The organism is Paraburkholderia phosphatilytica (assembly GCF_003443895.1).
GTDB lineage: Bacteria > Pseudomonadota > Gammaproteobacteria > Burkholderiales > Burkholderiaceae > Paraburkholderia > Paraburkholderia phosphatilytica.
The window spans coordinates 1-46116 of the sequence record NZ_QQOA01000050.1; the positions used below are offsets into that span (position 1 = coordinate 1).

38 protein-coding genes are annotated in these 46116 nt (G+C 63.9%); 18 read left to right on the forward strand and 20 right to left on the reverse strand.

All coding sequences use genetic code 11. The features are described 5' to 3' along the window. Positions 1 to 78 precede the first annotated feature (78 nt). The 4 genes from DVS29_RS32325 to DVS29_RS37085 form a co-directional block, all read right to left on the reverse strand. Positions 79 to 291: a helix-turn-helix domain-containing protein gene (locus DVS29_RS32325; protein WP_164708043.1), complete on the reverse strand. Its 213-nt coding sequence runs from the start codon at positions 289 to 291 to the stop codon at positions 79 to 81. A gap of 194 nt (positions 292 to 485) precedes the next feature. After that, positions 486 to 1163, reverse strand: coding sequence for a hypothetical protein (locus DVS29_RS32330; RefSeq protein WP_118184600.1), 678 nt, complete (start codon positions 1161 to 1163; stop codon positions 486 to 488). A gap of 2 nt (positions 1164 to 1165) precedes the next feature. Continuing rightward, positions 1166 to 1411 carry a hypothetical protein gene (locus DVS29_RS32335; RefSeq protein ID WP_118184601.1) on the reverse strand — a complete coding sequence of 82 codons (246 nt, stop codon included), beginning with the start codon at positions 1409 to 1411 and terminating at the stop codon, positions 1166 to 1168. A gap of 1002 nt (positions 1412 to 2413) precedes the next feature. Further along, positions 2414 to 2746 carry a hypothetical protein gene (locus DVS29_RS37085; protein ID WP_124800744.1) on the reverse strand — a complete coding sequence of 111 codons (333 nt, stop codon included), beginning with the start codon at positions 2744 to 2746 and terminating at the stop codon, positions 2414 to 2416. A gap of 199 nt (positions 2747 to 2945) precedes the next feature. Here DVS29_RS37085 and DVS29_RS32345 point away from each other — a divergent pair, with 199 nt between their 5' ends. The 3 genes from DVS29_RS32345 (at position 2946) to DVS29_RS32355 (ending at position 8271) form a co-directional block, all read left to right on the forward strand. Beyond that, complete coding sequence (locus tag DVS29_RS32345) at positions 2946 to 4694, forward strand: VRR-NUC domain-containing protein (protein WP_118184603.1); 1749 nt, start codon at positions 2946 to 2948, stop codon at positions 4692 to 4694. Then, a complete protein-coding gene (locus DVS29_RS32350; protein ID WP_118184604.1) occupies positions 4691 to 7033 on the forward strand; it encodes an ATP-dependent DNA helicase in 2343 nt (780 codons plus the stop codon). Before DVS29_RS32345 ends, DVS29_RS32350 begins: the two co-directional genes overlap by 4 nt. A gap of 128 nt (positions 7034 to 7161) precedes the next feature. Next, positions 7162 to 8271 carry an acyltransferase family protein gene (locus DVS29_RS32355; RefSeq protein ID WP_118184605.1) on the forward strand — a complete coding sequence of 370 codons (1110 nt, stop codon included), beginning with the start codon at positions 7162 to 7164 and terminating at the stop codon, positions 8269 to 8271. A 22-nt stretch (positions 8272 to 8293) separates the two neighbouring features. Here DVS29_RS32355 and DVS29_RS32360 read toward each other — a convergent pair whose 3' ends face one another. The 4 genes from DVS29_RS32360 to zwf form a co-directional block, all read right to left on the reverse strand. After that, positions 8294 to 9154 (reverse strand): alpha/beta hydrolase, encoded by an 861-nt coding sequence (locus DVS29_RS32360; RefSeq protein WP_118184606.1) that lies wholly within the window; start codon positions 9152 to 9154, stop codon positions 8294 to 8296. Positions 9155 to 9361: 207 nt separating this feature from the next. Next, positions 9362 to 12145, reverse strand: coding sequence for a mechanosensitive ion channel family protein (locus DVS29_RS32365; protein WP_240655923.1), 2784 nt, complete (start codon positions 12143 to 12145; stop codon positions 9362 to 9364). An 82-nt stretch (positions 12146 to 12227) separates the two neighbouring features. Continuing rightward, positions 12228 to 12992, reverse strand: a complete 765-nt coding sequence (locus DVS29_RS32370) for an ROK family protein (protein ID WP_240655927.1) — start codon at positions 12990 to 12992, stop codon at positions 12228 to 12230. 260 nt (positions 12993 to 13252) lie between these two features. Continuing rightward, complete coding sequence (gene zwf, locus DVS29_RS32375; protein ID WP_240655924.1) at positions 13253 to 14860, reverse strand: glucose-6-phosphate dehydrogenase; 1608 nt, start codon at positions 14858 to 14860, stop codon at positions 13253 to 13255. 378 nt (positions 14861 to 15238) lie between these two features. Here zwf and DVS29_RS32380 point away from each other — a divergent pair, with 378 nt between their 5' ends. The 5 genes from DVS29_RS32380 (at position 15239) to DVS29_RS32400 (ending at position 23376) form a co-directional block, all read left to right on the forward strand. Continuing rightward, positions 15239 to 17227 carry an amylo-alpha-1,6-glucosidase gene (locus DVS29_RS32380; protein ID WP_118184608.1) on the forward strand — a complete coding sequence of 663 codons (1989 nt, stop codon included), beginning with the start codon at positions 15239 to 15241 and terminating at the stop codon, positions 17225 to 17227. A 104-nt stretch (positions 17228 to 17331) separates the two neighbouring features. Then, positions 17332 to 20049: an MGH1-like glycoside hydrolase domain-containing protein gene (locus DVS29_RS32385; RefSeq protein WP_118184609.1), complete on the forward strand. Its 2718-nt coding sequence runs from the start codon at positions 17332 to 17334 to the stop codon at positions 20047 to 20049. Between the two features lie 210 nt (positions 20050 to 20259). Then, entirely contained in the window at positions 20260 to 20889 is a 630-nt protein-coding gene (locus DVS29_RS32390; RefSeq protein WP_118184610.1) for a DUF4062 domain-containing protein, read from the forward strand. Then, complete coding sequence (locus DVS29_RS32395; protein ID WP_118184611.1) at positions 20882 to 22384, forward strand: Fic family protein; 1503 nt, start codon at positions 20882 to 20884, stop codon at positions 22382 to 22384. The genes DVS29_RS32390 and DVS29_RS32395 overlap by 8 nt, the downstream gene beginning before the upstream one ends. A 71-nt stretch (positions 22385 to 22455) precedes the next feature. After that, positions 22456 to 23376: an SMP-30/gluconolactonase/LRE family protein gene (locus tag DVS29_RS32400; RefSeq protein WP_118184612.1), complete on the forward strand. Its 921-nt coding sequence runs from the start codon at positions 22456 to 22458 to the stop codon at positions 23374 to 23376. A 32-nt stretch (positions 23377 to 23408) separates the two neighbouring features. Here the strand turns inward: DVS29_RS32400 and DVS29_RS32405 are convergent, their stop codons facing one another. Both DVS29_RS32405 and DVS29_RS32410 read right to left on the reverse strand, forming a co-directional pair. Continuing rightward, entirely contained in the window at positions 23409 to 24962 is a 1554-nt protein-coding gene (locus tag DVS29_RS32405; RefSeq protein ID WP_118184613.1) for a UxaA family hydrolase, read from the reverse strand. A gap of 64 nt (positions 24963 to 25026) precedes the next feature. Beyond that, positions 25027 to 26049: a zinc-binding alcohol dehydrogenase family protein gene (locus DVS29_RS32410; protein ID WP_118184614.1), complete on the reverse strand. Its 1023-nt coding sequence runs from the start codon at positions 26047 to 26049 to the stop codon at positions 25027 to 25029. Between the two features lie 151 nt (positions 26050 to 26200). Between DVS29_RS32410 and DVS29_RS32415 the strand changes: the two genes are divergently transcribed. Beyond that, on the forward strand, positions 26201 to 26899 hold the full coding sequence (locus DVS29_RS32415) for a FadR/GntR family transcriptional regulator (protein WP_118184616.1): 699 nt from the start codon (positions 26201 to 26203) through the stop codon (positions 26897 to 26899). 31 nt (positions 26900 to 26930) lie between these two features. Here the strand turns inward: DVS29_RS32415 and DVS29_RS32420 are convergent, their stop codons facing one another. Both DVS29_RS32420 and DVS29_RS32425 read right to left on the reverse strand, forming a co-directional pair. Then, on the reverse strand, positions 26931 to 28106 hold the full coding sequence (locus tag DVS29_RS32420) for an acetate/propionate family kinase (RefSeq protein ID WP_118184618.1): 1176 nt from the start codon (positions 28104 to 28106) through the stop codon (positions 26931 to 26933). Further along, positions 28103 to 30484: a phosphoketolase family protein gene (locus DVS29_RS32425; protein ID WP_118184620.1), complete on the reverse strand. Its 2382-nt coding sequence runs from the start codon at positions 30482 to 30484 to the stop codon at positions 28103 to 28105. Before DVS29_RS32425 ends, DVS29_RS32420 begins: the two co-directional genes overlap by 4 nt. A gap of 383 nt (positions 30485 to 30867) precedes the next feature. Between DVS29_RS32425 and DVS29_RS32430 the strand changes: the two genes are divergently transcribed. Beyond that, positions 30868 to 31158 (forward strand): hypothetical protein, encoded by a 291-nt coding sequence (locus tag DVS29_RS32430; RefSeq protein WP_118184622.1) that lies wholly within the window; start codon positions 30868 to 30870, stop codon positions 31156 to 31158. 99 nt (positions 31159 to 31257) lie between these two features. Here the strand turns inward: DVS29_RS32430 and DVS29_RS32435 are convergent, their stop codons facing one another. Beyond that, positions 31258 to 31746, reverse strand: coding sequence for a cupin domain-containing protein (locus tag DVS29_RS32435; protein ID WP_420816182.1), 489 nt, complete (start codon positions 31744 to 31746; stop codon positions 31258 to 31260). Between the two features lie 230 nt (positions 31747 to 31976). Here DVS29_RS32435 and DVS29_RS32440 point away from each other — a divergent pair, with 230 nt between their 5' ends. Further along, complete coding sequence (locus tag DVS29_RS32440) at positions 31977 to 33983, forward strand: potassium transporter Kup (RefSeq protein WP_240655925.1); 2007 nt, start codon at positions 31977 to 31979, stop codon at positions 33981 to 33983. Between the two features lie 19 nt (positions 33984 to 34002). Here the strand turns inward: DVS29_RS32440 and DVS29_RS32445 are convergent, their stop codons facing one another. After that, complete coding sequence (locus tag DVS29_RS32445; protein ID WP_118184657.1) at positions 34003 to 34221, reverse strand: hypothetical protein; 219 nt, start codon at positions 34219 to 34221, stop codon at positions 34003 to 34005. Positions 34222 to 34508: 287 nt separating this feature from the next. Here DVS29_RS32445 and DVS29_RS32450 point away from each other — a divergent pair, with 287 nt between their 5' ends. The 4 genes from DVS29_RS32450 (at position 34509) to DVS29_RS32465 (ending at position 38950) form a co-directional block, all read left to right on the forward strand. Beyond that, positions 34509 to 35165 carry a peroxiredoxin gene (locus DVS29_RS32450; RefSeq protein WP_118184626.1) on the forward strand — a complete coding sequence of 219 codons (657 nt, stop codon included), beginning with the start codon at positions 34509 to 34511 and terminating at the stop codon, positions 35163 to 35165. Positions 35166 to 35229: 64 nt separating this feature from the next. Next, positions 35230 to 36300, forward strand: a complete 1071-nt coding sequence (locus tag DVS29_RS32455) for an MBL fold metallo-hydrolase (RefSeq protein ID WP_118184629.1) — start codon at positions 35230 to 35232, stop codon at positions 36298 to 36300. 362 nt (positions 36301 to 36662) lie between these two features. Next, entirely contained in the window at positions 36663 to 37904 is a 1242-nt protein-coding gene (hpnI, locus tag DVS29_RS32460) for a bacteriohopanetetrol glucosamine biosynthesis glycosyltransferase HpnI (protein WP_118184631.1), read from the forward strand. Beyond that, positions 37901 to 38950 carry a lysylphosphatidylglycerol synthase domain-containing protein gene (locus DVS29_RS32465; protein WP_118184634.1) on the forward strand — a complete coding sequence of 350 codons (1050 nt, stop codon included), beginning with the start codon at positions 37901 to 37903 and terminating at the stop codon, positions 38948 to 38950. The genes hpnI and DVS29_RS32465 overlap by 4 nt, the downstream gene beginning before the upstream one ends. A 52-nt stretch (positions 38951 to 39002) precedes the next feature. Here DVS29_RS32465 and DVS29_RS32470 read toward each other — a convergent pair whose 3' ends face one another. Both DVS29_RS32470 and DVS29_RS32475 read right to left on the reverse strand, forming a co-directional pair. After that, positions 39003 to 39695: a phosphatase PAP2 family protein gene (locus DVS29_RS32470; RefSeq protein WP_118184636.1), complete on the reverse strand. Its 693-nt coding sequence runs from the start codon at positions 39693 to 39695 to the stop codon at positions 39003 to 39005. Positions 39696 to 40155: 460 nt separating this feature from the next. After that, positions 40156 to 40467, reverse strand: a complete 312-nt coding sequence (locus DVS29_RS32475) for a DUF4148 domain-containing protein (protein WP_118184638.1) — start codon at positions 40465 to 40467, stop codon at positions 40156 to 40158. 295 nt (positions 40468 to 40762) lie between these two features. On the opposite strand from DVS29_RS32475, the gene DVS29_RS32480 reads away from it, so the two are divergent. Then, positions 40763 to 41494: a hypothetical protein gene (locus tag DVS29_RS32480; RefSeq protein WP_118184640.1), complete on the forward strand. Its 732-nt coding sequence runs from the start codon at positions 40763 to 40765 to the stop codon at positions 41492 to 41494. Positions 41495 to 41505: 11 nt separating this feature from the next. On the opposite strand, the gene DVS29_RS32485 is transcribed toward DVS29_RS32480, so the two are convergent. Beyond that, entirely contained in the window at positions 41506 to 41970 is a 465-nt protein-coding gene (locus DVS29_RS32485) for a hypothetical protein (RefSeq protein ID WP_118184642.1), read from the reverse strand. Between the two features lie 310 nt (positions 41971 to 42280). Between DVS29_RS32485 and DVS29_RS32490 the strand changes: the two genes are divergently transcribed. Continuing rightward, on the forward strand, positions 42281 to 42520 hold the full coding sequence (locus DVS29_RS32490) for a hypothetical protein (RefSeq protein ID WP_118184659.1): 240 nt from the start codon (positions 42281 to 42283) through the stop codon (positions 42518 to 42520). Positions 42521 to 42540: 20 nt separating this feature from the next. Here the strand turns inward: DVS29_RS32490 and DVS29_RS32495 are convergent, their stop codons facing one another. The 3 genes from DVS29_RS32495 to DVS29_RS32505 all read right to left on the reverse strand — a co-directional run bounded on the left by DVS29_RS32495 (position 42541) and on the right by DVS29_RS32505 (position 44769). Further along, entirely contained in the window at positions 42541 to 43041 is a 501-nt protein-coding gene (locus DVS29_RS32495; protein ID WP_124800745.1) for a hypothetical protein, read from the reverse strand. 35 nt (positions 43042 to 43076) lie between these two features. Continuing rightward, the gene (locus DVS29_RS32500; protein ID WP_118184646.1) at positions 43077 to 43490 is read right to left on the reverse strand and encodes a hypothetical protein; all 414 of its coding nucleotides are present in this window, start codon (positions 43488 to 43490) and stop codon (positions 43077 to 43079) included. A gap of 151 nt (positions 43491 to 43641) precedes the next feature. Further along, on the reverse strand, positions 43642 to 44769 hold the full coding sequence (locus DVS29_RS32505) for a DUF4864 domain-containing protein (RefSeq protein WP_118184648.1): 1128 nt from the start codon (positions 44767 to 44769) through the stop codon (positions 43642 to 43644). Positions 44770 to 44913: 144 nt separating this feature from the next. Here DVS29_RS32505 and DVS29_RS32510 point away from each other — a divergent pair, with 144 nt between their 5' ends. Further along, positions 44914 to 46038 (forward strand): alpha/beta fold hydrolase, encoded by a 1125-nt coding sequence (locus DVS29_RS32510; RefSeq protein WP_240655926.1) that lies wholly within the window; start codon positions 44914 to 44916, stop codon positions 46036 to 46038. Positions 46039 to 46116: the final 78 nt, after the last annotated feature.

Genomic DNA, 46116 nt, shown 5'->3' on the forward strand with positions numbered 1-46116 from the left:
CCGGAACGCGACTCGGTTGTCGCCACGGTGGCGCGCAAAGCAGATAAACAGCCTTTGGCTGCATGAATGAGGTGGCAACTACCTTGACGCGCGCCGTCCTTGCCGGGCAATGCGCTTGCGCCACAGGCAGACCGTTTGCACCGAGACGTCCAGTTCACGGGCGATCACCGTATTGGAGTGGCCCTCGTGGGCCCACAACGCGATGCGCGCCCGCATCACATCTCGTTGCGCCGCCGTCTTCCGCTCGATCAGCGCTAACAGTTCCTGTCGTTCCCTATTTGCCAGCTTCACTGGCGTTGCATGGCGACCTCGGCTCATCCCGCCATGATAGCCGAGGCATTTATTTATTCAATCTATTTACGGGATGTTGCACTAGTTGTCGCCTCATTCATGCAGCCAATGGCTGTTTATTCGCATCGATCGACGCCATCTCAACGACTGAGTCACGTTCGGGGTTAAGCGTCACGGCACCCACCGGTGTCCAGTTACGCGTGTGACGCGACCAGCGGGCCGGATTGCATGCGCGCGCCTTCAACGTCGTGCTGACGAGCGATGTTCCTACCCGCTGAACTTTTTGCGATGGTGACGACGCGCTCGATCGCTTTCAGAGCCGATCGTTCATCATCTCCGATCGCAAGCTCACTCACATACTCGCGCGCGACCTGCACCGCGTAGTTTGCCTGCCGGACGCTTTGGACGTTTTGCTTGTTCGCAAGCGTCGCGAGGTTCTCTACCCTGCTCGCGAGCACGTCGAGCGGATGCATCACCATGTAGGACTGCGCGCCGTTCGTCGCCTCAAACGCCCTGCGGCGAACATCTTCCGCCTTCAGGCCAACCACGCGGTGGATCACGTCAACGTTGGCCGACTTTCCGTCGCCGACCGGGATCCTGACCATGCCCACGAGAGCAGTTAATCCCCGACGAGGCGGGAATTCCGCGACGCCCTGAACTGTTTTCGCGATCGCCGTCACGTCGTCGCGGCTGCCGAGAAAATCCACATCCCTCGTAATCGCCGAAATACGCACGGCCAGTTGCTGATCCAGTTTGTAGTGAACCATCCAGACGGCTAAAGCCTGCCTCCCGACCAGCACCGCATATTTCGACACGCTGGAGAGCACGCGCTCGAACTGATCGGGAGTAATCGGGGCTTCAATATCTGGCACGATCAGAACTCGTCCGTGCGCCGGCGGAATGTGGTCGCTCTGACAACGGCCGGCGGTATGAAGAACATGGCTTCCTGCGTCTCGGCACCGCTCTCGACGAGCTCGTGCGAACGCACCTGATCCTGCCGTTTCGCCGCTCGCAGGAAAACGTCCTCCAGCGAGCTCTTTTTTTCCGGTGACGCAGCCGCATCGGTCTTGCGACTGGTCGCACATCGAAGAACGTTGTTCAGTGAATTTCGCTTTTCCATGACATGACCCCACCTGGACACGAACAGATGCAGTGTAAATTCATTATACGGAACCACGCACCGGACATCTATCCGGCCACAGATCCGCCAGGTTGGCACCTATCGAACACATCGTAGCGGCCGAAATCTGGTGGAGTCCATGCAAACAGTGCCACCCTGCTGGTCGAGGCGAAGGACTGCGCTTTCCTGACGATATGTCGCGTGCCATGATGAGAGCGCCTCGTGAAGAAGAAAGGGCATCCATGCGTCCGCCGGACCGTCATACGATGGTCGCGAGGCGCGATCGAGAGCTTCCCGAGCTCAGCGTACGGACTCTGCACACCATTCGCCTCGCGCCGGAAGCGGCGCCGGCGCCTGAACAGGTCATGAGGCGCAACACATCCAGACTTGGCGCAGGCGAAATCGATGAAGCGCTGGTTGGCTGGAACGAGGCCGGTGCAGGCAGAGAGCGATGTGAGAAAGTGAAACCCAATCCTGCTGCATTCCGCTACCAGAGAGATTGCGAATTGTCGTGGAGCCCGTCAGGCTTGATACAGAAGAATGGAGAAATCGGGTTCTCGCCGAATTGCGGACGACGTGTCTTTCATGCGAGTCGGTGAACGTGACCATGGGTGCCTGTGCGATCGGAAGCGTGACGGTCCATCAGGAATATGTGTGCGAGGATTGTCAGTACGAGTTCACTGCGCTCTTCGGCTTGACCGGCTGCTATCGCGGGCATCCTGAGCACTAGGAGTGCCATACCGAGATCGGCGCCAGCGGAACAATCGGGGGCGTGGATGCCTGATCAGTTTCTGCAGACCATCGACGCACAGACGGCCGTGCTGAGATCCTCAGCCGCAAAGACCGAAGGTACCTGCGACTGCGCACGAACAATCCAGCGCGTTGACTGGATATACCACTCGAACGCGATCGACGGCGCCACACTCACGCTGCGTGAAACCCGAGCGATTATCGAGGGGACCACGTTGATGCATCGGTCCGTTCGGGACCACTTCAGGGTGCTCAACCACCTCGTGGCGATTCTCTACGTCGAGGACCTGATTGCGAAGCAGGAAGCCTTGAGGTGACGTGTCGCAACCACGCGCTCAAGTGCAGCAACAGCTGCCGATGGCTCACGAGGTGCGTCAGCTGCCGCATGATCGACGTCGCCTCCTCCTGCCAGCGCTGCGCCTTCTTCATTTCCAGCATCCATTCCTCGGATTTCCGCTTCGCACGGTCACTCGCGTGCGCCTCCGAGTACATCCTCTCCACCCAGTTCAGGCGTTCCCGATGAGCGCGAATCTCACCGTCTGTGTTCAGCACTGCCACCAAGACGCTCGGCGCATAGTCATCCATACTCGCCTCCAGCCACGCTCCAATATAAAAGGCGAACGCAGGTGGCGAGTCGTACGAAACTGCCGGTATCGGACGGGCGCGCCAGCAAGGGTGGATGGAACCGACAGGTCGAACGCCAGGATCGTCCGAATAAGGCAAATCCCCATTCCCCCAATCTGCTACGATACCTGTACAAACATACAGCCCGCTCAAGCAAACCGTGCCGCCGGACCGCACCCTCAACCCGCTCTACTATCTGGCCAATTTCCGTCGCGCGCTCGACTGGATCGAAGCGCGCTATCGCGACGTGTTGGGCGACGACGAACACCAGTTCCTCGCCGTCTTTCGCGCGTTGCCTGAGCCGTCGCAGGCGCTGCTCGTCCGGATGCTGATGCGCAAGGGTCCGCACTTCCGCACGAACCGCCTCGCGTACGACGAAATCGGCTGTCCGCTCGCAGCAGCGCGTGAACTCATCGCAGCCGGCTGGATCGACGACGATCCCCTGCTTGCTCACGACGAACTGTTCCCGCTAGTGAGCAAGGCCGAACTGCAGCAGACCGTATCCACGGTCAGTGCCGCCGCCGGCCAGATTCGCGGCGCGCGCAAGATCGACCTGTACGTGACGCTAACGAGCCTCGAGCCAGAACCACGCAGCTGGTGCCAATGGCTGCCAAGCGACGCAAGCCGCGTATTTCATCTGCGCATCGCCCCAGCAGTCGATCGTTTCCGGTTGATGTTCTTCGGCAACCTGTATCAGGACTGGTCGGAGTTCGTCGTCGCGGACCTTGGCATCGTGCGCTATGAGAGCGTCGCGTTTCCCGATTCCGCGCGAGCATTCCAGACCCGCGGCGACGTGGACGTCTACCTCACGCTGCAAGGCTGCCGCGACGCGCTCGAACGCTTCGACGCAAGCAACGAAGAGAATGAACCAGCCCCGCTAGCCGCGCTCCTCACCGCCGTCGAAGACTGCACAACGCCGAATCTCTGGCTCGAAGCTCGCCGCGCCAGGCTGCTCTACGCCATCGGCCAGGCACTCGAACGAAGCAGCCGCTGGCACGACGCACTCAACGTCTACTCGTGCTCACAACACCCCGGCGCACGCTTTCGCCAAGTACGCGTGCTCGAAGCACTCGAACGCTTCGACGAAGCCCTCGCACTCGCCGCGCAAATCGTCGCCGAACCGCTCGACGACGAAGAGCACCAGCAAGGCGAGCGCACGCTGCAACGCCTGCAGCGCAAGCTCGGTCAACGCATGGCGCGGCGCCACGCAAAGCGGCCCATCGTGCAGGAAGACGTCACGTTGCCGCAGCCCACGCCGCCTGAGCGCGTCGAACACGCGGCGCTTCACCACCTGACCTGCGAAGATGCCCCGGTCTTCTACGTCGAAAACGGTCTCATCAATTCGCTGTTCGGCCTGCTGTGCTGGCGCGCGATCTTCGCGCCGGTGCAGGGCGCGTTCTTCAACCCGTTCCAGCGCGGCCCCGCGGACCTCAGTGCGCACGACTTCCACGCGCGCCGCACTGCATGGTTCGACGCATGCTTCGAGGCACTCGACAGCGGCACCTACCGGCAGTCGATACTCGATACGTACGCGCAGAAACACGGCATCGCATCGCCGTTCGTCGCGTGGAAGATGCTGACGCCCGAGCTGTTGCAGCTCGCGCTCGATTGCCTGCCCGCCGCACACCTGAAGCTGTGGTTCCGGCGTCTGCTGCTCGACGTGCGCGCGAACCGCTCTGGCCTGCCGGACCTGATCCGCTTCTGGCCCGCGCAACAGCGCTACGAACTGATCGAAATCAAAGGCCCCGGCGACCGTCTGCAGGACAACCAGGTCCGCTGGCTCGACTACTGCGTCTTGCACGATCTGCCGGTGCGCGTGTTGCATGTCCGCTGGCTGAACGCCGCCGCGGACGAACAAGACGAGCAGGACGTTCAGGACGCGCAACTCGCAGCGCGCAACCTCGCATGAGCTATGTGATCGCCGTGCGCGCGCTGTGCGAGTTCACCGCGAAACGCGGCGATCTCGATCTGCGCTTTACGCCCACACCAACCGCGGAAGAAGGCCAGGCCGGCCATCGCACGGTAGCGGCGCGGCGTCCCGCAAGCTACGCCACCGAAGTCGCACTCTCAGGAAGCTACGGCGAACTGACGGTGCGCGGCCGCGCGGACGGTTACGACGCGCAGCAGAACCGCGTCGAAGAGATCAAGACCTATCGCGGCGATCTGGATGCGATGCGCGAGAACCATCGCGCGCTGCATTGGGCGCAGGTGCGCGTGTACGGCTGGCTGCTGTGCGAACGCGATGCGCTCGACGGCATCGAACTCGCGCTCGTCTACTACGACGTCGCGAGCGGCCGCGAAACTGTGCTCACCGAACGCGCGAGCGCCGCTGAACTGCGCGAGCACTTCAACGCGCAATGCGCGCGCTTTCTTGCATGGGCGCAACAGGAACTCGCGCATCGCGCGGCGCGCGATGCGGCGCTCACCGCGCTTACGCTCGTGCATGGCGCCTTTAGACCCGGCCAGCGCGAACTGGCCGAAGCGGTCTATCGCGCCGCGAAACAAAAGCGTTGCCTGCTCGCACAGGCGCCCACCGGCATCGGCAAGACGATCGGCACGCTGTTTCCGCTGCTGAAGGCGTGCCCCGGCGAAGCGATCGACAAGGTCTTCTTCCTCACCGCCAAAACCTCGGGCCGGCGTCTCGCGCTCGATACCCTCGATGCGCTCGCAGCGCCCGACGCTAAACCGCTGCCGTTACGCGTCGTCGAGATGGTTGCGCGCGACAAGGCCTGCGAGTATCCAGACCGCGCGTGTCACGGCGAATCGTGTCCGCTCGCGCAAGGCTTCTACGACCGTCTGCCGGCCGCGCGCGCGGATGCCCTCGCACTGCATAGGCTCGATCGCGACGCGGTGCGCGACGTCGCCCGCGCGCACCGCGTGTGTCCGTACTATCTGAGCCAGGAACTGGCGCGCTGGAGCGACGTGGTGGTCGGCGACTACAACTACTACTTCGACGTCTACGCAATGCTTCATGCGCTGACGCTGCATCACGAGTGGCGTGTCGCGGTGCTCGTCGACGAAGCACACAACCTGCTCGAACGCGGCCGCAAGATGTACTCGGCCTCGCTCGAGCACAGCGCGCTCGACGACGTACGCAAGAACGCACCCGCTTTCGTGAAGCAGGCATTGCAGCGCGTGAACCGGCAGTGGAACGCGCTGGCAAAAGCACAACCCGCGCCGTATGCCGCGAGCGATACGCTGCCTGCGGAACTGATCGCGTCGATGGAACACGCGGTGGGCCTGATCGGCGAAGTCGCGAACGATCAGCCGCAGCTCTTCGATTCCACCTTGCAGCGCTTCTACTTCGACGCACTCCATTTCGTACGCATGGCGGAGCGCTTCGACAAAAACTCGCTGTTCGATATCGGCGACGAGCCTGTCACGCGCGGCGCGCCGCGCAAGTCGAACGCTAAAGCACGCCGCACCTCGATCTGCCTGCGCAACGTCGTGCCGGCGAGCGGTCTGCGTGCGCGCTTCGCCGCCGCGCATTCGGTCGCGCTGTTTTCCGCGACGCTCACGCCCGCGCACTTCTATCGCGACATGTTCGGGCTGCCCGACAACACCGTCGAGCTCGACATCGGTTCGCCGTTCAGCGCGGAACAGCTCGATGCATACGCGGTCGCGCACATCTCCACGCGCTATCGCGACCGCGAGCGTTCGATCGATGCGATCGTCGAACTCGTCGCGCGGCAGTACGCGAAGCACGAAGGCAACTACCTGTGCTTCTTCAGCAGCTTCGAATATCTCGAAGCGGTCGCGGCACAGTTGCAGATCGCTCACCCGCAGATTCCAACGTGGCAGCAGTCGCGCGCGATGGACGAAGCGGCACAGCGCGCGTTCGTCGCGCGCTTTCAGGAGCATGGCTGCGGAATCGGCTTCGCGGTACTCGGCGGCTCGTTTGGCGAAGGAATCGATCTGCCAGGTTCGCGGCTGATCGGCGCGTTCGTCGCGACACTCGGGCTGCCGCAGCTGAACCCGATCAACGAGCAACTGCGCATCAAGATGGACGCGCTGTTCGGCGCGGGCAACGGCTACGACTACACGTATCTGTTTCCCGGCCTGCAGAAAGTGGTGCAGGCCGCGGGCCGCGTGATCCGCACGCAGCAGGATCGCGGTGTCGTGTTCCTGATCGACGACCGCTTTCTGCGCGCCGAGGTGCGTGCGTTGTTACCGGCGTGGTGGCGCCTTACGCGATTGCGTTCGACCGCCGCGATTAATGCGCCGCTTGCTGCGTGCGTGCAGGCGTGAGGCGTTTTCGTTTTTTGCTAATGTACGCTCTCACACACTGTTCCCGGGTCCGATTTGTAGCTGGTTGATGACTCAACTATTCTGGTGCTCCGCAGGTCTAGCGACTGCATGCCGGCACCGGAAAAACAATGAGCCCGATCAAGCCTGAATCGCACGAGAACGCATTTGGCTTCCTCAGGCTGTTATTTGCATCGCTTGTCATCCTGGCGCATACGCCTGAACTCTGCGACGGCAACCGTCACCGTGAAATCCTGACCATGCTGTTCGGCACGATCTCGTCCGGCGATCTTGCCGTCGACGGCTTTTTCTTCATCAGCGGCTATCTGATATCGGCGAGCTACCTCAAAAGCCGAACGCCCGCGTCGTTTCTCAAGAAGCGCATTCTGCGAATCTATCCGGCGTTTATCGCGGCATACCTGATCTGCGATCTCATCGTGGCGCCATTGGGCGGCGGTGACGTCGCGTTCACGCCGCAACACGTTTTGATGGTGCTAGCCAGAATCCTGCTATTGCAGATGCCGGCTTCGCAGACCGCGTTTCATGGAACGTACTACCCTGAACTCAACGATGCGATGTGGACCATCTCGTACGAGTTCAAGTGCTACCTGCTGATCCTGGCGCTCGGGCTGGCGGGTATGTTGAACCGGAAGCGCGTCGTGGCTCTTGCCGCAATTGCGCTGCTTGTTCTCTCGTGCATCTTTCCGGAGCAGTATCAGCCTTTCGATCTTCAGGCTGCCGCGCAGATCCAGACGCACTCGCTTTGGGACAAGGTCTTCGACCTCACCATTGGCGATCCGCACTCGATGCTAAGGTTTATTGGCGTATTTCTGTGCGGAACGACGTATCAGCTCTACAGAGACCGTCTGCATTTCGACCGGAAGCGTGTGGCGATCTTTTCGGTAGGGCTCATCATCGCGCTGTTCGAGCCGGCAATCGTCAATCTGGGCGTGGCCGTATTTGGCGGCTACCTGATACTGGCGTTCGCGCGTCCTGGCGGGCAGTCCGTTTTCAGCAGGATCAACAACGAGAACGACATCTCGTATGGCGTCTATCTGTACGCGTGGCCCATCACCAAACTGCTGCTCTGGTATTGGCCGGACATGAATGTGGTGCTCGTCGGCATCCTCACCTGGATCGGCGCGGCCAGCATCGGTACGGTCAGCTGGCATCTGCTGGAAAAGCCGATCATGCACAGAGTGCGGCGTAACGCGCCCTCTGCGCGAGGCGTGGTGGCCTGAAGATGCGGGCGAACGCTAAGGCTTACCGCTCCAGAAACGCCTGCACCATCGCGTTGAACGCACGCGGACTCGCGACGTTCATGCCGTGCGACGCGCCCGCCACAGTGTCGCGCTCAGCGAGCCAGATCCACTCGGCGAGACTCTCCACGTTGTTGCGGAACATGCGCGGGCTCTTCTGGCCGTCGATCACCAGCGTGCGGCACTTCACGTCGGCCGCGGCGTCTTTCGAATACGCGGGCAACGGATCGCGCAGCTGCTTGGGAAGCGTGCTCGCGTTGTCGATCGCCATCGTGCGAAAGCTGGCGGTGCTCTTCTTCCACGCACCCGGCACGCTGACGGAATCGACGAACAGTTCAAGGCCAGCTTCCACCTCACCCGCTTCGACGAGCGCGGCCACCTTCGCGCGCAACGCGTTGGTGGCGGGGGGCAGCGTCGCCACGCTGCTCGCGCTGTCCGTGCTCTTGTCGAGCGGACCGCCCGGATCGGCCAGGATCAGCGAGCGGACCAGGCGCGGATAGGTGCGCGCCAGCTGGAACGCGATGCAGCCGCCGCGCGAGTGGCCCAGCAGATGCACCGGTGCGAGATCGAGCGCGGCGATGAAATCGGCAAGTTCGTCGACGTGCGTGCGCCAGCCGAAGTCCGACTGAATGCCGGCGTCTACGCCTGGCCAGTAGTGGCTCAGGCTCGGCGCGATGCAGCGAAAGCTCGCGGAGAGCGGCTGCATCTGCGCGTCCCAGTAGCGGTAGTCGCACAGCGACCCGTGCACGAACAGCAGCGGCTCGCCCGCGCCGCACTCGACGTACGGCAGGCTGACGCCCGACGCGACAGTCGCAAAGCTCAGGTCGTGATGCAAGAAGATCGACGAATCAGCCCGCATGTTCATGGGATTGAAGGGACGCAATTGAACCAAGCGTCACTATGCCGCACGCCGCGGCATAAGAAAAACGCGTAATTCGAATAGATCCTTTCAATATATCTGATACATCGGCCGCAGACGACCAGCCGGCGGGGCGGAAGCGGCCCGGCGGCGGCCGCTTTCGTCCGAGGCTACGGCGCAACAGCGGCGGTCAATATCGCGCGTCAACCAGTGCTAGTTCGGACGCCGCCCGGGCGGCGGCTGGTCGCGATCGCCGTCACGGCTTTTGCCGCCCTTCCCGCCGCGGCCATTGCCATCGCCGTTTTCACTGCCGCCGTCATCGTCATCGCTGCCACCCCTGCGGCGCGACGCATCGCGGTCGCCATGTTCCTCGACGTCTTCCACGTCATCCCGCCCGAACCGCGACACATTGCTGCCCGGCGCGATCAGCACGTTGTTCCGCTGCGGGTTGAGCAGCTGGATGCCGCGCTCGCCGAAGCGCACGAACACGCGCCGGTTGAATTCGCGCTGCACGCCCCAGCGCGAGCTGTCCTTGCACTGGATCTGCCCGACCAGCGTCACGCCCGCGCCGTCCACCTGATCGACGCCCCAGTACGCGAAATCCGCGAGAATGCCGGCCTTGAACGCATCGTCCTCGCGCAGGCTCGCGCCGATCTCCTTCAGCGTCGCGATCGCCAGCTCGACGTCCTGGCCAGATGCGATCACCACCTTCACCGCCGCGTTGCCGATGCCGCGATTCGTGTTGTTCACCGTGGACACCGAACTGAACGGCACCGTGTACAGCGAGCCGTCGCCGCCGCGCAGCCGCACCGTGCGGATCGACAGATATTCGACCGTGCCCGACACGCCCGCGAGCGTCACCCAGTCGCCGACCTGCATCGCGTTTTCCATCAGCAGGAAGATGCCGGTGATGAAGTCCTGCACGAGCTTCTGCGAACCGAAGCCCAGCGCCACGCCGAAGATGCTCGCACCCGCGAGCAGCGGCGCGGTGTTTACGCCGAGTTCCGACAGCCCCGTCAGCACGACGATCAACGCGATCACGACGAACAGCGCCGTGCGCAGCATCGGCAGCAGCGTGCGCAGGCGCGCGGCGCGCACGTAGTCGCCGCCCGTCGTCCACACGTCGAGCTTGTTTTCCGCCGCCGCATTCACCGCCTCCCAGATGAACAGCGCGACCGCCGCCGCGACGACGATGGTCACCACCGCGGACAGCAACCGGTGACCGACCGCGCCGGACGCGAACACCTGCGAGATATGCAGGCCCCACACCTCGAGCAGCACGACGAGCGTCACGACGGTGACCACGGCGGACACGATACGGCGCAGCATCGGGTAGTAGCGCGCGGCGCGCTTGCGGACGATCGACGGCGGCGTCTGGTCGTCCTGCTGGAACAGCCGACCGAGCGCACCGAACGCGACGATCGCGATCACGCGCGCAAAGATCAGGATCACGAGCGAGAGCCCGCCGAGATGGATCAGCGTGCGGTAGCCGTTGCGCACGTCGAGTGCCCATACGAACCACAGCGCCATCACGATGAACGCCGCCACCGCCGCCCACACGTCCGCGACCCAGTTGCCGAACAGCGCAAGCGCGCCGGTGCCGCCGCTGCGCGCGCGCAGCCGCGCCGCGACCGGCCGGCGGCACTGCAGGATCATGATCGCGATCATCAGGTGTCCGATGAACGTCACCGCCTTCAGGATCGCGAGATGGGCGGCGTCGCTGAGCCCGATCGGCTGCGCGGCATTCGCGAACGCGACGCCCGCGCCCGAGATGCAGACGATCGCGAGCACCCAGCGTTGCAGGAACATCGCCGAGCGGTCGCTCATGCGCAAGAGCCGCAGCCGCGGGCAACCCGGCGCCACGAAGAACTCGCTGACGATCGCGACGGCGCGGCAGAACACGTAGACGTCGATCAGCGAGCCGAGCACGCTGTCGGCCACCGTGCCGTCGTCAGTGAGGAGCGACGCGAGCAGCCCCGACACCGCGATGAACGCGACCAGCGGCACGATTTCGAGCAGCGTGTACAGCAGCGCGGACGGCAACCGGCGCAGCAGCGTCCAGTGATGGACCGAAGCGCTCCAGTTCAGGTGACTCGCGAGCACGCCGGTGATCGACGTGGGCGCTTCGGGTGCAAGCGCTTCCGCCGGAGGTGCTCCCGCGGCGGCGGCCGCATCTCTCTCCGCCTGCACTTCGGCTTCCGCAGGCGTTTGCGGAGAAGCAGAAGCAGGCGCAGCGGCAGGCGTCGCGCCAGCCGCCGTATGCGCGTCATGCTCCTCTTCCGGCTGCCCTTCCATCCCGCGCGCCGCAACGCCCAGACGGAAGCGCCGCAGCGACCGCCACACGAGCCACTCGATCACGAGCGCGGGCAGCAGCGTGCCGATCACGATGGCCGCCAGCTGCAGCAGCGCCGCGCGCTGCTGCGGGTCCGCGAGCCTGACGGTCCACCAGGCCCGCACCGACGACAGATCGAGCAGCGTCGCGATCGAGCGCCGCAGATCCGTACCGACACCCTGCACAGACTGCGCGCCGCGCCGCACGAGCTGCGACACGAGTCCGTTCGCCGTGAACGCATTGCGGATCGACGCGGCCGCGCCGCTCGCGGGTGCCGGCGCACCAGCCGCCGATGCTGCCGCGGGTGCGGACGCCGCGGGCGGCGGCGCAGCGAGCGCACCCGCCACGGCCAGCGCGCGCAACGTGTCTTCGATCTGCGCGCGGCGGCGCGGGTCGTTCAGCACGTCGAGCGCCTGCTTCGCCTGCGCGGGCGTCAGCGTGATGGTGTTCGACGCCGCTTCGGGCGCGGCCGCATGCGCTGCGGTGGAAGGGGCGGCGTGTGCCGCGGGCACGCCCGGAATGGCGACGGCCGCGTACGTATTCGCGCTCGATGCGCCGAACAGCGCGCCGCACAGCACGCACAACAGGAAGCGGAGCACCAGGCTCCAGAAACGATAAAGCGATCGGTGAGGCATCGAGCGCGCCGCGCCGGACTGCATGGCCATTGCACGAACTCCTGTCACGGTGAGTGGGCAAAGGGTCAAGGGTACAGGCAAGCCGCGGCGCGCCCTGCGAATGGCATGACCATCAGCCGCCGCGTTTGCCATTGGCGCCGTGACGTGCGAATTCCGGCAGTTGCCGGGTCTCGCGCACCGAACGCGGATGCCACAGCTTCGCGCCGCCTTCGATCCCGGCGTCGTTCGACACGACCGCGACGTTCGCGGGCAGCTCGAACGTGAGGCGCGCCGCGTTGCCGCCGCCGATCCACAGCTTGTCGTAGTTCACGAGCGAATGCAGGATGTCGATGATCTTTTCGACCCGCTTGTTCCAGCGCTTGTTGCCCGCTTTCGCGCGCGCTTCGTTGCCGATGTATTCGTCGTACGCGCGGTTCTTGCTGACCGGATGATGCGCGAGTTCGAGGTGCGGCATCAGCTCGCCGTCGCGGAACATCGCGGTGCCCGCGCCGGTGCCGAGCGTCAGCACGAACTCGAGGCCACGCCCTTCGATCGCGGCGAAGCCCTGCATTTCCGCGTCGTTGATCATCCGCACCGGCAGACCGCCCAGCCGCTTCGCGAGCGAATCGGCGAGCGCAATGTCATGCCAGCCCTCGACGCCGAAGTGCGGCGCCGTCAGGATGCGGTTGTCGCGCACCACGCCCGGAAAGCCGATCGATATCTTCGATGGCGGCAGCTGCTTCACGAGCGGCTCGACGAGCGTGTATAGCGCATCGACGAGCTGGTCCGGCGTGCACGGATGCGGCGTGTCGACCCTCGCGCGCTCCGTCTTCATCTCGCCTAGTCCGTCGATGATCGACGCCTTCAGGCCGGTGCCGCCCACGTCGATCGCGAGAATGTGCTCGTTCGCGAGCGCTGTGTTCGCGGCGCTTTTGCGTTGCCCTTTGCCCGCACTCGCGGCAGTCTTCACGGCCGCGCTCTTGTGCAGCGTCGTCTTGCGTGCCGCGGTCTTGCGCGGCGCGCTCTTGCGGGCAGGCGATTGCGTTGTTGTCTTTCGGGTCGTCACGCTGGTCCCCTTCACTGGAAAAGTCGGTAGAAAACATCGTGGATGGCCGGGCATGCATGATCGACGACCGGCCGGATCGCGATGCGCTCGCTTCAGGACTTGCTCTTCGTCTCCGCGTTACCTGCGTTACCTGCGTTGCCATCGTCGGCTTGCGCCGGCGTTTCTGTCAGCGGACGCCAGCGCCGGCCGTCGCGCGCGAGCAGATCGTCCGCCGCCTGCGGGCCCGCGCTGCCGGCCGCATACGTATGCACCGGCATCGCACTACCCTTCGGATGCAGCACGTCGTCCACCGCGGCCCAGCTCGTCTCGATGCTGTCCGCGCGCTGGAACAGCGTCTCGTCGCCGAGCATGCAGTCGTACAGCAGCGTTTCATAGCCGACGTTGGGCCGCTCGGCAAAGAAATTCGCATAGTCGAACGACGACTTCACCGCGCCGATCTGCATCACCGGTCCCGGCGCCTTCACATTGAAATCGAAACTTGTGCCATGCGATGGGTCGATGCGCAGCGTCAGCACGTTCGGCGTCAACGCGTCCACCGGCGTATCGCGGAACAGGCGAAACGGCACCTGCTTCAACTGCACCGAGATCTCGGTGCGGCGCGACGTGAGCCGCTTGCCAGTACGCAGATAGAACGGCACGCCGGCCCAGCGCCAGTTGTCGAGATGCACGCGCGCCGCCGCATAGGTTTCCGTGTTGCTATCGGGCGCGACGTTCGGCTCCGCGCGGTAAGCCTGCCCCGCCGGCCCCTGGCCGTACTGGCCGAATACCACGTCGTCCGGCGTGAGCGGCTTGATCGCGTCGATGATGTCCGCCTTCTTGTCGCGCACCGCTTCCGCATCGAACGAATTTGGCGGCTCCATCGCGATCATGCTCATCAGCTGGAACAGGTGGTTCGGCAGCATGTCGCGGAACGCGCCGGTCTGCTCGTAAAACGCGCCGCGCCCCTCCACGCCGATCACTTCGGACGCAGTGATCTGCACGCTGTCGATATATTCGCGGCGCCACACCGGCTCGAATAGCGCGTTCGCGAAACGCACCGCGAGAATGCTCTGCACCGTGTCCTTGCCGAGGAAGTGGTCGATCCGGTAGATCTGGTTTTCCTGCGCGTATCCCAGCAAATGGGCATTGAGTTCGCGCGCCGATGCCAGATCCGTGCCGAACGGCTTTTCGACGACGACGCGCCGGAAGCCCTTGCTCTCGTCTTCGTTCAACAGCCCTGTGCTGCCCAGGTGGTCGGCGATCACCTCGAAGAAGCGCGAGCCCACCGCGAGATAGAAGATCGCATTGCCGCTCGACGCCTGCTTCAGTTTGCCGGCGAGCTTCTGGTAAGTGCCGTCGTCCTCGAAGTCGCCGGCCATGTATTCGAGGCGCTGCGCGATCGAATTCCACGCGTCCTCGTCGAGCTTCGACGTGTGGAAGGTGCTGGCCTTGTCGGCCGCGAACTGCTTGAGCGCGTTGCCGAGGTCCTCGCGAAACTCGTTGGTGTCGCGCTCGCCGTGATTCACGCCGATGATGCTCATCTTCGGATCGAGCAGGCCATCCACCGCGAGGTTATACAGCGCGGGCATCAACAGGCGTTTCGTGAGGTCGCCGCCCGCGCCGAAGATCACCAGCGTACAAGGCGGTGCGGGATGTTTGCCGGCGGGCGCTGGAGGGGTACCCGGCTTGGCGTTGCTGGTGGCGTCGGAGGTGGTCGGCATGGGTTCGGCTCGCATCAGGACAACGTGAATGGACGGCTCTTCAAGCCCGCAGATGCACAGCAAAAAGGGCGCAATAATGAAATGACCGCTACTGCGCCGCGACAGTTCAATCGGTTTTGCGCGTGATGCGGTTGCTGCCCGCGTATTGCCTGTGTCCGGTCGGGCCGCGTGGCACGGGTCGGCGCGCATGCCGGGCCGTAACCTGTTTGTCATGTTGCGGCGCGGCGCGCATGCGTGCGTGCGTTACCTGAGTCCGGAGTCAACGCCCAAGCAAGCGTCGCACCCGCCTGGTACTCGCACCTTGCTGCTTCACGCCGCGTCGGTGCGCTTCACTTCCTTTACACTCGGCCCAACGCGACTTCACGAACCGCCATCACGATGACGCATTTCGACAGCCCCTTCGATGCCGCCCGCCTCGATGACGAATGGCTCGAAGCGGACGGCTTCGGCGGCTTCGCGTCGGGCACCGTCGGCACCGCGCGCACGCGCCGCTATCACGCGCTGCTGCTCGCGGCGACGCAGCCGCCGGCGGGCCGCGTGGTGCTCGTCAACGGCGTCGAAGCATGGCTCGAACGCGGCGACACACGCATTCCGCTGACGATGCAGCGCTATGCGCCCGACCTGCTCTACCCCGACACCAGCGGCGCGCTGGCAAGCTTCGATACGTCGCCGTGGCCGACGTGGCGCTATCGCATCGGCGACGACGCGGTGCTCGTCGCGGAACTGTTCGTCGCGAAAGCCAGCTGCGAGACGGTACTGCGCTGGCGTCTCGAGGCGCCGTCAGGAACATCCGCCGCGTCCTCGTCAAACGATACCCCCTCTGCGTGGACGCTGAAAGTCCGACCGCTGCTGTCGGGCCGCGACTATCACGCGCTGCACCACGAGAATCACGCGTTCAGCTTTGCCGCGCAGCAGGACGGCGAACGGGTGCGCTGGCAGCCGTATGGCGACCGCCCCGCCATCGTCGCGCAGTCGAATGGCAGCTATACGCACGCGCCCGACTGGTACCGCAACTTCTGCTACCCGCGCGAACGCGAGCGCGGTCTCGACTGCATCGAAGACCTCGCAACGCCCGGCGTGTTCGTCTTCGATCTCGCGCGCGGCGACGCGGTGCTGCTGTTGCGCGCGGAACGGCCGGATGGTTCACACGCCAGCCAGGACGCGAGCGGCAACGCCACAGTCCACGCCGCGCTGTTCGCGGGCTTCGAGGAACTGCGGCGCGCGTCGCTTGGGTCGCGCCTTGAACGCTCAGCGGATGCTTTCGTGGTATCGCGCGGCGACGGCCGCACGATTCTCGCGGGCTTTCCGTGGTTCACCGACTGGGGCCGCGACACCTTCATCGCGATGCGCGGCCTGCTGCTCGCGCGCGGCCGCTACGAAGACGCCGGCGCGATCCTGCTCGAATGGGCGGCAACGCTCTCCGAAGGCATGCTGCCCAACCGCTTTCCCGATAGCGGCGACACGCTCGAGTACAACGCGGTCGATGCATCGCTGTGGTTCGTCATCGCTGTACATGACTATTGCGCGGCTACAAGTGTGCCGCCCGAAACGCAACGCATGCTGCGAAGCGCGGTCGACACCATCCTCGACGGCTATGCGCGCGGCACGCGCTACCAGATCGCAATGGATCCGCAGGATGGCCTGCTCTCGGCCGGCGTACCCGGCGTGCAGCTCACGTGGATGGACGCGAAGGCCGGCGACTGGGTCGTGACGCCGCGCGTCGGCAAGCCGGTCGAAGTGCAGGCGCTGTGGATCAACGCGCTGCGGATCGCAAGCGAGTGGGACGCGCGCTGGCGCGAACCCGCGGAACGCGCGAGCGCGTCGTTCGCCGCGCGTTTCGTCGATCTGACTACAGGCGCGCTCTACGACGTGATCGACGCCGATCACGCTGCAGGCAACGTCGATCGTTCGATCCGGCCGAACCAGATCTTCGCGGTGGGCGGGCTGCCGTTCGCGCTGGTCGATGGCGATACGGCGCGAGCGGTGCTCGCGCAGGTCGAAACGAATCTGCTGACACCGCTCGGGCTGCGCACGCTCGCGCCATCCGACCGTGCATATCGCGGCCGGTATCAGGGCGGCGTGATGGAGCGCGACGGCGCCTATCATCAGGGCACCGTATGGCCGTGGCTGATCGGTCCGTTCGTCGAAGCGTGGCTGCGTGTGAACGGCAACGGCGATGCGCAGCGCGCGGAAGCGCACGCGCGTTTCGTCACGCCATTGCTCGCGCATCTCGACACTGCCGGGCTCGATCATCTATCCGAAGTCGCCGACGGCGACGCGCCGCACACGCCGGGCGGCACGCCATTCCAGGCATGGTCGCTCGGCGAACTGTTGCGGATCGGGAAACTGCTCGGCGACGTCGGCTAGCGCACCGCATCGCGTCATGCAGATTGCCGCGCAGGCAACCCGTAAACCGCGCTAGCATTGTGGCTCCCGACGCGCTCGCGCGCCGCCCGACAAGGAGGACCCTCATGCTTCAGCGTGCCTGCGGCCTGCTGGAAACCGTCGAAGGCAAACGCCTGCACTCGCCTGACTACGCCCGCTGGCAACGCTGGGGACCCTACCTGAGCGAGCGCCAGTGGGGCACGGTGCGCGAGGACTACAGCGAGCACGGCACCGCGTGGGACTACTTTCCGCACGACCATGCGCGGATGCGCGCGTACCGCTGGGGCGAAGACGGTATCGCCGGGTTCTCCGACGAGCACCTCGGCTGGTGCTTTTCAGTCGCGCTGTGGAACGGCCACGATCCGATCATCAAGGAGCGGCTGTTCGGTCTCACGAACGAGCAGGGCAATCACGGCGAGGACGTGAAGGAGCTGTACTTCTATGTGGACGGCACGCCGACGCATTCGTACATGCGGATGCTCTACAAGTACCCGCAGGCCGCGTATCCGTACCAGGACCTGATCGACGAGAACGCGCGGCGCGGCACCGGCATGCCCGAATACGAGATCCTCGATACCGGCGTGTTCGACGACGAGCGCTATTTCGACGTGACCGTCGAATACGCGAAGCACACGCCCGAAGACATCGTGATGCGCGTGACGGTGGAGAACCGCGCGGGGCAGATCGCATCGCTCGACGTGCTGCCGCAGATCTGGGCGCGCAATTCGTGGTCGTGGAAGCCGGTCAAGGTAAAGCCTTCGCTCACGCTGATGCAGTCGCCGCAACCGCATCTGGTCGCGCACAACGAAGGCCACGACCCGCTCGTCGTGACGGCCGCGACGAAAGACGGCCAGCCCGTCGAGTGGCTGTTCTGCGAAAACGATACCAACGTGAAGCGGATGTACGGCATGGACAGCGAAGGCCCGTTCAAGGACGGCTTCAACGACTACGTCGTGCACGGCGACGCGAACGCCGTGCGGCGCGACACCGGCACGAAGGCCGCGGCGCGCGTGCATGTCGAGCTCGAAGCGTACGGGAAGGCGGTCATCACGTTCCGCTGGCGCCCACAGTCGGCGCCGGACGACACGCCGCTCGATATCGATTCGCTGTTCGCGCATCGCATCGCCGAAGCGGACGAGTTCTACGACGCGCTGCAGCGCGACATCGACGGCGCCGATGCGCGGCTCGTGCAGCGCCAGGCGCTCGCGGGCCTGTTGTGGTCGAAACAGTACTACCAGTACGACGTGCACCGCTGGCTGTCGGGCGACCCGCTGCAGCCCATGCCATCCCCTGACCGGCTGCGCGGCCGCAACACCGACTGGCAACATCTGTGCAACGCAGACATCCTGTCGATGCCGGACAAATGGGAGTACCCGTGGTACGCATCGTGGGACCTCGCGTTCCAGGCCGTCGCGTTCGCGCTGATCGACCCGGCGTTCGCGAAGAAACAGCTGCTGCTGCTCGTGAAAGACCGCTATCAGCATCCGAACGGCCAGCTGCCCGCGTACGAATGGGCATTCGGCGACGCGAATCCTCCTGTGCATGCGTGGGCCACGTGGCGCGTGTACGAGATCGACCGCTCGATCACCGGCAAGCCCGACCGCGACTTCCTCGAACTCGTATTTCACAAGCTGCTGCTGAATTTCTCGTGGTGGGTGAACCGCAAGGACGCCGACGGCCACAACATTTTCCAGGGCGGCTTTCTCGGTCTCGACAACGTCGGCATCTTCGACCGTTCGTCGCCGCTGCCCACCGGCGGCCACATCGATCAGGCGGACGGCACTGCTTGGATGGCCGCGTATGCGCTCGACCTGATGCGGATGGCGCTCGAACTCGCATTCGCGAACCAGGTATTCGTCGATATCGGCGTGAAGTTCTTCGAGCACTTCCTGTACATCGCAGGCGCGGTGAGTTGCGACGACGGCTGCGACACGGGCCTGTGGGATAGCGTGGACGAGTTTTTCTACGACAAGCTGCGGCTGCCCGACGGCACCAGCACGCCGCTCAGGATGCGCTCGATCGTCGGGCTGATTCCGCTCTTCGCGGTGCGCGTGCTGGAAGAGCACGTGCACGGCAACCTGCCTGGCTTGCGCGATCGCCTCGTCTGGTTCCTGAGTCACCGGCCCGATCTCGCGCGGCTGGTGTCGCGCTGGAACGAACCCGGCAAGGGCAATGCGCTGTTGCTGTCGCTGCTGCGCGGACACCGGATGAAAGCGCTGCTCAGGCGCGTGCTCGACGAAAGCGAATTTCTGTCGGAGCACGGCGTGCGCGCGCTGTCGCGCAAGCATCTCGACGAGCCGTTCGTGTATCGCTACAACGGCTGCAGTTTCGGCGTGCAATACCTGCCAGCAGAATCGGACTCGCGCGTGTTCGGCGGCAATTCGAACTGGCGCGGCCCGATCTGGATGCCGGTCAACTACCTGCTGATCGAGTCGGTCTACGAGTTTCACCGCTATTACGGCGACGATTTTCTCGTCGAGTATCCAACCGGCTCCGGCAAAAAGCTGACGCTTCAGCAGATAGGCGACGAACTCGCGCGCCGCGTCACCACGCTGTTCCTGCTCGACCGCAACAACGAGCGGCCGGTGATGGGCGCGTATCCGCTATTGCAGGCGGACCCGCGCTGCCGCGATCTGGTGCTGTTCCATGAGTATTTCCATGGCGACAACGGGCGCGGCGTCGGCGCATCGCATCAGACCGGCTGGACGGGGCTCGTCGCGCTGTTGCTGCAGCCGCGCATGATGAGCCCGTCGGGCAACGTGCCTGTGGCGGGAGAAATCGAAGAGGTGGCGGCGGTGAAGTAAGCGAGGCTGAAGCCGCCTTCGTCGATGTCCCATCCAGCCCGCGGGCTTCAGGTTAAAATTAGTGACGCATGTATGCACCATCCGGTAACGGCGTGCAATCCGTGTTGGTTTGCCGCTGTCTTCAATGAGCGGGGTCCCGATCGTCGTGAAAGGCAACACACGATACGAAAACCCGCTCGGTACCGAAGCTCGAAACTGGTTTGGTGTCGCATGAGTGAAAAGCTGAAACTGATGGTGTCATCGACCGTATATGGAGTCGAGGAACTGCTTGATCGCGTCTACGCGCTACTCACCTCGTTCGGGTACGAGGTCTGGATGTCCCACAAGGGAACCGTTCCAGTTTCTTCTTCGGAGTCAGCGTTCGGCTCCTGTCTCGCGGCGGTCGAACAATGCGATCTGTTCCTCGGCATCATTACGCCGCAGTACGGCAGCGGCATCAATGAATCGGACCTGTCGATCACCCACCAGGAAATGGTCAAGGCGATCGAACTGAACAAGCCCCGCTGGTTCCTCGCGCACGATCACGTCGTATTTGCTCGCCGCCTGCTGATGGACCTGAATTATCGCGACCGGTCGGCAAGGCAGACATTGAAGTTGAAACCGAGGTCCACGTCCATCAGCGACCTGCGCATTATCGACATGTATGAGGACGCAACCATGGAGCAACTGCCATTGGACGAGCGCCAGGGAAACTGGGTCCAGAAATTCGACCGCGACGAGGATGCCAACCTGTTCGTCGTCGCCCAGTTTTCGCGTTATCAGGATGTCGAGCGGCGCCTGCACGAAGCCTTCGCCAACAGCAGCCAGATGGAGTCGCGCATCCGAGGTCGGAATGAGTAAATCGCTTTCGGAAGTCAAAAGGCTGCTGACCTTGGGTGAAGGCCAGACAGTCGAGTTCAAGGCAACGCCGACACCCGATTCCTGTGGCCCGATAGTCTGCGCGTTTCTCAATTCGCGCGGCGGTTATCTCGTTTGCGGCGTGGAAGACGACGGCGAAGTGCTCGGCATCGAGCAGGCCGAAGAGAGCGCGCTCAACCTCGACGGTGCACTCAAGGCCGGCATACAGCCGCCGGTATTGTTCTCGGTCGATATTCAGGAGATCGGGCAAAAGAAAATCCTGGTCGTCGAGGTGCCTGCGGGCAAGGACATACCGTACGCGTATCGGGATGACATTTTCACGCGGGACAGCGAGGTTACACGCAAGGCGGACGTCAATACCATCCGCGACATGGTGCTGAGAAAACAGATTGAGCCGGAACGTTGGGAACGCCGGTTTTCGCCTGAGCTCGAACCAGACAATCTTTCTCCGGTTGCATGCGGGAGACTTTTGACTGCAAAGCGCATTCCGGTCCAGGTAAGACAGGTCCCGCAGGACCTCATGCATCAACTGCAGTTGCTGTCGTTGGCCAGATATGGACGTTTCACGAACGCGGCCGACGTTCTTCTATCGATCGACCCTGCGCGCCGACATCCCCAAGCCAGAGTACGTGCCGTCTGCTTTCGGCAGAAAGCATCGGACGAATATGAGGACCTGCAGCACCTCGAAGGGCCGATGACGGACGTCATCGAGCAACTCTATGCGTTCGTCGTTCGAAACACGCCGCAGCGCGCCGTGTTCCCGACTTCGAGCAATCAGAGAGAGGACAAATCGCTTTACCCCGAACGCGCGATCCGCGAGGCGATCGTCAATGCGTTTGCACATCGCGACTACAGCAACTTCGCCGGCGGCATCAAGGTCGAAATCTCGAGCGAGAGACTGCAGATCTGGAATTCCGGCGGATTTCCTCCCGGCATGGACGAAGCAAAACTGCACGAAGGACATATTTCGGTGCTCCGCAACCCGGACATCGCCCATGCGCTCTACCTTCAGGGCTACATGGAAAAGCTGGGGCGCGGGAGCGTGGTGATTCAGGAGGCCTGCCGTCTGGCCAATCTGCCGCCGCCCCGATGGGAGTCGGATCCGACGGGCGGCGTCACCCTTACGTTCCTCGCCCCGAAGAACACCCCTGAAGTCACCCCGGAAGTCACCCCGGAAGTCACCCCGGAAGTCACCCCGGAAGTCACCCCGGAAGTCACCCCGGAAGTCACCCCGGAAGTCACCCCGGAAGTCACGAGGTTGCTGCTTTCGATGGCCGATGAACAGAGCCGCGTCGAAATCCAGCAGCAGCTACGACTAAGCGACCCCGACCACTTCCGGAAAAGCTACCTTGCGCCCGCTCTGGAATTGGGCCTGATCGAGATGACCGTTCCGGAAAAACCAACCAGCCGACTCCAGAAATATCGCCTCACGCGGCTGGGGCTTGCGAAGCGGCAAAATCTGCTGGCGAAAGGATGATGCCTGCTCATGAGACGCCCGACGGATTTTCCGTGTAATCGACTGCTCGAATCTTCCTGGCCAACACGCCCATGAACCCGAACGAATACGAAATCCACGACGCGCGTTTCCGCGCGCTGCTGCAACCGAATGCCTTCATGGAGAAGCTCGCCGGTGGCTGCCGGTGGTCCGAAGGGCCGGTGTGGTTTCCAGCCGCGAACTTCCTCGCATGGAGCGACATTCCGAACAACCGGATGATGCGCTGGGTGCCGGACGTCGGCGTGGGCGTGTTCCGCGCAAACGCGAACTTCAGCAACGGCAATACGCTCGACCGCGAATGCCGGCTCGTCACCTGCGAGCACGGCACACGCCGCGTCACGCGCACCGAGCACGACGGCAGCATCACCGCAATCACCGATCGTTTCGAAGGGCACCGGCTCAATTCGCCGAATGACGTCGTCGTGCATTCGGACGGCTCGATCTGGTTCACCGATCCCGACTACGGCATCCTGAGCGACTACGAAGGCTATCGCGCGCCGAGCGAGGTGGGCCGCTGCAACGTGTATCGCGTGTCGCCGGCGGACGGCAAGGTCGAATGCGTCGCCGACGACTTCGCGAAGCCCAACGGCCTCGCGTTCTCTCCGGACGAAACGCAGCTCTACGTCGCCGATTCGGGCGCCTCGCATATCGACAACGGCCCGCGTCACATCCGCGTGTTCGATGTGGACAGCAGCGGCAAGCTGCGCAATTCGCGCGTTTTCAAGGACGTATTGCCCGGCGTGCCGGACGGCATGCGCCTGGACGAACACGGCAACGTGTGGACGAGCGCCGCGGATGGCATCCACTGCTATGCGCCCGACGGCACGCTGCTCGGCAAGATTCTCGTGCCGGAGACGGTGGCGAACCTCGTATTCGGCGGCCCGAACCGCAACCGGCTGTTCATTGCCGCGAGCACGTCGCTGTATTCGCTGTATGTGGGCGTGCGCGGCGCGGCGAGGCCGTCCACGAAGTGAGGTCTTGAAGAAGCACGCCCTGAAGCCGCGGCTCAGGTCACCACGCCCACCTGCCACGGCACGAACTCGCTCTGCCCGTAGCCGTGCAGTTCGCTCTTCGAGCGCGTGCCGGATGCGCAGTCGAGCATCATCTGGAAGATCTCCGCGCCGAGCTGATCGATCGACGCGCTGCCGTCGATCACGCCGCCGCAGTTGATGTCGATATCGTCTTCCTGGCGCATCCAGAGCGCCGTGTTGGTGGCGAGCTTCAGCGAAGGCGACGGCGCGCAGCCATATGCGGAGCCGCGCCCCGTCGTGAAGCAGATCAGGTTCGCGCCGGATGCGACCTGCCCTGTCGCCGACATCGGATCGTAGCCGGGCGAATCCATGAACACGAAGCCCTTCGCGCGGATCGGTTCGGCGTACTCGTACACGTCGACGAGATTCGTCGTGCCGCCCTTCGCGACCGCGCCGAGCGACTTCTCGAGAATCGTCGTGAGGCCGCCCACCTTGTTGCCCGCCGACGGATTGTTGTCCATCGCCGCGCCGTTGCGCTGGCAGTAGTCCTGCCACCACGCGATGCGCGCGAGCAGCTTCTCGCCCACTTCACGACTCACCGCGCGGCGCGTCAGCAGATGTTCGGCGCCGTACACCTCTGGCGTCTCCGACAGGATCGCGGTACCGCCGTGCTGCACCAGGCGGTCCACCGCCGCGCCGAGCGCCGGGTTCGCCGAGATGCCCGAGTAGCCGTCCGAGCCGCCGCATTGCAGGCCGACCATCAGGTGCGAGGCCGGCACGCGCTCACGCGCCGAGCGGTTCGCGTCAACCAGCATCTCGCGCACCACCGCGATGCCGCGTTCCACCGTCTTCTTCGTGCCGCCGCTTTCCTGGATCGTGAAGCTGCGCAGTTGCGCGTTGCCATGCTGCACGCCGCCCGATTCGAGCACGCCGCCGATCTGGTTGGTCTCGCAGCCGAGACCCACGAACAGCACCGACGCGAAGTTCGGATGATCGGCGTAGCCCGCCAGCGTGCGCCGCAGGATCGTGATGCCCTCGCCCTGCGAATCGATGCCGCAACCCAGACCGTGCGTGAGCGCGATCACGCCGTCAACGTTCGGGAAGTCGGCGAGTTCTTCCGGATGCACGTCGCGCCGGAAGTGATCCGCGATCGAGCGCGCCACCGTCGCTGAGCAGTTGACGCTCGTCAGGATACCGATGAAATTGCGCGTCGCGACGCGGCCGTCCGCGCGGCGATAGCCCATGAAATGCGCGGGCTCCGCGACCGCCGCGGTGGTGTGCAGATCGACGCCGAATTCATGTTCGCGCGCGAACTCGGCCATGCCCAGGTTGTGCGTGTGCACATGCTGCCCACGCGTGATCGCTTCGCGCGCGACGCCGATGATCTGGTTGTAGCGCTTCACCGGCTCACCCGCCGCGATTGCGCGCGTCGCGACCTTGTGGCCGGGCGGAATCATGCCCGCCACCACGAGATCCTCCGAATCGATGCGCGTGCCGGGCAGCAGCTGACGCGTCGCGATGACGACGTCGTCTTTCGGATGCAGACGGATCACGACATGCGCCGCGCCGGTTGTGTTGGGGTTCTGCATGGGATCACCTCGAAAGCAGGAACAAGCGAAATCAAGCGGGATCAAGCGGAAATACAAATAAGACCTAGCAGGTGACGAGCGCCTTGATGACGCCGGCGCTTGCATCCAGCAGCTTCAGGAAATCGTCCGGAAGGTTCTCCAGCGCAAGCGTATGCGTGTTCAGCGCATCCGTCGGAATCTTGCCCGCGCGCATCGCGGCGAGCACCGTTTCGAAGTCGGCCACGGTTGCGTTGCGGCTCGCGAGCAACGTGGTTTCGCGTTTGTGGAACTCCGGATCCGAGAACGTGATCGTGCTGCTCACAATCGAGATCAGCACATATTTGCCGCCGTGCGCGACGAAGCGGAAGCCGCGTTCCATCGCCTTCGCATTGCCGGTCGCGTCGAACACCACGTCGAAGAATTCGTTGTCGGTCACGCGCGCGAGCGTGTCGACGTCGTGCGCCGCTTCCGTCGTGTCGAGCTTGACCGTGTAATCGGCGCCCAGCGCGCGCTCGCAGACCGCGAGGCGATCGTCGCGCGAATCGAGCACCGTAACCTGCGCGCCGCGCAGCTTCGCGAAGATCAACGCGGCCATGCCGATCGGCCCCGCACCGACCACCAGCGCACGCTGACCCTTCGCGACATCGGCGCGTGACACCGCATGCGCGCCGATGGCAAGAAATTCGAGCATCGCGGCCTGTTCGAGCGTCACGCCTTCCGCCTTGAACACGAATGCCTGCGGCACCGCGAGATATTCGACCATGCCGCCGTCCGCATGCACGCCGAGCACGCGGATATTCGCGCAGCAGTTCGTCTTGCCGGCCCGGCACGCCACACACTGGCCGCACGACAGATACGGCATCACGTACACCTGGTCGCCCGCGCTCACGCGCGCGCCGGGCGGCGCCGCTTCGACGATGCCGGACAGCTCGTGCCCCATCACGCGCGGATACGCGAGATACGGCTGATTGCCCGTGAAGATGTGCAGATCCGTGCCGCACACGCCCACGCGCTTCACGCGGATCAGCACGTCGTCCGGGCCGGCTTCGGGCGCCGGCCGCTCCGCGACGGTGAGTTTGCCGGGTTGTTCGCAGATAACGGTTTTCATAGCGCGGTTTTCATAGCAGTTGACGTCTGGCCTGACCAGATTGAAAAATAAGTTTATTCTGAAAATTGGTCAAGCCAGTGCGATCACTTATGCTAGAGTCCGCGCCGAACCGGTCTGGCCTTCAGCCCCACGCGCCACCTAGGCATCGACCATGAAATCGACAGAACCCAAGCGGCTGTATCAGGCCGTCGCCGCGCAGATTCTCGCGCTGATCCGTCAGGGCGAATTCCCGACCGGTGCGCGCCTGCCGCCGGAGCGCGAACTCGCGCAACGCCTCGGCGTGTCGCGGCCTTCATTGCGCGAAGCGCTGATTGCGCTGGAGATCGGCGGGCGGGTGGAAATCCGCATGGGCTCGGGCGTCTACGTTCGCGACGACGGCACAGGCAGCGACAACGACACCGAGCTCGCCGCGCTGGGCGAAAGCCCGTCCGAACTGATGCAGGCGCGCGCGGCAATCGAAGGCGCGCTGATCGTGATGGCCGCCGCGCGCATGACGGGCGCGACGCTCGACAAGCTGCAGCGCTGCGTCGAACGCATGGGGCGGCTCGCCGCGGCCGGCAAGTCGCCGGTCGATGCGGACCGCCAGTTCCATCTGCTGATCGCGGAGACCGCGGGTAATTCGGTGCTGACCCGCTTCGTCGGCGAGTTGTACGACAGCCGGCACGATCCGATCGCGACCGCGATGCGCGGTCACACGGAGGGCCCGGAGACGTGGTCCGCGGCCGTGCGTGAGCATACGGAAGTGGTCAAGGCGCTGCAGGCCGCCGACCCGATCGCCGCGCAGACCGCGATTCGCGCGCATCTGATGGCGTCCGAAGAACGCTGGATCAGCGGCGCGCTCAAGCAATAGCGCTCAAGCAATAGCGCTCATGTGATCGTGCTCATGCAATCGTGTTAAGCAGCCCGCGGCAGATCATCGCGATCTGCCGTTCTTCTTCGCTCACGAGCACGCGCACCCGGCCGGCGGGATCATCGAGCCCGATGCCGCAGAACGCGAGGCCATCGCACACCGCGCGACGCACCTCTAGACTGTGCTCGCCGATACCGCCCGTGAACACCAGCAGATCGATGCCACCCAGCAGCGCCGCATAGCCCCCGATCGTCTTGCGCACCGCGGTCGTATAGGCGTTGATCGCGAGCGCGGCGTCGGCATCCCCTGCCCCCGCGCGCTTGACCAGCGCGCGCATGTCGCTTTCGCCGCCCGAGTAACCCGCCAGGCCGCTCTCATGATTCAGCAGCGTTTCAAGCGCATCCGCGTCGAGACGTTCGGTGCGCATCAGATGCAGCAGCACGCCGGGATCGAGATCGCCGCTGCGCGTCCCCATCGGCACGCCGCCGGTCGGCGTCATGCCCATCGACGTATCCACCGACAGCCCATCGCGCACCGCGCACACGCTCGACCCATTGCCGAGATGCGCGAACACCGCGCGCGCCGGCATCGGATGACCTAAGCGCCGCACGATCGATTCGTACGACAGCCCGTGAAAACCGTAGCGAATCACGCCCGCCTCCGCGTAACGCTTCGGCAGCGGCAGATGCGAAGCCTGCGGCGGCAGCGTTTCGTGAAAGGCCGTATCGAAGCAGACCGCCTGGCGCGCGCCGGCGAAACGGCGCGTCGCCTCGTCGATCAACGCGAGCGCCGGCGGAATGTGCAGCGGCGCGAAATGCACCGCCGCTTCGAGCTGTTCGCGCACGGCATCGGTCAGCAGCTGATGCCGGCGCAGATGCGGTCCGCCGTGCACGAGCCGATGACCGACCATCGCAGGCGATGCCCAGTCGTGTTCCTTCAGCGCATCCGCGAAACGCTGCAACGCATCCGTCTGCGATTCGAAGATACCGTCGTCGTGCAGGTCGATCGTGCCGTCGGCGGAATGCATCGTGAAGCTGCCGCTATCGTGACCGATGCCGTCCGCGCTGCCTTCCAGCAGCAACGGCAGGTCGTCGCTCGCGGTGTCGTACAGCGCGAACTTCAGCGACGACGAACCGCTGTTCAACGCCAGCACGGTACGGCGCGAGGAAGTCGAACCCGCGGAGCCCGCCGAAGACACCGCGCTCATGATTGCCATGTCCAGCCGCGGATCGCTTGCTGATCGATGCCCTCGCTGTGCGCGTACGCGAGATGCTCGATGATCTGGCCGCGCAGCCATTCCTTCGTGTGATCGCCGACGCCGCGCAGCTTCGGCACGCGGTCGATCGCATCGATCGCGAGCGAGAAGCGGTCCACCTGGTTGATGATCGCGAGCTCGAGCGGCGTATTGATGTTGCCCTTCTCGTGATAGCCATGCACGTGCATGTTCTCGTGATTCGCGCGGCGATACGTGAGCTTGTGCACGAGCGACGCATACGAGTGGAAGTTGAAGATCACCGGCTTGTCATGCGTGAAGAGGGAATCGAAATCTCGGTCCGACAGCCCATGCGGATGATCGCGATCCGGCATCAGCCGGAACAGATCGACCACGTTGACGAAGCGGATCTTCAGCGCGGGGAAGTGGTGCTTCAGGATTTCGACGGCGGCCAGCGCCTCCATCGTCGCGATGTCGCCAGCGCTTGCGATCACGACGTCGGGCTCCGCGCCCTGATCGGTCGACGCCCAGTCCCAGATGCCGATGCCTTTCGTGCAATGGGTCACGGCCGCGTCCACGTCGAGGTATTGCAGATGCGGCTGCTTGTCCGACACGATCACGTTCACGTAGTCGCGCGAACGCAGGCAATGATCGGCCACGCTCAGCAGGCAGTTCGCATCGGGCGGCAGATAGATGCGCACCACGTCCGGGCTCTTGTTCGTCACCACATCGAGAAAGCCCGGGTCCTGATGCGTGAAGCCGTTGTGATCCTGTCGCCACACCAGCGACGTGATCAGCAGGTTCAGCGACGGCACCGGCGCGCGCCAGTCGAGATCGCGCTTCGATTTCTCCAGCCACTTCGCGTGCTGGTTGAACATCGAGTCGATCACGTGCACGAACGCTTCATACGTCGCGAAGAAACCGTGACGCCCGGTCAGCAGATAGCCTTCGAGCCAGCCTTCCAGCGTGTGCTCGCTGAGCATTTCCATCACGCGGCCATCCGGCGCGAGCGCGCCGCCGTCTGCGTCGCTGGGCTCGTATTGCGCAAGCCATGTCTTGCCCGACGCTTCGTAGATCGCCGTGAGTTTGTTGCTCGCGGTTTCGTCGGGACCGAACACGCGGAAGTTGTGCATGTTCTGCCGCATCACCTCGCGCAGGAACTGGCCGAGCGCTTCGGTCGGCGACGAGTATTCGGCGGCAGGCTTGCGCGTCTCCACGCCGAACGCGCGAAAGTCCGGCATTTCGAGCGCGCGGCACAGCACGCCGCCGTTCGCATGCGGATTCGCGCTGATGCGCCGCGTGCCTTCCGGCGCCAGTGCGCGCAGTTCGGGAATCAGCACGCCTTCCTCGTCGAACAGCGTGTCGGGCTCGTAGCTGCGCAGCCAGCTTTCGACGAGCGCGAGGCTCTTTTTGTCCGTCGACGGATCGGCAATCGGCACCTGATGCGCGCGCCAGCTCCCTTCCACCTGGTGGCCATGCACTTCGCGCGGCCCCGTCCAGCCCTTCGGCGTGCGCAGCACGATCATCGGCCAGCGCGGGCGTGTCGTATCGCCCGTCTCGCGCGCGTGGCGCTGGATCGCGCGGATTTCGTCGAGACAGCGGTCGAGCGTCTCCGCCATCTTCCGATGCATCGTTTCCGGCTCGTCGCCTTCGACGAAGTACGGGCGATGGCCATAACCCGTCAGCAGCGCTTCGAGCTCTTCATGCGGGATGCGCGCGAGAATCGTCGGATTCGCGATCTTGTAGCCGTTCAGATGCAGCACCGGCAGTACCGCGCCATCGCGAACCGGGTTCAGGAATTTGTTCGAATGCCACGACGTGGCAAGCGGTCCCGTCTCCGCTTCTCCATCGCCGATCATCACGACGACGGTCAGGTCGGGGTTGTCGAACGCCGCGCCATAACCGTGCGACAGGCTGTAACCGAGTTCGCCGCCCTCGTGGATCGAGCCGGGCGTTTCCGGCGTGCAGTGCGAACCGATACCGCCCGGAAACGAGAAGCGCCGGAAGAAGCGCCGCATGCCGTCCACGCTCTGTGCGCAGTCCGGATACACCTCGGAATAATGGCCGGACAGATAGCAGTGCGCGAGCGAAGCCGGCGCGCCATGCCCAGGACCTGCGAGGTAGATCATGTCGAGATCGCGCGCCTTGATCGCGCGGTTCAGATGCACGAGCAGGAAGTTCTGGCCCGGATCGGAACCCCAATGGCCGAGCAGGCGGTTCTTCAGATGCCCAGGCTGCAGCGGCTCGCGCAGCAGCGGGTTATCGCGCAGGTAGATCATCGCGGCGGCCATGTAGTTGCTGGCGCGCCAGTAGCGGTCCATGTCGCGGAGAACGTCGGACGTCAGGGCGGTGTCGCTGGTCACTTCGGCCATCTCGCTGCTCCTTATCGATTCGAACCGCACGCATGCCGTTAAGGGTTGCGCCGCGGCGCGGTTCACCGCAGTGTTGACATGTCGCTCTCGACTGCGAACATGCTATTTCCTTCGTTCGATCATCGCTTTGACGCAAGTCATTGCGGTGACATATGCGCCGCTCCGCGCCCGCGAAGCGGCTTCACGATTGCGTTCGCCGCAAGCACATCGCGTTCCGCGCGACCCGCTGCCGTCGGCGGCCCATAGCAAAAAAGCCGGTGATCGGGCGCGATCTTTCGCGCAACGGTATGGCATGTGCTGCATAGAAGGTATCGATGCATAGCGATGAAGCTCCGCGCGGCGGACCGAGCGTCACGCCGGACCGCGGAACGGGGAGAACGGTCATGGAAAAGATGCATTTTCAGGTGAATGTCTGCGGTGGCGACTTCGATCATGTCGCCCGATGTTTCGAGCAATGGCGGCACGAACCGCTGGTCTACCGGTCCAGCGAGACCATGTTTCGCGACCGCCGCGAGGTGCGCAAGCTGACGGACGAGACCTTCGACGACGCCGAAGCGGCACGGCACGCGCTGGAAGAGCGCTGCCGTCCGTCGGACGATTTCGCGCTAGCCGCCGAAGTGGACGACGGTAGCCGCGACCTGTGGCTCGTGATGGCGGCGTATCGGGAAGGCTGATGGTGCTGCCTAGGCGCGCGGCCGCGGCGTTCCGCGCGAACGCCCGCGCACCCGCGCTCACGGCGCACTTCGCTGTGTACGTCGCGCTTTGTACGTCATTCACGCGGCGTGAAGCCAGTGCTCGGGGACGGGTCCCGCCGCCCCGTGCACCGGGTCACTCGCCGGAAACGGCAGGGCTTCCATCTGCTGCACCTCTGCGGGCGTCAGCGCGTCGCGCCGGATGTCCCATTGCTGCCCTTCCGGATACCCGCCCACCACGCGAAAACGCCCCGTGAACGACTGCAGGCAATGTCCGGTGCCCGCCGGCAACAATACGACGTCGCCAGCATGGAGATGCACGACGCGCCCGCCTGGGCCGCCCAGGATGACCTCCGCCGAACCGGACACGACGCCGAGCACTTCATGTGCCGTCGAATGAAAGTGGTGATAGTCGAAGATGCCGTCGCGCCATTGCACCGGCCAGCGGTTGCGCTCGAACATCGCCTCGAAGCCGTCGATCAGCCGTTCGTCGTCGCCTTGCAGCACGTTGCGATACAGCACGACCGGTAGCTTGCGGTTGTTCGGCACCCAGTCGGACGGCGGCAGCATGAAGACCTCGTTGCCGTGTTTGTCCGCATTCATTGCACTGCCCGCGCCGTGTGCGGATTTTCCTGTTGCAGGTTCGCGCATCGCGTTTCCCCCGTGGTGTCCGTGACATTCAATGGTCCGCATAAAGCGCGCCCGACGTTCGTGTCCGCGCCCGTGCGCGCCGACATCTCCATCGCGAGGTATGCACTTTGCTTGAACACCGTCGTCGCAGTTCATGGAGGCTCGTACGGATGAAGTCGAACAGCCCGACCACCCCGGCACCGGGCCGTTACCGGCAGCACACGGGAAACGAACGCCACGACAGCGGCCGCGCCGAACAGTTGCGCGACGATGCTGACCGCGACCCGCAGCAGGACCAGGGAGGACGCAGCAAGGCGTTGCCTGGACTGATGCTCGGCGCGCTCGGCGTCGTATTCGGCGACATCGGCACCAGCCCGATCTACGCATTGCGGCAAGGCGTGGTGGATGCCGGCTCGGTGGACGTGACGACCGTGATGGGCGTGCTGTCGATGATCGTGTGGGCCGTCGTGATCGTCGTGATGGGCAAGTACGTCTGCTACGTGATGCGCGCCGACAACGAGGGCGAAGGCGGCATCGTCGCGCTGACGGCGCTGGTGCGCTCCGGCTACGAGAAGGACGGCCAGTCGGTGCCGCGCCTGCTGCTGATGGCGGGGCTCTTCGGCGCCGCGATGTTCTACGGCGATTCGATGGTCACGCCGGCGGTGTCGGTGCTGTCCGCCGTCGAGGGCCTGAGCCAGATCAGCACGAAGTTCGATCCGTTCGTCGTGCCCGCCGCGGCCACCATCCTGATCGGGCTGTTCCTGTTCCAGCGGCGCGGCACCGCGGTGGTGGGCCGCGCGTTCGGGCCGGTGATGCTGCTGTGGTTCGTCTACCTCGCCGCAATCGGGCTCTATCGGATCGTGCAGCATCCGGAAGTGCTGCGCGCGCTGTCGCCCGCGTGGGCTTTCGCGCTTGCGCAGCACCACACATCGCTTGCGTTCATCGTGCTCGGCGCCGTGATCCTGTCGCTGACGGGCGCCGAAGCGCTGTACGCCGACATCGGCCACTTCGGGCGCCGCGCGATCCGTCTCGCGTGGCTGTGCGTCGTGTTTCCGTCGATCGTCGTCGGGTACTTCGGGCAGGCGGCCACGCTGCTGTATCAGCCGGGATCGTCGCAGCAACCGTTCTTCCTGGCGGCGCCGTCATGGGCGCTGATACCGACCGTCATCATCGCGCTGCTCGCAACGGTAATCGCGTCGCAGGCGGTGATTTCCGGCGCGTTTTCGATGACGAGCCAGGCGATCGAGCTCGGCTTTCTGCCGCGGCTGCGTGTGGTTGAAACGTCGAAAGCGCAGCGCGGCCAGGTGTATGTGCCCGCCGTCAACGCAGTGCTGTTCGCGGCAGTGCTGTTCCTCGTGCTGACGTTCCGCAGTTCGGACCGGCTGACGTCCGCGTACGGCATCGCGGTGGGCCTCACGATGCTGATCACGACCGTGCAGATGGTGAGTCTGTCGCGGCATATCTGGGGCTGGTCGTGGCTCGCGGTGGCTGCGCTCAGCGTGCCGCTGATTGCGATCGACGCGATGCTGGTCGCCGCGAATTCGCTGAAGATTCCGCAGGGCGGCTGGTTTCCGGTCGCCGTCGGCATCGTGCTGTTCGTGCTGATGGCCACGTGGAATCGCGGCCGCGAACTGGCCGCGTTGCGCGCATCGCGCGCGCAGCCGCTCGATGCGTTCCTGCGCGAGACGCTGCATGGCGACGAGCCCCCTGCGCGCGTGCCGGGCACCGCTGTGTATCCGGGCAACATGTCGGGTATGACGCCGTCCGCGCTACGCTGCAACGTGCGCCACAACCGCGTGCTGCACGAGACGTCGATCTTCTTCGCGAACCGCTCGGAATCGGCACCACGCGTCGACGATCACACGCGTATCGAAGTGCGCGATCTCGGCGAAGGCTGTTACGAGATCGTGTCGCGGCACGGCTTCGTCGAGCGGCCGAACCTGCCGCGGCTGCTCGCGATGCTCGAAGGCCATCTCGGCGACTGGCGCTTCGATCCGGACCACACCACCTTCTTCCTGCCGCGCGACGAGGTGATGCGCGGCGGCTCGCACGGCCGCATGCCGCGCTGGCGCGAGGCGCTGTTCGGCGAGATGTCGTTCCATTCGACCTCGAGCGCGGAGTACTACGGACTCGGCGGCGACGACGTCGTGGAACTGGGCGTGCAGGTCGTGTTGTAGGACGGGCTGCGACAGATGGTCACGGTTTGCGCTGCTGCGAATGACGCCCGCCGCCGCCCGGTGGCTCGGGTTGCGAGCCGGTGCCGTACGGCACTTCCGCAGTCTGCTCGGGATGCACGTTCGAGCGCGGTGGATTGCTTTCCTTCGCGACGCGCGACTGCCCGTCGGGCATCGCGTGACGTTCCTCGGGCGTGCGCTCCTTCAGCGGCGCGTGCTTGCTGGTTTCGTTATCCGGCATGGCAATCTCCTGACAAGTTGCAATCGACACGCTTCTGCCGGCAGCAAGGATCGGGCCGCGTGGCTGACGAATTTCGTTCGCCGCCGAACCAACGCCACCGATTTGCGCGATCATGCTGTACCGACGAGCGTCTTCGCCCGCCGGACGCATAGCGCATCTTCAGCAGTGGTTGGTCCCGCTAGCGTTCCCATCGCAGTTCGCAAGCGCAGTTCATAACCGCAGTTCATAACATCAGCCGGGCCTGTTCGGGCCTCTCCCTTCGGTCAATCACATCACAGGAAGGCACCATGTCACTTCGAATCAACGACGTCGCGCCCAATTTCACCGCGCGCACCACGCAAGGCACCATCGATTTCCACACCTGGATCGGCGATCAATGGGCCATCCTGTTCTCGCATCCCAAAGATTTCACGCCCGTCTGCACGACCGAGCTCGGCTACATGGCGAAGATCGAGCCGGAATTCACGAAGCGCAACGCGAAGCTGATCGGCCTCTCGGTGGACCCGGTGGAAGACCACGCGCGCTGGGCGGCCGACATCGAGGAAACCCAGGGCGCCGCAGTCAAATATCCGATGATCGGCGACACCGATCTCGCGGTCGCGAAGCTCTACAACATGCTCCCCGCCGAGGCCGGTGACACGAGCGAAGGACGCACCGCCGCCACCAACGCCACCGTGCGCTCGGTGTTCATCATCGGTCCCGACAAGCAGATCAAGCTGATGCTGACCTACCCGATGACCACCGGCCGCAACTTCGACGAAATCCTGCGCGTGCTCGATTCGATGCAGCTGACCGCGAAGCATAAGGTCGCGACGCCGGTCAACTGGAAGCAAGGCGACGACGTGATCATCACGGGCGCGGTGAGCAACGACGAAGCCGACAAGCTGTTCCCCGGCTTCAAGACCATCAAGCCGTATCTGCGCACCACGAAGCAACCGGGCTGACATACAGGAAACGCGGCGGCCCGCAAGGACCGCCGCGCACGCGCGCTACAACAAGAGGTCCGCGATGATCTTCCGCCAGCTGTTCGACCCCGTGTCGTCCACCTATACGTACCTGCTCGGCGATGCCCGCAGCGGCGAGGCAGTGCTGATCGATCCCGTCTACGAGCACGTGCCGCGCGACATGGCGCTGTTGCAGGAGCTGGGCCTGCGCCTGCGCGCCACGCTCGACACCCACGTGCATGCCGACCACGTGACCGGCGCCTGGCGTTTGCGCGAGCGTTGCGGCAGCCAGATCGCGCTCGCCGAAGCAGCCGGCGCAGACGGCGTGGACCGGCCGCTGCGACATGGCGATCGCATCGCATTCGGCACGCGCTATCTGGAAGTGCGCGCGACTCCCGGCCACACCAACGGCTGCCTCACCTACCTGCTGGACGACGGCAGCATGGCGTTCACCGGCGACAGCCTGCTGATTCGCGGCTGCGGCCGCACCGATTTCCAGGGCGGCAGTCCGGAACAGCTGTTCGCGTCCGTGCGCGAGCAGATCCTGTCGCTGCCCGACAGCTGCCTGCTCTATCCTGCGCACGACTATCGCGGCATCACGGTCACGAGCGTGGCCGAAGAGCGCCGCTTCAATCCGCGCCTGGGCGGCGACGTGGATCTCGGCGACTTCGCCGGCTACATGAACAACCTGAATCTGCCGCACCCGAAGCAGATGGCCGTCGCGGTGCCGGCGAACCTGCGCTGCGGCAAGCCTGACAATGCCGCGCCGATCGCCGAAACGCCCGACTGGGCGCCGCTCACGCTGCGCTTCAGCGGCGTCTGGGAGATCGAGCCGATGGCGCTGCTGGAACAGGCGGCGTCGGTACAGATCGTCGACGTGCGCGAAGCACCGGAATTCATCGATCGGCTCGGTCATCTGCCCGATGCGAAGCTCGTGCCGCTGTCGCAGCTGATGGACCGGCTCGGCGAATTCGACCGCGAGCGGCCGGTGGTGGCCGTGTGCCGCTCGGGCGTCCGCTCGGCCCAGGCGAGCGTGCTGCTCGGCAAGGCGGGCTTTGCAAGGGTGGCCAACCTGGCCGGCGGCATGCTGCGCTGGAAAGCGGAGGGCTTGCCCGTCGCGTCGGAAAGCGTGTGACGTGCGAAGTTCGATGGCCGGCGAGTGCGTGCCTTCACGGCATCCGTCTTGCGGGTCATGTGCGCGTCACCTGCGCGTCATGAAGCGGCAAAGGCTTCGGCTTGTGCTTCAGGAATGTCTTTCTGGAGTCGATCAGTTAAGCTACTGCATGATTTCATTCGATCCGGTTCATTTCGGGCCTGGTCTGAAACCCGATCGAATGGATTCCGTAAGCGTCTCGAAGTGCACGGGCCGAAGCGTTACCGGCTCGAGCGGGACGCGCCGTAGCATGACTGACATCGGAGCCGATCAATATCGGCGTTTGCCTTGCGCGCCAGCCGGTTCGAGTGCGCACGAGGCGTGTCACGACTCCCGGAGACCCCATGACCGTGTTGCACCTGCTGCGCATGCTGCCTGAACTGTTTGCTGTGCTCTTCGGGGTGTGTGCAGTCCTGGGAATCGTCTACACGCTGTTTGCCGGCGCGCTGATCGGACGTTTTTTCGCGCGCAGATCCGCTACCCCCAGCCACTACCCCGGCGTCACGATCGTCAAGCCGCTGCACGGCGACGAGTGGAATCTCGCGGAACATCTCGCGAGTTTCGTCGAGCAGGATTATCCCGGGCCCATCCAGTATCTGTTCGGCGTACATGACAGCGCGGACCCCGCGCTCGCCGCGGTCGAAGCACTGCGCGCACGCTACCCGCAGGCGCGGATTCGCGTGGTCGCCGATGCGAGGCTTTACGGGCCCAACCGCAAGATCGCCAATCTCGTGAACATGCTCGAGCACGCGGAACACGACGTACTGTGCTTCGCGGACAGCGACGTCTGCGTCGATCGCCGCTATCTGCTGCATATCGTCGGCGCCCTGCAGGAGCCTGGAGTCGGACTCGTCACGAGCGTGTATAGCGGTCTGCCGGCGCCGGGTGTGTGGCCGCGCTTCGCTGCCGCATCGATCAACTATCACTTCCTGCCCGGCGTGATCACCGGGCTCGCGCTGGGCCGCGCGCGGCCGTGCTTCGGCCAGACGGTGGCGATGACGCGCGACATGCTGTCGCGCATCGGTGGTCTCACGCAGTTCGCGCATCACCTTGCGGAAGACTTCGAGATCGGCGAGGCCGTCCGTCGAACCGGCGCGACCGTCGCGATTCCGCCCAGCATCGTCCAGCACGCGTGCGTCGAAGATACGCTCGCGAGCCTGCTCAAGCACGAGTTGCGCTGGTGCCGCACGATCCGCGCGGCGGACCGGTCCGGGCACCTCGGCGCGGTGCTGATGCATCCGCTTCCGCTTGCAATACTCGCGGTGCTATTGTCGGCTGGCGCGCCTTACGCATGGACGCTGGCCGGTGTGTCGCTGCTGGCTCGCGCGTGGCTGATCCTGCGCGCCGATCGCGCGACCGGTGCGCGACGCAGCGGGCTGTGGTGTCTGCCCACCTGCGATCTGATCCAGTTCGGCATCTACGTGGCGAGCTTCTTCTCTTCGCGCGTGATCTGGCGAGGCCGATATTTCCGCGTGGATGCAGCCGGCCTGCTCACGCCGGTTTTCAAGGACGCATCGGGTACGGGCATGCACGCCACGGCGGACTTCATGCCGAACCACTCCGACGAGGAAAACGCGGTCAGATGAAATACGTCGGCCGGCTGGTTGCTCTTTGCGGTCTCGCGATTGCGTGCTGGCTCGTCTGGCGCGAACATCCCGCTACCATTTTCCATTTGCTGCGCGCCGCCGGCGCGGGGCTCCTGCTGTCCGCCGGCGTGCACGTGCTGCCGATGCTCGCCAATGCGTGGGACTGGCGCACGCTGATCCGCAAGGCGCAGCGCCCATCGCTGATGGCGATGTTCAAGCTGGTGTGGATACGCGAGTCGATCAACAGCATGCTGCCCGTCGCGCGGATCGGCGGTGAAATCGTCAGCTTCCGGATGCTCGGCGCGCTCGGCGTCCGCCCGCCGATCGCCGTTGCGAGTCTCGTCGCCGACATGCAGCTCACACTGATCAGCCAGCTGATTTACGCGCTCGTCGCAGTCGGCTATCTGCTGGAACACACGCGCTCGGGCACCGCGCATACCGTCGGGCAACTCGTCTGGTCGATCGCGGGACTCACACCCGTGCTGCTGCTGTTCGCAGTCGTGCAGCACGCGCGGCCGTTCGAACGCATCGCGCATGCGTTCAACCGCATCACGAGCGGCAAGGTGTACGACCTCATCGGCCAGCCTGGCCGCATCGATCAGGCGGTCAAACTCATCTGGCGGCAGACCGGTGTCGTTGCGCGTTACCTGTTCATCTGGCAGACGCTGCAGTGTCTCGGCTTCGCGCTGGAGATCTGGATCGCACTGCGCGTGCTGGGTGTGGACGCGACCTTCGCGGAAGCCTTCGTGATCGAAGCACTGATCCAGCTCGTGAGCAGCATCGCGTTCGCGGTACCCGGTGGTCTCGGGGTGCAGGAAGGCGGCTTCGTGCTGATCGGCGGCATGCTGGGGCTCGATGCGCCGACGTGCCTCGCGCTCGCCGGCGCGCGGCGCATACGTGACGTGCTGTTTTACGTGCCGGGTCTCGTCTACTGGCAGATCGCCGAACATGCGCTGTCCGGCGATCATAAGAAGCGTGACGAACGCGCCGACCGCGTTCCCGGCGGCGAGTCTGGGTGGCGTTCGGGCAAGCGCGCACCGCGTTAGTGTGTGACTGCGTCGCGCTTCGCGTCGCTGTTCGCGTCTAAAGCAGCGTCGATCACAGCGCGTGAATGACGGTCTGCATGAGTTCGCGCGGCTCGTTGAACATCGTGGCGAGTTCGAAACACACGAGGAACGCGGTGGTGTAAGCCCACGCCGGATACGATTCGGTGAGCCGGATGACCGGTACTGCGAACCATTTTCGCGGACGCTCACGCGTCAGGATCAACGTGACCACGATGCCGATCAACGCGCCGGCCAGGATGTCGGTCGGATAGTGCAGGCCGAGGTAGACGCGCGGCAGGCAGATGATCAGGAAGCAGTGCAGCAGCGCCAGAATGCCCAATGGCCGCGACATCAGCAGAATGCCGATCGCGATCGACGTCCAGATCATCGCGTGGTCGCTCGGGAACGAACTCCAGAAGCGCAGGTTGTCGCCCAATGCGCCGGTCATCGGAAAAGTCAGATGCAGGTTCGGGTCGTACATCGGGCGCACGCGGAACGGCAGATAGTGCGCGAGCGCTCGCCCGAGCAGCAAAGAAACCAGACCGCTTGCCAGCGCGGCGATCACCAGTTCACGACGTTTTTGCCGGTCTTCCTGACTGAACCAGAGACTCCAGAGAATCGCGACGGGCAGCAGTCCCTTGAATACATCGAATCCGCTGACGAGCATCATCAGCTTGCCGATCAGCACATAGTGCGACAGGTGAGCGAGCAATAAACTTTGAATGTGATAGTCGAAACTTTCCATATCGATCTGCTGCGATCCCCGGTTGTTATGTGAACTTCGGCGAACTTCGTCACTGCGTTCGACGAGTGTCACAAATTTGCCCCGCAACCGTTGGAACGTGTGTAAGCGTTTGTATTCTCACGCTCGCACGAAGACCTTCGGGATGACGTGCAGATGCAGTGCGACGTCGCACCGTCGAGGAACGGCCGTCCGCACTGCTGTAACGGTTGGGAAAGTCAGCGATTGCAGATCGACTGACATCCTTAAGGTTCTCTTAAGGATTCAGGTTTCAGCCTGAAGGGCTACCCATCGCATGCAGCCGATCTCGCCTGCATGGGCTGTTCGCCCGTGCTGAAGCGTCGATCGCACATCTCGTTACATTTGAGTACCGTGACATGCGGTCGTATTCAAAAAAATTCCGGTGTCGCATTCTCTCTTTCAATTGCAGAACACCGAACGCGTTTAGCACACCGGGATGCGCCTAGTGGTGCTCGAATAGCGTGCCCGGCTGCCCGCTCGTCATCGAGTGATTGATGGTCGAGTGGCCCATGGCAGGCGAGCCGATATCCGACGAACCGTTCGTTGCCGTGCCGAATCCTGCGTTGTCGCTGCCCTCGGGCGTCGTTTCCGGATAGTGAACCTTCGACGAATGCAGCGTGCCATCCTGCTCCGCCGTTGCGACCTGCGCCTTCACTTCAGCACGTGTGGGCGCAGCATTCTGTACCTGCGCAAAGCTCGATGCGGACACGGCCAGCATCACACCGGCCGCAAGTATCGCGATACTCTTGTTCATCTCGTTTCTCCAAGGCATTAACACTGAAATCGCCGCATCAACGCGAAGCGCATTGGCTTCGTGCGGCTGTTACGACAAGTCCAGTTTACGTATCGAACCTTAGGTCAGGCTTATCCAGACTCATTCGTTGTACTGTTCTTTATTGCGCGTTTCGACAATGATTGTTTCGACATTCATTTCCAGCACTAAAAGACTGAAGCGCAGCTTAAGGACCATCGACATCGCACAAATAACCTGTGCGAACCTTCGCTATGATGTGGGGGGGCGATGCTTCGATCATGAACAGGGAACCGCCATGCTGAACGTCAAATACCGGCTGCACCTGCCGCGCCTCGCACCTCGTCGCACCAAGGTCGAGGTGCCGGGCTGGGGCGGCACGAAAGAGCCCCGGCGCGACGGCTCGCATGAACAGGGCTGGCATTGCCTGCCCTTCGTCGAGGGTGCGCAGTACGGCATCGAACTCTTCTATCCATACGACCACGAAGTGCGCGTGTCGCGCCGAAATGGAGAATTCGTATTCGATGGCGACTTCGGTCCCAACCCGGACACCGGCGTGAGCTGGCCGCCATTCCGCTCGTTCGGTGCAGGCTTCTACACCTATCAGCTTCTGCTCGATCTGAAAGTGCCGGAGGGCTTCGCCGTTCGCACCGAACCGCATCCGCGCTTCTATCTGAGCGACACGGACGACGTACCGCTCGCCGTACCGGCGCTCCTGCGCACGTCGTGGTGGCCGATGATCAATTTCGTGGTGTTCAAGGCGCCGCCCGGAGACGGCGTTCATGTGTTCCGTCCGGGCGAGCCGTTCATGCAGCTGTGCGTGGTGCCGTCGGAGCCCGACCTCGCGCTGGAACCGATGGGGACCGAGGAAGCCGCCGAGCGGGAAATGCAGTCGCGGCGAATTCATGCCAGCCGCGAGACGCTAGGCAAAGACTCGACGTGGACCTCGTCCACGAACACGGTGTTCGACGGCACCTACCGTCGCATTCTGGGCGCGGCTCGCGCAAGAGACCGCGCGGACAACGACTAGTCACCCCGCGACTAGTCATTCCCGAACTGTATGCCGATGCCCGGCACGACCACCGCCCCGTTGTAATGATGATGGTGGTGGTGGTGATGGTGGTGATAGTAGTAGGCCGGCGGACGCGGCTCGTAGTACACGGGCGGCGGCGGGGGCTGATAGTAGTACTCGCCACGCGGCGCGTAATAGCCGTGATGATGATGGTGGTGGTGATGATGGTGTTCGCGCCCGCGGTTCCATTGCACCTCTTCCATCTCGGGCAGCGCATTGCGGGCCTGCTCGTCCAGTACCGCGTTATGGGCTTTCAACGCCTCGACCGCGTTCGGAATGGGTTGAAGCAGATCGGAATAGGAATTGACGGCAAGCGGTTCCTGCGACGTCGCCGCGGCATTGCCCGCGGCATGCGCGTCCGTGCTTCCCACCGCGCTTCCCACAGTAGCGAGTCCAGCCAGTGTGCCTAGTAATCCGGCGATCTTGCGCTCCATCTGACGCTCCTTAAAACGAATTCACGTATCACCTTACGACCGATTCTATGAGTTGTTTATCCGCTGATGGATTAAGGAATTGTCAGGACTGTAACGATAGGTAGCTCGAACGGGCAACGTAGCGAACATCATGTTTCTAGCGGCGAGATCGCGCTAATAAAGCCTTATGGCAACCTTAAGAAAATGCTCCTGTTACACGAAATGAGCGGTATGCAGTGAAGCGGAAATGTGTGACGTCGACATCCGGGCATGCGCGTTGCGGCTTCACTGCTCAGTCGCAATGTTCGATGTTTTCACGGGAGGCTTCGCTATGAAAAAAGGATTCGTTCTGTTCGCGCTCAGCGCTGCGGTCGCGCTGACCGGTTCCACGCAGGCGCTAGCGGCTGGGTGTCTGAAAGGGGCCGCGGTCGGCGGCGTCGCGGGTCATATGGCCGGTAAACACGGTGTGGCGGGCGCCGCTGGCGGGTGCGCGATCGGTCACCACGAAGCGGCTAAAAAGCAGAAGGCTGCGAGCCAGGCGGCTGCGGCGAACAAGCCTGCCAGTCAGTGATCGCCGTAGACGGCGCTGCGTCACGGCACGGGCTTCCACACCTCCGAAACAAAGCCGCGAGCGTCGACGTGCCATTGCGCACTGCCCGCTTGCGCGCTGATGCCGTGACAGTGCCACGTATAGACGGAATCGTGTCCGGCAATGCCGGCTGGTACGTCGTCGTTCGGATGGGCATTGCAGTACTGGTTCGCTGCCGGATTGACGCGTTTGACGTTCGCCTTGCCGCACGGAAGATTCGCGCCGGAATTGCAGGCGATCAACTTGCCGTTCATGCAGCGTGACGTAACGTCCAGCTTCGCGTCGTCGGCACTGTCGATGCCGAACAGCTTTTGCACCTTCGGCGCAAGCGAATCGGGGATCTCGCGCAGCGTATCGTCGTTGCCAACCTGCCTGCAGTATTGCTCAGGTGTTTTCACGTCAGCACGCGCTGCAAACGACGTGGCTGCGCAAGCTGCAAGCAGCACGACACGGCACAGCGTGTTCGTCAACGACACGCGTTCAGGAACGACAGCGAAAGACATGATCGACAATCTCACCGTGAACTGCGAATGAACGCTCAAGCGGGATCCTGCCCGGCGCGCGGCCACGCGTTTTTCGCCCAGTTGGCCATATAGAAGCAGATCAGCAACGCGATGCCTGCGCCGATAAGACTCACGCGGGCGTGCAACACGAGCGCGATGCTCGTGCAAAACAGCGCAACGCATGCCGCGCCCAGGAACAGCGCGGGCGCGCGGGTCTGTACCCGGATGACGGCTTCCCCTTCGGCGGTCGCGCCTGGTCCGGTTAGCGTGAACGACGGGCGAATGCCGTCTGGCGACCGCTGGTGAAGCGTGACTGTGCCGCTCTCGGTATCGGTGCGCTCCGAGCGCAGTACCGAGCGTGACGACATCGCACCGATCGCGATTGACACCGCCATCGAAAACGACGCCCAGCCGAACGCGAGAAACGCGACAGGCACGGTCTCCGGCATCGGGTCAATCGCTAGCTGACGAGCAGCAGCCGCCATCATCACCAGGCCGATAGCCGCGAATATGCCGCCGACTACCCACACCGCGCTTGATTTTCCAGGACTCTTGCTATTAGACATATTTGATCTGGATAACGAAAGATGTAGAACCTATTCACTGCAACAGAACGCTATCCGTCGGGTGCGAAACACCCGATGTGCCGGACGCGTCGGGCACGAAATGCATGACGATCTTGACGGCGTGCGAGCATCCAGTCATCAACCACTCTTCTCGCCATGGCCGCTGCATCCGTCCATTTACCGTGCGTATCGGGTCGCCCTCATAGGTGTCGAAATGCGTGTCGACCACGCCCAGATTCCCGCACGACGGCACGCGCGCGGCGGCGCTGGTCTGCGCGATCGGCAGCAGGTCGCGCTGCACCTGCGGATCGGCGATGGACGATCCCGGATAGCTCTGGAACACATGCGGCGGCTGGTTCGGCGCGCTGACCGTCCACAGGTTCAGCACAGGATGCGCGTCGCCACATCCCTGCCCTGTCCATGACTCTCGGAACGTACCGCCGGCAATCCCACTGCTCGTATCGAATACCGGGCCTCTGAGGATCAGCAGATTCGACGAGCGCCACTTCATCGAAGGACAGTAACCCGGCAGGCTTTGCTCCACGCGCACGAACTGCTCGCGCGCCATTGAAGCGAGTAAAGGCTGACGCAAGTAGGCCTGCACTTTTTCGAAGGTTCCCGGCGGCACGCCGTTCACGCTCTCGACATGCTCGATACCCTCCGGCGTCTGAGCCTGCGCGGTTGCAACCGGCTCGGCTGCTGGCGGGCTCGACGCGTTCGCTTGCGCAACCTGCTGCGGCGCGGCATCGCTGGACGGCCTCGACGTCGCCACGCCTGCCTGCTCGAAATCGACCGACAGCACCCGCCACACACGATCGTCTCCTTTGACGAGGTTGACGGTGGCGGGCCGTGGGCTGCCGTCATCGAGCGTGATCGAACCCACGAGGCGCGCCTGGTTGCCCTCGACATGCCGGTTCGTCCACGATGCCGACTTGAAGCGGGACAGTCCGTTCGCCGCTGCAAACGTCTCGAAGCCGTCGGGCGTGACCGAACTGCGGAATGCCGGCGACGCGCTGTCATACGCTGCTTTGGCACCGTCTTTGGCGACCGTCTGAAAGAAGCCTGTGGCCGCATCGCTGATGCCGCCCGTCAGCCAGAACACGCCGGCAAACGCGACGACGAATATCACGACGATGGCGCCGATGATCTTGAGTGCTTTCATATTTGTTGCGCATACGGTAGTCGAACATGTACGCTCGAACGGTCTTGCGCATAGGGCGGCAATCGACCGTACGGGCCGTTTATGGTGCGTTCGTCGCAGGAACCTGCATAGCCAGCCGTTCCGTAGTCGCTGCACGCTTAAGCGATGAAATTCGCGCCGATCTACCGGATCGGATGTCACGACCCTGATCGATTCCATGAATCGTCATTGCGGGAGCCTCGGATGACAATGCCAGCAAGCGCCAGCACAGATAGCCTGGTCCATCATGTGAACCGTAGCCCACGGCACGAAACGGCATGGATCGAATGCGGTCCGGCGGATGGTCCGCTGATGATCTTCGTGCACGGATGGCCCGAGCTTGGCATTCTGTGGCGCCGCCAGATGCAGTACTTTTCGCATGCGGGCTGGCGATGCATCGCGCCCGATATGCGCGGCTATGGCCGCTCGTCCATCCCCACTTCCACTACCGCCTACACGCTGTGCGAAATCGTGGCCGACATGATCGAGCTGCATGACGCGCTTGGCGCGGATGCTGCTGTCTGGGTCGGTCACGATTGGGGCAGTCCTGTCGTGTCGAGCCTGGCCGCGCATCATGCAAACCGTTGCCTTGCCATTGTGAACATCTCGGTCCCGTATCTGCCGGATGGCTTCGCGTTGTCGAGTATAGTGCCGCTCGTCGACCGGGCGCTCTACCCGCTCGATGCATTCCCGCTCGGGCAATGGGATTACTACGCGTTCTACAACGAGCAGTTCGATCAGGCCACAAAAGATTTCGAAGCCGACATTCGCGCAACGTTCGCCGCGATTTTCAGGCGCGGTTCGCCGAACGCAGTCGGTCAACCGTCACCGACAGCAAGCGTGCGCGCCAAAGGCGGACGTTTCGGTGCGGCGCATCGTGCGCCAGACATTCCGCGCGACGAATCGATGATGAGCGAGCACGACTTCGACACCTTTGTGCGCAGTTTCACGTCGAGCGGATTTCGCGGAACGATCGCGTGGTATCTGAATGACGAAGCGAATATCGCATTTGCACGCTCGGCGCCGAATGCGGGCCGCTTGACGCTTCCCGTGCTCTTTCTCAATGGACTTTGGGATCCGATCTGCGACATCACGCGTAGCGCGTCAGGCGATCCCATGCGAAAAACATGCGCCGATCTCACCGTCGTTTCGATTGAAGGTGGTCACTGGCTGCCGCTTGAATGTCCGGACCGCGTGAACGATGCGATTGCGAAATGGCTTGATGAAAAGCAGCTATTGAGACTTACGTAAGTCATGACATCACCACAGCTCGGCTTGTTTCCAACATGCGACGATGATCGATTTGCGCTTCTGGCCGCTCTTGAGCTT

Excerpts from the sequence above, each read along its gene's own strand:
- DVS29_RS32335 (WP_118184601.1), bottom strand. The coding sequence starts at position 1,411 with ATGGAAAAGCGAAATTCACTGAACAACGTTCTTCGATGTGCGACCAGT.
- DVS29_RS37085 (WP_124800744.1), bottom strand. The coding sequence starts at position 2,746 with ATGGATGACTATGCGCCGAGCGTCTTGGTGGCAGTGCTGAACACAGAC.
- DVS29_RS32350 (WP_118184604.1), top strand. The coding sequence starts at position 4,691 with ATGAGCTATGTGATCGCCGTGCGCGCGCTGTGCGAGTTCACCGCGAAA.
- DVS29_RS32355 (WP_118184605.1), top strand. The coding sequence starts at position 7,162 with ATGAGCCCGATCAAGCCTGAATCGCACGAGAACGCATTTGGCTTCCTC.
- DVS29_RS32360 (WP_118184606.1), bottom strand. The coding sequence starts at position 9,154 with ATGAACATGCGGGCTGATTCGTCGATCTTCTTGCATCACGACCTGAGC.
- DVS29_RS32365 (WP_240655923.1), bottom strand. The coding sequence starts at position 12,145 with ATGGCCATGCAGTCCGGCGCGGCGCGCTCGATGCCTCACCGATCGCTT.
- zwf (WP_240655924.1), bottom strand. The coding sequence starts at position 14,860 with ATGCCGACCACCTCCGACGCCACCAGCAACGCCAAGCCGGGTACCCCT.
- DVS29_RS32380 (WP_118184608.1), top strand. The coding sequence starts at position 15,239 with ATGACGCATTTCGACAGCCCCTTCGATGCCGCCCGCCTCGATGACGAA.
- DVS29_RS32385 (WP_118184609.1), top strand. The coding sequence starts at position 17,332 with ATGCTTCAGCGTGCCTGCGGCCTGCTGGAAACCGTCGAAGGCAAACGC.
- DVS29_RS32390 (WP_118184610.1), top strand. The coding sequence starts at position 20,260 with ATGAGTGAAAAGCTGAAACTGATGGTGTCATCGACCGTATATGGAGTC.
- DVS29_RS32395 (WP_118184611.1), top strand. The coding sequence starts at position 20,882 with ATGAGTAAATCGCTTTCGGAAGTCAAAAGGCTGCTGACCTTGGGTGAA.
- DVS29_RS32400 (WP_118184612.1), top strand. The coding sequence starts at position 22,456 with ATGAACCCGAACGAATACGAAATCCACGACGCGCGTTTCCGCGCGCTG.
- DVS29_RS32405 (WP_118184613.1), bottom strand. The coding sequence starts at position 24,962 with ATGCAGAACCCCAACACAACCGGCGCGGCGCATGTCGTGATCCGTCTG.
- DVS29_RS32410 (WP_118184614.1), bottom strand. The coding sequence starts at position 26,049 with ATGAAAACCGTTATCTGCGAACAACCCGGCAAACTCACCGTCGCGGAG.
- DVS29_RS32415 (WP_118184616.1), top strand. The coding sequence starts at position 26,201 with ATGAAATCGACAGAACCCAAGCGGCTGTATCAGGCCGTCGCCGCGCAG.
- DVS29_RS32420 (WP_118184618.1), bottom strand. The coding sequence starts at position 28,106 with ATGAGCGCGGTGTCTTCGGCGGGCTCCGCGGGTTCGACTTCCTCGCGC.
- DVS29_RS32425 (WP_118184620.1), bottom strand. The coding sequence starts at position 30,484 with ATGGCCGAAGTGACCAGCGACACCGCCCTGACGTCCGACGTTCTCCGC.
- DVS29_RS32430 (WP_118184622.1), top strand. The coding sequence starts at position 30,868 with ATGGAAAAGATGCATTTTCAGGTGAATGTCTGCGGTGGCGACTTCGAT.
- DVS29_RS32435 (WP_420816182.1), bottom strand. The coding sequence starts at position 31,746 with ATGCTGCCGCCGTCCGACTGGGTGCCGAACAACCGCAAGCTACCGGTC.
- DVS29_RS32440 (WP_240655925.1), top strand. The coding sequence starts at position 31,977 with ATGAAGTCGAACAGCCCGACCACCCCGGCACCGGGCCGTTACCGGCAG.
- DVS29_RS32445 (WP_118184657.1), bottom strand. The coding sequence starts at position 34,221 with ATGCCGGATAACGAAACCAGCAAGCACGCGCCGCTGAAGGAGCGCACG.
- DVS29_RS32450 (WP_118184626.1), top strand. The coding sequence starts at position 34,509 with ATGTCACTTCGAATCAACGACGTCGCGCCCAATTTCACCGCGCGCACC.
- DVS29_RS32455 (WP_118184629.1), top strand. The coding sequence starts at position 35,230 with ATGATCTTCCGCCAGCTGTTCGACCCCGTGTCGTCCACCTATACGTAC.
- hpnI (WP_118184631.1), top strand. The coding sequence starts at position 36,663 with ATGACCGTGTTGCACCTGCTGCGCATGCTGCCTGAACTGTTTGCTGTG.
- DVS29_RS32465 (WP_118184634.1), top strand. The coding sequence starts at position 37,901 with ATGAAATACGTCGGCCGGCTGGTTGCTCTTTGCGGTCTCGCGATTGCG.
- DVS29_RS32470 (WP_118184636.1), bottom strand. The coding sequence starts at position 39,695 with ATGGAAAGTTTCGACTATCACATTCAAAGTTTATTGCTCGCTCACCTG.
- DVS29_RS32475 (WP_118184638.1), bottom strand. The coding sequence starts at position 40,467 with ATGAACAAGAGTATCGCGATACTTGCGGCCGGTGTGATGCTGGCCGTG.
- DVS29_RS32480 (WP_118184640.1), top strand. The coding sequence starts at position 40,763 with ATGCTGAACGTCAAATACCGGCTGCACCTGCCGCGCCTCGCACCTCGT.
- DVS29_RS32485 (WP_118184642.1), bottom strand. The coding sequence starts at position 41,970 with ATGGAGCGCAAGATCGCCGGATTACTAGGCACACTGGCTGGACTCGCT.
- DVS29_RS32490 (WP_118184659.1), top strand. The coding sequence starts at position 42,281 with ATGAAAAAAGGATTCGTTCTGTTCGCGCTCAGCGCTGCGGTCGCGCTG.
- DVS29_RS32495 (WP_124800745.1), bottom strand. The coding sequence starts at position 43,041 with ATGTCTTTCGCTGTCGTTCCTGAACGCGTGTCGTTGACGAACACGCTG.
- DVS29_RS32500 (WP_118184646.1), bottom strand. The coding sequence starts at position 43,490 with ATGCCGGAGACCGTGCCTGTCGCGTTTCTCGCGTTCGGCTGGGCGTCG.
- DVS29_RS32505 (WP_118184648.1), bottom strand. The coding sequence starts at position 44,769 with ATGAAAGCACTCAAGATCATCGGCGCCATCGTCGTGATATTCGTCGTC.
- DVS29_RS32510 (WP_240655926.1), top strand. The coding sequence starts at position 44,914 with ATGAAATTCGCGCCGATCTACCGGATCGGATGTCACGACCCTGATCGA.